Consider the following 54040-nt stretch of genomic DNA (forward strand, 5'->3'; position numbering starts at 1 on the left):
CGACGCCGTAAATGCCTTCATCGGTTGTGATTTTCACGGTTACAAAGTTACGGCCCGGGCACGTAACGAACACTTCAGCCTTTACGATTTTCATAGTGTATCTGTCCTGACGGGTAAAAATGGATCTTAAGATCGAATCAATAGTTAACGTCCGCACAAGATACTTCTAGTTTGACTACCATACAAGTAGTGCTGTTTGGATTTATGGCATGAGGTTTTGGTTATGTGATGCCAGTCACTTTGTATAAACTGACGTTTTTTGGATGGTTTGTTGTATAGCCGCCCGCAGAGTAGGCCAGATAAGGCGTCGGAAGGGGGGCGTTTTCATTTTTCTGGGAGATGAAAGCGCATATTTTTTAGAAAAGTGTTACTTCGCTCAAATAACAAACACAAAGGTATTTAAAAGGTACTGTTTATTGGTATCTTAAAGGTCTCTAAAGGCCTGTCATGAAGGATGTGATTATGAAAACTACAGCAAAGCTGTCGTTCATGATGTTTATTGAATGGTTTATTTGGGGAGCCTGGTTTGTTCCCCTGTGGTTGTTTCTGAATAAAAGTGGCTTTACCGCCGGGGAAATCGGCTGGTCCTATGCCTGTACCGCCATCGCGGCCATCCTGTCGCCTATTTTAGTGGGGTCGCTGACCGATCGCTTTTTTGCCGCGCAAAAGGTGCTGGCCGTGCTGATGTTCGTCGGCGCAGTGCTGATGTATCTGGCGGCCCAGCAGACCGAGTTTGCCTATTTCTTCCCGCTGCTGTTGGCCTACTCGCTGACCTATATGCCCACCATCGCGCTGACCAACAGCATCGCCTTTGCCAACGTGCCTGACGTCGAGCGCGATTTCCCCCGCATCCGCGTCATGGGCACCATAGGCTGGATCGCCTCCGGCATCGTGTGCGGCTTTTTGCCCGAATGGCTCGGGTTTAACGATATTTCCCCGACCAATATTCCGCTTGTCATTACTGCCGCCAGTTCGGCGCTGCTGGGTGCGTTTGCTTTCTGGCTTCCGAATACGCCACCCAAGAGCACCGGCAAGCTGAGCTTTAAGGTGATGCTCGGGCTGGATGCGATCGTTCTGCTTAAGGACAGGAACTTTCTGGTCTTCTTCGTTTGCTCATTCCTGTTTGCGATGCCGCTGGCCTTTTACTATATCTTCGCCAACGGCTTTCTCTCCGAAGTGGGAATGAAAAACGCCACCGGCTGGATGACGCTGGGGCAGTTCTCTGAAATCTTTTTTATGCTGGCGCTGCCGTTTTTCACCAAGCGCTTCGGCATCAAGAAAGTGTTGCTGCTCGGCCTTATCACGGCGGCTATTCGCTATGGTTTTTTTGTCTACGGCGACGCCTACCACTACTTCACCTATGCGCTGCTGTTTCTCGGCATTTTGCTGCACGGCGTGAGCTACGATTTTTACTATGTGACCGCCTACATCTACGTGGATAAAAAGGCTCCGGTGTACATGCGTACCGCGGCCCAGGGGCTGATTACGCTGTGCTGTCAGGGATTCGGTAGCCTGCTGGGCTATCGGCTGGGCGGCGTGATGATGGAAAAAATGTTCGCCTATCAGGAACCGGTAAACGGCCTGACGTTTAACTGGGTCGGCATGTGGGGATTCGGCGCCGTGATGATTGCCGTTATCGCCGTACTGTTCATGCTGCTGTTTCGCGAATCGGACAGAGAAATTACCGCCATTGCCGTGGACAACGATGGGGAAAGGCTAAGCACAGAGGAAGCAAAATGAAACAACAACGTATTCTCGGCGCGCTTTACGGTCAGGCTTTAGGAGATTCGATGGGCATGCCGTCGGAGCTTTGGCCGCGCTCACGCGTAAAGGCTCACTTCGGTTGGATAGACCGCTTCCTTCCCGGGCCGGCCGAAAACAGTGCGGCCTGCTACTTTGGGCGGGCGGAATATACCGATGACACTTCCATGGCCTGCTGCCTGATTGACGCAATTATTGAACGCGGCGGTGAAATCGACGCACAGGCTATCGGGCGACACATTCTGGCGTGGGCAGAGTCTTTCGATGCGTTTAACAAAAACGTGCTGGGGCCGACGTCGAAAATCGCGCTTAACGCCATTCGCGACGGGGAGCCCGTTGACCGTTTGGAAAACAACGGCGTGACCAACGGCGCGGCCATGCGCGCGTCTCCGCTGGGCTGCCTGCTTCCGACGGGAGATTTAGGACGCTTTATCGAACAGGTGGCGCTGGCCTCAAGCCCTACCCACAAGTCCGATTTGGCGGTGGCGGGCGCGGTGGCGATAGCCTGGTCGGTGTCCTGCGCGGTTGAGGGGACAAGCTGGTCTGAAATCAGAAATTCACTGCCCTCGGTCGCGCGCCTGGCGCAGGAGGCGCGGGTAACGACGTTCAGCGCGTCACTTTCCGCCCGCATTGAGCTGGCGCTGGAGGTTGCACGCACGGCCGCCGGCATCGAGTCGGGCAGCGAGCGTATTTATCAGCTGATTGGCGCAGGGACCAGCACGATTGAGTCGGTTCCGGCGGCTATCGCCATGGTGGAACTGGCGCAAACGGATCCTAATATCTGCGCGACGCTGTGCGCCAACTTGGGGGGCGATACCGATACTATTGGCGCGATGGCGACGGCTATCTGCGGCGCGCTGCACGGCGTCTGCGCTATTAATTCGGTATGGAAGCAGGAGCTGGACGCCGTCAATCGGCCGCACTTTGAGCAGTATGCCGAGCAGCTTTTACAGTTCAGACGCTATCGGGAGGCGAAATGAACGTCGATGAGCTGATTGGCGCGTTGGACCAACTTACGGCCCGGCGGCCGGTGACGGTGCTGGGGGCGGTCGTCATCGACGTTATTGCTGACGCCTACGCGCTGCCGTGGCGCGGTTGCGATATCGAGCTTAAGCAGCAGGGCGTCAACGTCGGCGGCTGTGCGTTTAACGTCGCGCTGGCGCTCAAACGCCTTGGCGTTGATACGCAGAACGCGCTGCCGCTGGGGCAGGGGGTGTGGGCCGACATTATCCGTAACAGCCTGACCAAGCGAGGTATGCATAGCGCGATTGAAACGGATGAAGGCGATAACGGCTGGTGCCTGGCGCTGGTTGAGCCCGACGGGGAAAGGACGTTTATGTCGTTTAGCGGGGTGGAAAACCAGTGGCGAGAAGCGTGGTTGGCGAAGCTGTCCGTTCCACCCCAGAGCCTGATGTATCTTGCCGGCTATCAGTTGGCGTCTCCACGGGGAGATGTACTGGTTAGCTGGCTGGAAGCGCTCTCTCAGGTGACGCCTTTTATCGACTTCGGCCCGAGGATTGCCGATCTTCCCGATGGGCTGATGTCGAGGATTATGGCGCTTAAGCCTATCGTCTCTCTAAATCGTCAGGAAGCGGACATCGCCGCGCGCTCTTTAGGAATATCCGGCGGCGTTCAGGCGTTGGGCGAGGCGTGGCTTGCGCGCTACGGTTCTCCGCTTATCGTCCGTCAGGACAGCGAAGGCGCCTGGTTTTTCGACGCCGAATCGCAGGGGCGGGCTGCGCCGTTTAGCGCGGCGGTGGTGGACACCATCGGTGCGGGCGATAGCCATGCGGGCGGTACGCTGGCCGGGCTGGCGGCCGGATGGCCTCTGTCTGATGCGGTCACGCTCGGCAACGCCGTGGCGTCTTTCGTCGTCAGCCGCCGCGGCGGCGACTGCGCGCCGACGCTTGAGGAACTGAAGCTACGCCTCGCAAACGAACGTATATAAATCGCTGCGGCAGTGGCTGATGCTGTATTCTATCGGCCCTCGCTGTCCGTCAAACGCCACCTGCTTGATGACCAGCATCGGTATATTGTCGTCGGTTTGCATATGGGAACGAAATTCGGCGTCCGGCATGCGGGCGCTGACGTAGCTTTTGGTTCTTTGCGGGTGAATGTTCCGGCTGCGAAAGTAGTCGTAGAGCGAAATTCCGATGTCTTCTACGTTGCCGATAAGCCCGACCGGTACGTAAGACTCTTCAATGGATACGGCCTCGTCGTCCACATAGCGGATGCGCTTAAGCAGAAAAACCTCATCGCCGGCAGAAATCGTCAGCCTGTCCGCCACGTCGGCGGGACACTTTACTACCTGCCTGTTCATCCACAGCGTGCTCGGCTTTTTGCCCAGCAGGGCGACCTGTTGAGAAAAGCCGGGGGCTTCTTTCAGCGAGTATTCAAAGATATTGTTGATTTGGGTGCCATAGCCGCGCGAACGGGTCACGACGCCCTCTTTTTCCAGCGCTTCCATCGCGTTACGGACGGTGATGCGCGAAACGCCGGTAAGCTGGCTCAGGTCCCGCTCGCCGGGAAGAATGTTGCCGTGCTCAAGCGTGCCGTTACGAACGGCGTTCTTTATCGTTTGGGCGAACTTCAGATAAAGCGGTGCGTTGTCGGCTGCCGCCAGACGCTCGTTTAGCTGTTCAATTAATAGGACGTGGGCCTGTTCCATCCGTACCGTTCCTGCAAAGTGATTCTGCGAACATCATACCATTTTCCGTCGTTGTCGTATCCTTTCACCTTTACTTCTCGCCGCCTTTGGTTAAAAATAATTCTGTATTTTTATGTTTAAAAATTGATTTATTATTCATTTTTGATAGTGTTTCACTATTCGTCTAAAAACAGAATGGGACAGACAAAATGGGTGGTGAAAAGGTAATAGATCGGAATACGTTTGATGACGTCATGTTGCCCGTTTATGCACCGGCAGCTTTCGTTCCCGTGAAGGGAAAAGGAAGCCGGGTATGGGATCAGCAGGGGCAGGAGTTTATCGATTTCTCCAGCGGCATTGCGGTTACCGCGCTCGGGCACTGTCATCCTGCACTGGTTAGCGCGCTGAAAGAGCAGGGAGAGCTTATTTGGCATACCAGCAATCTGTTTACTAACGAGCCCGCTCTGCGGCTGGCGCAGAAGATGATCGAAGCCACGTTCGCCGATCGCGTATTTTTTGCCAACTCGGGGGCCGAGGCCAACGAGGCAGCCTTCAAACTGGCTCGCCGCTACGCTATCGAGCGCCATGGCCCGTACAAGACCAAGATTATTGCCTTCAAGAATGCGTTTCACGGGCGTACGCTGTTTACCGTTTCCGTCGGCGGCCAGGCCAAGTATTCCGACGGCTTTGGGCCTAAGCCGGCGGATATCGTCCACGTACCCTTTAACGATCTGGATGCCGTGAAGGCGGTCATTGACGACCATACCTGCGCGGTGGTGCTTGAGCCGGTTCAGGGCGAGGGCGGCATTACGCCCGTAGACGCGGACTTTTTGCGCGGGGTCCGCGAGCTGTGCGACAAGCATCAGGCGCTGCTGGTGTTTGACGAGGTGCAGTCCGGCATGGGCAGAACCGGTACGCTGTTTACCTACATGCGCTACGGCGTGACGCCGGACATCCTGACGTCGGCGAAGGCGCTGGGCGGCGGCTTCCCGATCAGCGCCATGCTGACTACTAACGCGGTTGCGCAGGTGATGGAGCCCGGCGTGCACGGCACGACCTACGGCGGCAACCCGCTCGCCTGCGCAGTGGCCGAAGCGGCGTTTGACACTATCAACACGCCGGAGGTGCTGTCGGGCGTGCAGGCGCGCTATGAGTTTATCGTCTCCCGATTGGCGGAAATCAACCGGCGCTACGCCGCGTTTGCCGACGTGCGCGGGCTGGGGCTTTTGATCGGCGCGGAGCTTTCGGATGAATATAAAGGCATGGCCAGAGAATTTTTGGCGGCGACGGTGGACAACGGCCTTATGCTACTTAACGCCGGGCCTAACGTGCTGCGCTTCGCGCCTTCGCTGGTTATCCCAATGGAAGACCTGAAGCAGGGTATGGATCGCTTTGAAAATGCGGTGAGGCAGATGGTCGACGGCAAAATGGATAAGCCATGATGCCGTAATCAATGAACAGGCTTCCGGTTGACAGGGAAGCCTGTTCTCTTTATTGCTATGAAAACAGCGCGAGGCAGTACTTATAGAGGGCCTTTAGCGACTCGGACGGGAGATATTCATCGTGATACTGTTCATATGTCGGATCGATGCTTTCATCCAGCGTCATGCCGAAAAGGTGGCGCCCAAACTGTTCACAATTTTTTATTTCTTCTCCTTCAAATAAGGCGCTGAGTTTTCCCTTGCTGACTTTTCGTATCCAGACGAATTCTCCTGCGGTTCCTAAATTAACCCTCCCGTCAAAATGAAAATCGTGGCTGGTATAAACGGAAATATCTTCGCCTGCGGCGCAGTGGATACGCTTTCCTATTTGATTGACAATAATTCTATTTCCCGTTTCTTCTCTTACTTCCCGTCGTATCACTTTTAGTGCGAAGTCTTTTTCGTCGGGGCGGCCATCTTTTTTAGCGTCGGCGGTACCGCCAAAAAGCATGGGGCACCCTCTGGCAAAACCTTGGTTTTTTAAACCTAGCAGGATGAAGTCATCATTTTGGTTGCTTCTGGGATTTGTATCTAAAATGACGTAGTTTTTTGTGCTCATCATAAAACTCCTTGGATTTGTGATAAAAGGTGCCGTGTGATGAGTAAATTTAGAGGGTAGGAGGGCGCCGCCATAGCCGACGTATGGCGTAAAAGAGCGGGAAAGGCTGCCTAGGGCGTTAGGCTTGCCGTTTGCTATTCATCCCGCAGCCTGCGCTTAAGCCAAATACCGTGGTGGGGACGCTGCTGCCACGCCAGCGACGAAATGGTGTGCATGGCCTTCAGGTGCGACAAAATGCGTTCTATGTGCCTTTCCATCGAGGTTTCCGGCATTTCATCATTGGGTTCGGCGATAGCCATCATGCTGGTGTCGCTGCTGGGGCCGTCGTATTCCAGCCGCTGCTGACAGATTTGGATCAGAATTTCACAGGAGTTTAAGTAGCTTTGCGCCAGTTCGGGCGTTAATACGTACTGATCGCGAACGATCACCGTCATGCCGTTAAGATGCTCGACGATAAACTGGCTGTGGGTGATCCAAAGGCGCATGTCCGTCAGGTAGCGAGAGTTGAAGCCTGGCTCCTGCATAGCTTGGTTCAATGCGGTAAACAGCGCGTTGTGGGCCTGATTCATCTTCATCCTTGCGTACGACAGCGCGGTGGCGTCGTCCGTCTGGGCAAACATCTGCCTTAGATGATTTTGATAGGCTTCCAGCGCGCTGTGGGCGTTTTTGCGCAGCTGGCCGCTTTGCCACTGGGGCCATAGCCAGATGGTTCCTGCGAATACCAGCATGCAGCCAATCACCGTATCCACCAGCCGGGAAAGCAGAAACTCCATGCCGCTACCGGCGATAATCTGCAGCGTATATACGGCGGTGATGGTAAAGCCAACGACCGCAATGCCGTAGTATTTTCGTACCGCCAGATAGGCGGCAAGGGTAATCGCCAGCATCAACAGCAGCATGACGTATTCAGGGTACTGTAGCCGCAAGATGAATGCGCCGACGATGATGCCGAACAGCGTACCGAGAGCACGGTGCTGAATACGGATGCGGGTGGCGTTGTAGCCGTTTTGGCTGACCAGCATGACGGTCAGCAGTATCCAGTACGGTTTTGGCAGGTTGAGGACCATGCCAATCGCGCTGCCTGCGGCCAGCGTAACCCCCAGGCGCGCCGCGTTGCGAAGCGCGGCGGACTTCAGCGAACAGTAGCCTTTTAGCGCTCGCCAGAACGGAAGCCGGTTCTGCGACGGCATCAGGCTGCGGTTGTAAAGCGGCCGCTGGTGGCTGAGCAATTGGGCTATGCGGCTGAAGTGGTAATAACAAAACGCGCCGACCGGATTGTCGGGATGCTGATTGGCGATTTTTTCCAGCGCGGCCAGCTCGTGCTCAATAGAAAATGGCTTGGGGCGTCGATGGTAGAGAATATCGTCGGAAAGGGTTCTAAGCTGTCGGCTGATGATCCTGGCGTTGTGGCGGATAACCGCTTCCGCATGGCTTTGCTCTACCAGCCTTTGCACTTCGTCAGGCTGGTGCAGGCTCACCGTGATGTGCTCTTGCAAATCGAGCGCAACCTGAAAGGCCTGCATCAGGCGCTGATGGCGCGGGTGCTTCAGGTCGGTGATCATATAGAGCTGTTGGTAGATGAGCGTAATGCTGTCCATAACCTGCTGCTGGCGGCTCAGCAGCGGCGGCAGCGCCGTTTCCGGATCGGTGTGCTGAGTCAGCAGGCTGTATTTGGCTTCAAAATAGTCCGCGAGCTGGCGGTAAAGCAGGCTTAGGGACTCCCGCATCGGCTGTTCCTGCCACAGGCGAAACCAGACGTAGGTAAACAGCCCATACCAGAGCGTGCCGATGATGAACAGCGCGGGCGCATACCAAATGGGCATGGTGTCCACCAGGCTTAGGGTGAAGATACCGGCGACCAGCGCGGCGGGCATCAGACGTCCGTGTAGGGGGCTGATTTCCGCGGTCACGCCAAACAGTATCGCCATAATGAACATGCAGGCGGCAAGCGGAATTGAAAGGTCGAGAAACAGCTGCAATAAAAAGCTGCTGCCGGCAAACAGAGCGCCGCCAATGGCTAAACGTTTAAAAAATCGTTTGTGGGGCGTATCCAGACCGCCGATGTTGCAGCAGGCCGGGACCAAAGAAAGCATAAAGCCGGTACGCAGATCGTTTAACAGCCAGAACAGCAGGATAGGTAGGCAGAGAACCAGCGTTTGGCGCAGAGCATAGTTAACTTCAGGATGATAGATAACGCGGCGCCACATACGCTTCCGTAGTAGATAAAGCGGGCACCACGCTAAAGCGCCCGCCTTGTAGAGTAGTTAACGTGTCCCGTAGACGACGATGGTTTTACCATGCGCCGAAATCAGGTTTTGATCTTCAAGCATCTTCAGGATGCGGCCGACCGTTTCGCGAGAGCAGCCGACGATTTGGCCGATTTCCTGACGGGTTATTTTTATCTGCATTCCGTCTGGGTGGGTCATCGCATCGGGCTGTTTAGCCAGGTTCAGCAGGGTTTGAGCAATGCGTCCCGTGACGTCAAGGAAGGCAAGGCTGCCCACTTTCTCTGAGGTGACCTGCAGGCGGCTGGCCATCTGTGCCGACAGGCGCATGAGAATATCGGGATTGACTTGAATCAGCTGGCGAAACTTTTTATAGGATATTTCCGCCACTTCACAGGCGGTTTTCGCTCTTACCCATGCGCTGCGTTCCTGGCCTTCTTCAAACAGGCCAAGCTCACCGATGAAGTCCCCTTGGTTGAGGTAGGAAAGAATCATTTCTTTACCTTCTTCATCCTTAATGAGAACGGCTACGGCTCCTTTGACGATGTAATAAAGCGTCTCCGCCTTCTCTCCTTGATGGATAAGAGTGCTCTTGGATGGGTATTTATGGATATGACAATGAGACAAAAACCATTCAAGAGTCGGGTCTGTTTGCGGTTTGCCGAGAACCATCTGTTGTTATCCTCTTTGTTGTCACTACCTAAAACAGCAAAGCGAGAAGCCTGCCGAAAAAATCCTACTCGCTCGAAACCGCCAGAAAGGCTCGGTGAGCGCTATTATAGCCGATGCGTGAAAGAATAGAGAACGTTTGTATGCATCAGCTTGAGCATAACCTAATTTATGGACTTCTACACCGTAAGCTTTTAACACAGCTTGAGGCAAGAGTCTTGTTCCTCGTTACTAAAATGCGGGGCGTCTGGCGTATTGCAGCGCCATTCGCCTATTTTTACGGCATTATTATTTTAGCGGCTTACCCTGCAAAAGCTGCTGAATCAGCGGGGTAATAATCAGCTCCATCGCCAGCCCGACTTTTCCCCCCGGAATTACCAGCGTATTGGTTTGCGAAATGAACGATCCCTGCAGCATGGCCAGCAGATAGGGGAAGTCTATCCCGCTGAGCCCGCGAAAGTGAATAACCACCAAGCTTTCATCGAGGGTGGGGATGCTTTTGGCCGAAAAGGGGTCCGAGGTGTCTACCGTAGGTACGCGCTGGAAGTTGATGTGCGTGCGGGAAAACTGCGGTGTGATGTAGTTAATGTAGTCGTCCATTGAGCGAACGACGGAATCCAGCACCGCCTCTCGCGAATGCTCGCGCTCGACGGTGTCGCGAATAAGCTTCTGTATCCATTCCAGGTTGACGATAGGCACGACGCCGACCAGCAGGTCTACGTGGCGCGCTACGTCGTGCTTTTCAGTAACGATCCCGCCGTGAAGGCCTTCATAAAACAGCAGATCCGTACCGTCGGGTAGCCCGCTCCAGGGCGTAAAGGTGCCGGGAAGCTGGCGATAGGGAACGGCTTCGTCATAGGTATGCAGGTACTTACGGGTGCGGCCTGAACCGCTTTGGCCGTATTCGGCAAATCCGCTCTCCAGCGCAGCGAAGTCGTTCGCTTCCGGGCCGAAGTAGCTGATGTGGCGCCCCTGCTCTCTGGCCCTGCGGATTTCCGCGTCCATTTCTGGACGGGTGTAGCGGTGATAGGCGTCGCCGTCGATGCGAGCGGCGTTAAGGTTGAGCTGTTGGAAAATTTTCCGAAACGCCTGACTGGTGGTGGTGGTCCCCGCTCCGCTGGAGCCGGTAACGGCGATGATGGGGTGCGCTGCTGACATAGGCCGAGGTCCTTGCGTTTATTATTGTCGTTTGAGCATAGCCTAGTCGGCGATGCGCGGGAATATGGATAAGAACGTTTAAGCGTGGTTATCTACATTATTAAATACGCTCGACCATGCGGCGGTTAGCGCAGCATACTCGTCATTGGAAAGCTGCTCGCGCATAGCGAACGCCATCGCTGCATGTAAAAACGCTTTTCTTGCCGCGCGCCACTTGGGCGTAAGCGCCTCTTCCGTTTCTCCGTCTTCGATAATCTGGATAACGGCATCACTACCTTCTTGCTTCTTGGCTTGTAGTTCCAACAATTCGGCAATCAGATGAAATCCTCCATTTACGGGGGAGCTTTCGTCATCATCGCGTCCCATTGCGCTGAGCGTCATCCCGTCCTTGTCGTCATACTGATGTTGCCGGGGAAACGCTAGCTGGCTGTCCCAGAGTACCCAAGCTTTAGTCCATGCAGAGTCGGCGTCGGCGGATAAATTGTTCTGCAATTGCTCGGTCTGCTCAGCCGTTACGGCAGAGATCTGCTGTAGCAATATCACAATGTCTTGGCCGTAGTCGCCAAAAAGCATTGCTAGCGGCAGCGGTTCAAGCAGCCTGATGGCGCTTGCTCGCCAGTAGCCGGGGTTATCAATCAATCCGGACATATCCCCAAGCGTGACGACCTGCGCTCGCCACAGTTGGCCGGGCCAGCAATCGGCAGTCACGATGATGGAGATTATTTTCCGATCGACGATCTCATATGGCGGGCCTTCGTGAGCGTTTTGGATCACTTGGCCCAATGCATAGGGGAGATCGTCTTTTACACTGCCATACCAGTAACCAATTCTTTCGGCTTCTTCGGCAGGTTCCTTTATCTCAGTATTCAGGGGGATATTCCGTTTCATTATTGTCCTTAAACTGCGCTTTCATCATGATATTCACGGTCTCATGCAGTTGCGACCACACCAGCACCGCTTCGCCGCTTTTGAGCAGGCGCTTCACGTCCTCGACCTTCTGCGGTAAAGACTTCTCCTGCTCGCCGTAGTCGGTGCCTTCTCGCAGAACGAAAGACTCAATGATGGCTTCCAGCGTATCGGGATTAACGGACTGCCAGGGAATAATCATGACGTGCTCTCCAGGTAGGGCGACAGCCACTGCGGAATGCGTTTTTCCAACCACATTTCGGGCTTTTTCCAAGTGCCTCCGACAAAGCCTACGTGGCCGCCGTGTTCGGTAAGCTGGTATTCGATATTGCTTGGGAGCCGGGTTGGGTCCGGAATGACTTCCGGCGACATAAAGGGGTCGTCCTTGGCGTGCACGATAAGAAGCGGAACTTTGACGTTGGGCAGCATTGGCAGCGCGCTGCATTGATGATAGTAGTCCAGCGCGTTGGAAAAACCGTGCAGCGGCGCGGTTATCGCATCGTCAAAGGCCTGTAGGGAGCGGATGCCCTTCAACTCTTTTTCCGTCAGCGACACCAGCTGCGGGTAGCGTTTTTGCTTACGCAAAACGCTTTGCTTGAGCTGGCCGAGCAGGTAGCGGTGGTATATGCGCGACGATCCCGTTGCTAAACGCCGCGAACAGGGCGCCAGCATCAGTGGCGCGGAAACGATGACGGCCGCCTGCAGCGGCGCCCGTTCGCCTTCTTCCGCCAGATAACAGGCCAGCATGTTGCCGCCCAGCGAGTAGCCGACGGCGGCGGTTGGCGCATCGCCAAAGCGCTCCCGAAGCCAGCTGAGGAAAAAACGCGCGTCCTGCGTTTCCCCTGAATGATAGGCGCGGGGCGCCAGGTTCGGTTCGCCGCTGCAGCCGCGAAAGTGCATGACGACGCCTAGCCAGCCGAGACGCCGACAGGCTTCCAGCAGTCCGTGCGCATAGGGGCTGTAGAAGTTGCCCTCCAGCCCGTGAAAAATGACCAGCCGCGGCCTGTGCGCCGCGCCTTCCGGCGCGTCGCTCCACGCCAGATCGACAAAGTCGCCGTCCGGCAGGTCGAGGCGCTGCCAAACCGGGGACAGACTAATGCGGCGGCGAACGAGGCGCGGTAAAAGCGTCTGCAGATGGGGATTAGCGGTTCCACGCAGCGGCTGAAAGTCGGTGTTCATCGTATGATTAAATTTGTCAGGAAGTTATGCGATCAATATCACACCGTGTGCGGGAATGGAATGATGCAACGCCTTTTGATTGCGAGGCATGTCGAGATTTTATAAGGGATGGGGAATACAGGAACGCGCCAGGCCGCGCGCTCCCATTTATTTTTACTATTCGCTTTCCTGATTAAAAAGCGTCGTCATTTCTTCCAGGCGCTCCTGCTGTTCCAGCCAGTTCATTTCATGCTCCTCCTGAGCGGATTTTAGCGAAACCTGCTGCTGTAGCAGCTTGGTTAGCTCAGCCTTTTTCTCGGGCTCATAGATAGCGCTGTCGGACAGCGCCTGCTCTACTTCTCCCAGCGCCTTGCTCACTTTTTCCAGCTCTTTATCGAGCTTTTCAATCGCTTTTCTGACGGGCAGCGTTTGGGCGCGAAATTCGGCTTCGCGGCGCTTTTGATCTTTACGCGACTGGGCGCTGTTGCCGTTCTGCTCTGACGGCTCGCCGCCCTGCGGCTGGAGATCCTGCTTTTGCAGCTCGGAAAGCCAGCGCTGGTAGTCGTCCAGATCGCCGTCAAACTGCTCAACGCGGGCGTCGTGCACCAAATAAAGCTCGTCGGTGGTGGAGCGCAGCAGATGCCTGTCGTGGGAAACGACGACCAGCGCACCGTCGAAGTCAATCAGCGCCTCGGTCAGCGCTTGGCGCATGTCCAGATCGAGGTGGTTGGTCGGCTCATCGAGCAGCAGCAGGTTAGGGCGCTGCCAGACGATCAGCGCCAGCACCAGACGCGCCTTTTCGCCGCCGGAGAAGCGTTCGGTTTTTTCGGTCACCTTGTCGCCGTGAAAGCCAAATCCGCCCAAATAGTCGCGCAGCGCCTGTTCATACTCTTGAGGCGCCAGTCGGCTTAAGTGCCACAGGGGCGATTCGTCCGAACGCAGGGTTTCGAGCTGGTGCTGCGCAAAGTAGCCAAGCTGGATGCCTTTTGCCAGGCTGATGTCTCCCCGCTGCGGCGTCAGGGCGCCCGCCAGCAGCTTGATAAGCGTTGACTTGCCCGCACCGTTTCGCCCGAGCAGGCCGATGCGAGAGCCGGGCACCAGGTTCAGCTTGATTGACGTCAGAACGGTTTTGTCACCGTAGCCGGCGCTGACGTTTTCCATGCGCAGCAGCGGGTTGGGCAGGCTTTCCGGCGTACGAAAGCTAAAATGAAACGGATTATCGACGTGGGCCGGGGCTATCAGCTCCATGCGTTCCAGCATTTTTATCCGGCTCTGGGCCTGCCTCGCCTTGGTGGCTTTAGCCTTGAACCGATCGATATAGCTTTTGAGGTGTGCGACCTTTTCCTGCTGGCTTTGGTACATCGCCTGCTGCTGAGCCAACCGGGTAGCTCGCTGGCGCTCAAAGGAGGAGTAGTTGCCGGTGTATTCAAACAGCTGCTGCTGTTCGATATGCAAAATCTTGTCGACAATCGGATCGAGGAAATCCCTGTCGTGCGAGATCAAAATCAGCGTGCCCTCATAGCTCTTTAGCCACTTTTCCAGCCAGATGACCGCATCGAGATCCAGATGGTTGGTGGGTTCGTCGAGCAGCAGCAGGTCGGAGCGGCATAGAAGCGCCTGCGCGAGGTTCAGGCGCATACGCCAGCCGCCGGAAAAGGCGCTGACGGGGTGCTGTAGCTGTTCCTGAGTGAAACCAAGGCCGTGCAGCAGGCTGGCGGCGCGGGACTGAATCGTCCAGGCCGAGATGGCGTCAAGCTGGCCGTGCAGCAGTGCAATGCGGTGGCCGTCGTTCTTCTCGTTCGCCTCGGCTAATTCTCTCTCCAAACGACGATATTCCCTGTCGCCGTCTATCACGTAGTCGAGCGCGGCGGTTTCCAGCGCGGGGGTTTCCTGATTGACCCAGGCCATCGACCAGTTTGTCGGCAGCGTTACGCTGCCGCCGTCAGCGGAAAGCTCACCCTTAAGCAACGAGAGCAGCGTAGACTTTCCACAGCCGTTTTTACCGACCAGTCCTACTTTCTGTCCTGGGTTAATCGTAGCGCTGGCGTTATCAAGCAGGACGTTGACGCCGCGGCGAATCTGTAGTGAAGAGAATAAAATCATAGCGATGGCTTTAGTTTTTTATCATAACCCGTTAAAGACGAGGCGCTTCGTCATCGGCGTGCTAAAAGGTGAAGTTGGACATGATTTTTGACGCTGTCATTCAAAAATTCGTTGTTTAACCCGGCAGGCCCGGCAGATATCATGACGTCCGGCTGGGCGTTTAGCCTTTTATCAAGCTACTCTAATTACATGACTAATTGCGTTATCAGCCCGACGCAGCGGCCGGCCAAGTATGCCTGTCGGCTTTCTGGAACGCCAGCGCTTCCTGCCGGGTATGGTAACGAAAATCCTTTGCGATGACGATTGCCCAGGGAGGTAAAATGTCGAATTTACCCACTACGCTTATCCTGTTTGCGCACCCCGAGCCGAGGAGCTCGGTCGCTAACCGTGCGCTGCTGAGGATTGCCAAAACCTTGGACAACGTGACGTTTCGCGATCTCTATGCCCACTATCCGGATTTTTTTATCAACGTGCAGCGCGAGCAGCAGCTGCTGCGAACGCATGACGTCATCGTGTTTCAGTTCCCTATTCACACCTACAGTTGCCCCGCGCTGATGAAAGAGTGGATAGACCGGGTGCTGAACCTACAGTTTGCCGGCAGCATTGGCGCAAATGAGCTTTCCGGCAAGCGGTTTCGACTGGTGGTAACGGCCGGCGCGGCGGAGAACAGCTACCGTTCGGATGGTTTGGTCGGCTTTTCTCTGCATGAGATCCTGCTGCCGTTTCGCATCATGGCGAAGGCCTGCGGCATGGAGTGGGTTGAGCCGATGATAGTCTACCGCGCCCGGCGTCAGGAGGAGAGCGAGCTTCAGCAGTTAGCCCTACAGTATGCTGAATGGTTGAGCCAGCCCGTTACGGAAAGGAGCGATGCGTAAATGGAAACGTCACCACAGCTTATCGCTGCCCTCATTTTTCTCGCCGTGGCCGTTTTGGCCGTTCCCGTTGCTCGTCGAATCGGCATTGGCGCCGTGCTCGGCTATTTGATCGCAGGGATTGCCATCGGCCCCTGGGGATTTCGGTTGATTAACGACGTCGATGAGATTTTGCACTTCTCTGAAATGGGCGTCGTTCTGCTGCTGTTCGTTATCGGGTTAGAGCTGAATCCCGCCAAGCTGTGGAAGATGAGAAAGCCCATTTTCGGCCTGGGAACGGCGCAGGTCTTAGTGACGACGGCGGTGATTTGCGCCCTGCTGCATTTTGCCGGCTTCGGCATTCCCGCCGCCGTTATCGGCGCGCTGGGGCTGTCGATGTCGTCTACGGCGATGGCGCTACAGCTAATGAAGGAAAAGGGGATGCGCGGCGACGGCGGTCAGTCCGGTTTTGCCGTACTGCTGTTTCAAGATATGGCCGTCGTGCCGGCGTTGGCGCTGGTGCCGATCCTGGCCGGAACGGGGAACGCCGACGCGGGCTGGATGGCGGTCTTAAGCAAAGTTTTGGGGCTGGTCGTCCTGGTTGTCGCCGGTCGCTATCTGCTGCGGCCGCTGTTTCGCTACGTGGCCTCTTCCGGCGTAAGAGAAGTGTTTACCGCGATGGCGCTACTGGTGGTGCTGGGGGCGGCGGTGCTAATGCAGGCGATCGGCTTTTCTATGGCGCTGGGCACCTTTTTGGCCGGCGTGCTGCTGGCTGAAAGCGAATATCAGCACGAACTGGAGGCGGCGATTGAGCCGTTTAAGGGGCTGCTGCTTGGGCTATTCTTTATCTCCGTCGGCATGGTGCTTAACTTGGGCGTGCTTTATGTCCATCTGCTGCAGGTGTTTCTCTGGGTTTGCGCATTGGTGGCAATAAAAGGCGCCGTTCTGTTTGGGCTGGCCTGCTTTTTCCGCATCAATCCTTCGGAACGGCTGCAGTTTTCTGCCGTGCTGAGCCAGGGGGGAGAGTTTGCGTTTGTTCTGTTCGCCGCCGCCAAGGCGCAGAATATTTTCAACGCGGAGCAGATCGCGCTGCTGCTGGTGGTGGTCACCGTATCCATGATGACAACGCCGCTGTTGATGCAGCTGGTGGACCGGATTTTGACCCGCCGTTATAACCGAACCGAAAGCGAGAAGGCGGAATCGGACGTTGAGGACGATGAGCCGCAGGTCATCGTGGTGGGATTTGGGCGCTTTGGTCAGGTTGTCGGTCGCCTTCTGATGGCCAATGAAATCCGCCTGACGGTGCTTGAACGCGACATTAGTCAGGTGAGCATTCTGCGGCGCAACGGCTATAAGGTCTACTACGGCGACGCCACCGAACTGGATCTGCTGCGAGCCGCCGGCGCGGAAAAGGCGAAAGCTATCGTTATCGCCAGCGACTTTCCGGATGAAACGATGGCGGTCGTGCACCTCTGTCAGCAACACTTTCCCAACCTGTCCATTCTGGCTCGAGCCCGTGGGCGAGTCGAAGCGCATGAGCTTCTGAGCGCGGGCGTGGAACTGTTTTCCCGAGAAACGTTTAACAGCGCGCTGGATCTTGGCCGCAAGGCGCTTATTGATTTAGGGATGCACCCTCATCAGGCCTATCGGGCGCAGCAGTATTTTAAGCGGCTGGATGAGAACATGCTGCGCGAGCTGATGCCCCTTCGGCAGGGGGACGTGAAGGAGGTATCGCGTCCGGTAGAGGCGCGGCGCGAACTGGAAAATCTGTTTCAGCGTGAAATGCAGCATGACAGCAAGCTGTCCGAAGGTTGGGATTTTGAAGACGACGTGCAGGAGTCTCGTAGCGACACGCTGGATTGAGGCGAGGCGCCTCGTATTCTTTTAATCAAAAGTCGACATCGTAGCGTTCGGTAATATAAAGTTGCTTAAATTTTTATCTCAATATGTACAGGACGCCGTTGATTTCAGCTACAATCAGCGGAATTTGAGTATCAACGGTAGGAGAAATCATGAAAGTAGCAAAAGACCTAGTGGTCAGCCTGGCCTATCAGGTTCGTACAGAAGACGGTGTGTTGGTTGATGAGTCTCCGGTGAGCGCACCGTTGGATTATCTGCATGGACATGGTTCTCTGATCGCCGGTTTGGAAAAGGCGCTGGAAAGTCACAACGTAGGCGATCGTTTTGACGTGTTTGTTTCCGCAAACGAAGCTTACGGCGACTATGACGAAGCGCTGGTTCAGCGCGTGCCGAAGGACGTCTTTATGGGCGTTGACGAACTGCAGGTAGGGATGCGCTTTCTGGCGGACACCGATCAGGGTCCAGTGCCGGTAGAAATTACCGAAGTAGAAGACGATCACGTTGTGGTTGACGGCAACCACATGCTGGCAGGCCAAAACCTGAACTTCAACGTTGAAGTCGTCGCCATTCGCGAAGCTACGGCTGAAGAGCTGGAGCACGGCCACGTTCACGGCGCGCACGGCCATGAAGAGGGCGGCTGCTGCGGCGGTCACGGCCACGGTGAAGGCGGTTGCTGCGGCGGCGGTGGTCATGACCACGATCACGACCACGGCGAAGGCGGCTGCGGCGGTCATGGAAAAGGCCACGGCGGTTGCGGCTGTAGCCACTAATCAGTTTGAATAGCAAAATGGCAGCTTTATAACGGCTGCCATTTTTTTAGCTTATTGCGCCGAATTTGGCGCTAATAATGCGGCGGCGGAGTTTCTTCCGCCTGCGAAGCGATCATGGAGGGCGCAGAGGCCTTCAGCTTGTCGCTAAGCAGTTTAAGCTGTTCCTGTAGTTTTAGGATTTCACGCTGTTGCAAAACGAGCGCCTGGTTGAGATCGTCGATAGTCGCTTCCTGAAATGCCTGCTTGCTTTCGAGCAGTTCAAGGCGTTCTAAGAGGTCGTTGTCTATCGTTTGCATATTATCTCCGGTGGATCGCAGTAGTTTAGAACAAAACGAATAACGCGATCGCCGCGTAGGGTCGTTCGTATTTTGCAAGAGTTTACTTATCATTCGCGCGAAGAAGAAGCGGAAGGTAGGGTAAGTTTTATTTCATTATGAAATACAAGGGATCGACACATGGCTTTTTTAAATAAAAAGGGAAGCGCGTTGGGCGCGCTTTTGCTGATAGCGCCGTCTTTCTACGCATTGGCCGAAGAGGCTCAGGCCCCGGCGAATGCCGCGGCATCATCTCCTGCTGAAGTACAGCAGGCGCCGGAAAGCGACACGGTAGCCGCGCCTGAGGCGGAAAAGCCGACGCAGGCCGCTCCGACTGCGGACGATAAGGCTGAAAGCTCCGCTCCGGCGCAGGCTGTAGAAAAAGACGGTAGTTTGCAAGAAGAAAGCGCTAAAGAAGAGAGCGTGAAAAAAGAAGCGCCGCCGGTGAATGCGCCAGCGGCGGGCGATGCCGAGAAAACCGCTTCCGCTGATGATGCCAAGTCAAGCACTGAAGTAAAAACCTCGCCTCTTCCCGCGATTACGTTTTCGTTAAACAGCGAAGAGCAGCGTCGCGCCTACGCCAGCGGCGTAACGCTTGCCCGCTATCTGCAGGAAAATATGGCGCACCAGCGCAAGCTGCACATTACTTTAGACCCGAACATCGTTCTGGCGGGGATCGTGGATACGTTCGGCAACGATATCAAGATGGATGATAACGCGGTTCGCCAGACAATGGCGGTGTTTGACGAACAGGTCAACGTGCTGAACAAGGCTAAAGCCGAGCAGGAGGCCGTGCGCGAGCGTGAAATGGGACAGGCCTTCTGGAGCGATTTCGAACGGCAGGACGGGGTTAAGAAAAGCCGTTCGGGCCTGCTGTACCGTATCGATAAGAAGAGCAGCGGCGCAGCGATTAGCGACAGCGACATTGTGGAAGTCGAGCTGACGGGAACGTTGGTTAACGGCACCGTGTTTGAAAAAACGGTGAATCCTATTCGATTAAAAGTGTCTGACGTGATACCGGCGCTACGCAGCGCCATTAAGCTGGCCGGCCGCGGCGGTGAAGCTCGGGTGGTTATCCCGCCTGAACAGGGATATGGCGCCAAGGGAGCTCAGCCGGGGATCCCTCCTTACGCGACGCTGATTTTTGATATCAAAGTATTACAGGTTACTTCGGGTAAAGGTAAATAGTCAGGAGAGAGGGGCGGCGCTGCGTTTTGAGCACAAGCGCCTTTCTGTTTGAATGCGTATGCGATGGTCTGTGCCGATATTTTGAATAAATTGACGTATACCATTGAATAAGAGCATATTTAGGTTTTCTTTGACGATGTTCAGACGTAAGCTATAGGGCAGCTGTCTTTCTCATATTATGGCTTTACGCGTTTCCAGCACTGGAGAATAAAATGAAATCATTATTTAAAGTAACTCTGTTGACGGCTTCCATGGCTTTAGCCGCAGGGGCAATGGCCAATGAAGCGCCCGCCAAACCGGCGGCGCCGGCTGCGGCAGCGTCAACGGCGAAGTTTGAAAGTGAAGACAGCAAAGCGGCCTACGCTTTAGGCGCGTCTTTAGGTTCCTACATGGCCAGCTCTCTGAAAGATCAGGACAAGCTGGGCGTTGAGCTCGATCGCGCGCAGATTCAACTCGGTTTTAAAGACGCTTTTGACGGTAAGAGCAAGCTGTCCGAATCTGATATCGAGCAGGTTCTGCAGGCGTTTGAAGGCCGCGTGAAGGAAAAAGCGCACGCCAAAATGAAGGCTGAGGCAAAGGCAAACGAAGACAAGGGCACAGTCTATCGCGATAAGTATGCGAAAGAAGCGGGCGTGAAGAAAACCCAGTCCGGCCTGCTGTATAAAGTTGAGAAGGCGGGTAGCGGTGAAGCGCTGAAAGACAGTGATACCGTTGTGGTTAACTATAAGGGTACGCTGACTGACGGTACCGAGTTTGATAACTCTTATACCCGCGGCCAGCCGGCAACGTTTCAACTGGGCAACGTTATCCCAGGTTGGACCGAAGGCCTGAAGTACATTAAGAAGGGCGGCAAGATGACGATGGTTATCCCACCCGCGCTGGCCTATGGCGAGAATATGGTTCCCGGCATCCCGGTGAATTCTACGCTGGTGTTTGAAGTTGAGCTGCTGGACGTGAATCCGGTTGCCGCTGAGCCTGCCGCCGGCGCTGATAAAGCCGCCAAATAAGCTTCGCTGTAATAAAAAAACCGCATGAGAAATCCTGCGGTTTTTTCGTTAATTGAATTCTTACATTTTTTGTTAGACTAGGCCGCATCGATTAATAGAATTACGTCTCCAGGTTTTTCAGTCTGAGGACGAGTGTGGCGACGGCGTACACCTGGGCGTTAATTTATAAAGACGCCGTCTAAACGTATCGGAGAAGAGTAATGCCAAATTCGCAACTGTCCGGCGAATATGATGCGCTGGACGAAAAACCTTTTACCCCCGAAGACCACGATATTCTACGTTCTTATGAGTCTGTAGTTGACGGTTTGGCGATGCTGATTGGGCCCCACTGCGAGATAGTCTTACATTCTTTGGAGGATCTGAAATGTTCGGCTGTCCGTATTGCGAATGGAGAACATACCGGACGTAAAATTGGCTCGCCTATCACCGATATGGCGTTGAGAATGCTGCACGCGATGTCTCATGACGACACCAGCGTGTCCAAGGCCTACTTTACTCGCGCGAAAAGCGGCTCGTTGATGAAGTCGCTGACGATAGGGATCCGCAATAAAGACCGTCGGGTTATAGGGCTGCTGTGTATTAACATGAATCTGGACGTGCCTTTTTCCCAGATTATGCAAACCTTTATTCCTCCGCAGACGCAGGAAGTTCACTCAAACGTCAATTTTGCCTCTTCCGTCGACGATCTGGTTGCACAAACGCTGGAGCACAGCATTGAAGAGGTTAACGCCGATCGCGGTGTGTCTAACAATGCCAAAAACCGCCAGATCGTTTTGAACCTCTATGAAAAAGGCATTTTTGATATTAAAGACTCTATTAATCAGGTTGCCGACCGTTTGAATATTTCTAAACATACGGTTTATCTCTATATTCGCCAGTTCAAAAACGGCGATTTTTCCGGGGGAGAGCGGTGAGCCTACGTTATGCGCTGCTGGTCACCGGGCCGGCCTACGGCTGCCAGCAGGCGACCAGCGCATGGCAGTTCGCCAATGCTCTGATAAAGAAGGGCCACCGCCTTGAGAGCGTCTTTTTTTATCAAGAAGGCGTGCATAACGCCAACCGGCTGGTTTCTCCCGCCAGCGATGAGTTTGACCTTGTAAGGGCGTGGCGCGCGCTCTCCTTGCAGCACGGCGTTGCGCTGAACGTCTGCGTTGCCGCAGCGCTTCGGCGTGGGGTTATGGATGAGCAGGAAGCCGAAAGGCAAAGCCAAACGGCGGACAATCTTCAGCCGGGCTTTACGCTTAGCGGGCTGGGTGAGCTGGCGCAGGCCATGCTGACCGCCGATCGCATTATTCAGTTTTGAGCAGAGCCCATGAAAAAAATTGCGTTTGTATTTACTCAGGTTCCTCACGGCAGCGCTTCCGGTCGTGAAGGGCTGGACGCGGTTCTGGCAACGTCGGCGTTAACGGAAGATATCGGCCTGTTCTTTCTCTCTGACGGCGTGCTGCAACTTTTGCCGGAACAGAAGCCGGAGCTTATTTATTCTCGCAACTATATTGCTACCTTCGGCGTGCTGGAGCTTTATGACATCAACCGTCTGTACGTATGTAAAGCGTCGCTGGCGGAGCGCGGGATCGGCGTCGATGAAAAACTGATATTGGACGCCGAGCGGCTGTCGGGTGATGAAATGGCCGAAAGGCTGGCCGACTACGACGTAGTATTAACTTTCTGAGGTTTTTTCGTGCTGCATACGCTTTCCCACTCTTTTAGCCACGTTGATGCCGAAGCCCTGCTGCGCACTGTTAGCAGCGGCGATGCGCTGCTCTTTATTCAGGACGGCGTGGCTGGCGCGCTCGTAAAATCACCCAGTCTTGAGGCGATAATAGAAAAGGGCGTTGTTGTTTACGCGCTGCGTGAAGATCTGGAAGCCAGAGGGCTCCTTTCCCGAGTTGTTGGAGGGGTTATCGTTGTTGACTTCGCGGGGTTTGTTGATTTAAGCGTTTCCCATCGTTCGCAAATGGCGTGGTAGAGCGTTGGCCATGCGCGTCAATTATTCCTTTCATCTGCTCTGATAGCTGTATATTTCTTGACACATCCCGTCATCAGCCATAAAATTTTGCGTCCCTCAGTGTACCTTTGTGCTCTGGGGGGATTTATTACGTGTCTACGAAAGTAAAAAACCAGGAGCTTTTTTAATGGCAACAATTAATCAGCTGGTACGCAAGCCGCGCGCTATGAAGGTTGCAAAGAGCAACGTTCCCGCGCTGGAAGCATGCCCGCAAAAACGTGGCGTATGTACTCGCGTATATACCACCACTCCGAAAAAACCAAACTCTGCATTGCGTAAAGTTTGTCGTGTACGTTTAACCAACGGTTTTGAAGTTTCTTCATACATCGGTGGTGAAGGGCACAACCTTCAGGAGCACTCCGTGATCCTGATCCGCGGCGGTCGTGTTAAGGACCTGCCGGGTGTGCGTTACCATACCGTTCGCGGTGCGCTGGACTGCTCAGGCGTTAAAGACCGTAAGCAGGCCCGCTCCAAGTACGGCGTGAAGAAGCCAAAGGCTTAATGGTTACCCGTTAAGTAAGGCCAAACATTTTTAACTTAATGTCAAAATAAACTCATCGAGTTTTGGACAATCCTGAATCAATAACGGAGTATTCCCATGCCACGTCGTCGTGTTATAGGTCAGCGTAAAATTCTGCCGGACCCGAAGTTCGGATCGGATCTGCTGGCTAAATTTGTAAATATCTTAATGGTAGACGGTAAGAAATCTACCGCAGAAGCTATCGTTTATAATGCTCTTGAGACGCTGGCTCAGCGCTCAGGTAAAAGTGAACTTGAAGCTTTTGAAATTGCCCTGGACAACGTAAGACCAACTGTAGAAGTTAAGTCTCGTCGTGTTGGTGGTTCTACTTATCAGGTACCGGTTGAAGTTCGCCCGGTTCGCCGTAACGCGCTTGCCATGCGCTGGATTGTAGATGCTGCCCGTAAACGCGGTGATAAATCCATGGCTTTACGCTTGGCGAATGAACTGTCTGACGCTGCGGAAAACAAAGGTACCGCAGTTAAGAAGCGTGAAGACGTTCACCGCATGGCTGAAGCCAACAAGGCGTTCGCTCACTATCGCTGGTAATTTTTCCCGATAGTCATGCTAATCATCATGCGGGCGCTTTTTACGTGACCCGCATGGGTTATCTGAAGAACGACCTAGTAATCGAGGAATAAAATGGCTCGTACAACCCCTATTGAGCGTTACCGTAATATCGGTATCAGTGCTCACATTGACGCCGGTAAAACAACGACTACAGAGCGTATTCTGTTTTACACCGGTGTAAACCATAAGATCGGTGAAGTTCACGACGGCGCTGCGACGATGGACTGGATGGAACAGGAGCAGGAGCGTGGTATCACCATCACCTCAGCTGCGACTACCGCATTCTGGTCCGGTATGGCTAAGCAGTTTGAAGCGCACCGCGTCAACATCATCGACACCCCGGGGCACGTTGACTTCACCATCGAAGTAGAGCGCTCGATGCGCGTGCTTGACGGCGCTGTCATGGTTTATTGTGCCGTCGGCGGCGTTCAGCCTCAGTCTGAAACCGTTTGGCGTCAGGCTAACAAATATAAAGTTCCACGCATCGCGTTCGTTAACAAAATGGACCGCATGGGTGCTAACTTCCTGCGCGTAGTTGAGCAGTTGAAAACTCGTCTGGCTGCTAACGCAGTGCCAATTCAGCTGCCTATCGGCGCTGAAGACAACTTTACCGGCGTTGTTGACCTGATCAAAATGAAGGCCATCAACTGGAATGACGCCGATCAGGGCGTAACCTTCGAATACGAAGATGTTCCTGCCGGAATGCAGGCGCTTGCCGAAGAATGGCGTCAAAATCTGGTCGAGTCTGCGGCTGAAGCATCAGAAGACCTGATGGACAAGTATTTGGGCGGCGAAGAGCTGACTGAAGAAGAGATCAAAAAAGCGCTGCGTCAACGCGTTTTGAACAATGAAATCATTCTGGTTACCTGTGGTTCTGCGTTCAAAAACAAAGGCGTTCAGGCGATGCTGGATGCGGTTATCGAATACCTGCCGGCGCCGACTGACGTTCCTGCTATCAACGGCGTTCAAACCGACGGTGAAACGCACGACGAACGTCATCCTAGCGATGACGAGCCGTTTGCTGCGCTGGCGTTTAAAATCGCGACAGACCCGTTCGTGGGCAACCTGACGTTCTTCCGCGTTTATTCCGGCGTGGTTAACTCAGGCGATACCGTTCTGAACGCAGTGAAGGACAAGAGAGAACGCTTTGGCCGTATCGTTCAGATGCACGCCAACAAGCGTGAAGAAATTAAAGAAGTTCGTGCCGGCGACATCGCCGCTGCGATCGGTCTGAAAGACGTAACTACGGGTGACACCCTGTGTGACCAAGCTAAACCGATTATCCTGGAACGCATGGAGTTCCCTGAGCCGGTTATCGCTGTAGCCGTTGAGCCGAAAACCAAGGTCGACCAGGAAAAAATGGGCATCGCTCTGGGCCGTCTGGCTCAGGAAGACCCGTCTTTCCGCGTTCAAACTGACGAAGAGTCAGGCCAGACCATCATTTCCGGCATGGGCGAGCTTCACCTGGACATCATCGTCGACCGTATGCGTCGCGAGTTCAACGTAGAAGCTAACGTCGGTAAGCCTCAGGTTGCCTATCGTGAAACTATCCGCCAGACGGTGACGGATGTTCAAGGTAAGCATGCCAAGCAGTCAGGTGGTCGCGGTCAGTACGGTGACGTCGTTATCGACATGTCTCCGCTGGAACCAGGCGGCGTGGGCTACGAATTTGTCAACGACATCAAGGGCGGCGTCATTCCTGGCGAATTTATCCCTGCCGTTGACAAAGGTATTCGGGAACAGCTGAAGTCTGGTCCGTTAGCTGGCTATCCGGTAGTTGATATCAAGGTGCGTCTGCACTATGGTTCTTACCATGACGTCGACTCTTCTGAACTGGCGTTTAAACTGGCCGCGTCAATTGCCTTTAAAGAAGGCTTTATGAAGGCGAAGCCGGTTCTGCTTGAGCCTATCATGAAGGTTGAAGTTGAGACTCCGGAAGACTACATGGGTGATGTTATCGGTGACCTGAACCGTCGCCGCGGCATGATCGATGGTATGGAAGATACCGCAACCGGTAAAACCGTTCGCGCACAGGTTCCACTGTCCGAAATGTTTGGTTATGCTACCGACCTGCGTTCACAAACTCAGGGTCGCGCTTCATACTCCATGGAGTTCCTGAAGTACAGCGAAGCACCGAATAACGTTGCTACCGCAATTATCGAATCTCGCAAGGCTAAGTAAGCCTTAACGGGTATTAAATGTATATTCCGCCCCCTTTTTAAGGGGGCAGTGTAAAGGAAGAAAATCGTGTCTAAAGAAAAATTTGAACGTACAAAACCGCACGTTAACGTCGGTACTATCGGCCACGTTGACCACGGTAAAACTACGCTGACGGCTGCAATCACCACCGTTTTGGCTAAGACCTACGGCGGTAACGCTCGCGCATTCGACCAAATCGACAACGCGCCGGAAGAAAAGGCTCGCGGTATCACCATCAACACTTCTCACGTTGAATACGACACCCCGACTCGCCACTACGCGCACGTTGACTGCCCGGGGCACGCCGACTACGTTAAGAACATGATCACCGGCGCCGCTCAGATGGACGGTGCAATTCTGGTAGTAGCAGCGACTGACGGCCCGATGCCTCAGACTCGCGAGCACATCCTGCTGGGTCGTCAGGTAGGCGTTCCGTACATCATCGTATTCCTGAACAAGTGCGATATGGTTGATGACGAAGAGCTGCTGGAGCTGGTTGAGATGGAAGTTCGCGAACTGCTGTCTCAGTACGACTTCCCGGGCGACGACACGCCGGTAGTCCGCGGTTCAGCGCTGAAAGCGCTGGAAGGCGAAGCCGAGTGGGAAGCGAAAATCATCGAGCTGGCAGGCCATCTGGATACTTATATCCCAGAACCTGAGCGTGCGATTGACAAGCCGTTCCTGCTGCCGATCGAAGACGTATTCTCTATCTCCGGCCGTGGTACCGTTGTTACCGGTCGTGTAGAGCGCGGCATCATCAAAGTCGGTGAAGAAGTGGAAATCGTCGGTATCAAAGATACCACCAAGACCACCTGTACCGGCGTTGAAATGTTCCGTAAGCTGCTGGACGAAGGCCGTGCGGGCGAGAACGTGGGCGTTCTGCTGCGCGGTACCAAGCGTGACGAAATCGAACGTGGTCAAGTTCTGGCCAAGCCGGGCACCATCACTCCTCACACCCAGTTCGTGTCAGAAGTGTATATCCTGAGCAAGGATGAAGGCGGCCGTCATACTCCGTTCTTCAAAGGCTACCGTCCTCAGTTCTACTTCCGTACGACTGACGTAACTGGCACCATCGAACTGCCGGAAGGCGTAGAGATGGTAATGCCAGGCGACAACATTCAGATGACCGTAAGTCTGATTGCGCCGATCGCAATGGACGAAGGTCTGCGCTTCGCAATCCGCGAAGGCGGCCGTACCGTTGGTGCGGGCGTTGTTGCCAAGATCGTTAAGTAATTTATTTTACTTGAAGATTAGAAAAGGGCGCTTCGGCGCCCTTTTTGCTGCCTGAAATATGTCTACCCGTTCCGCAGTAGGTAATTAATTCTACATAGCACTTGCGATGTGGGCGTAAATCTGTACAATGCTCAGGCCTGCATCGCATGTCGGTGCGGTACGGTGTTCAATTGAGCGCCGTGTCCACGACGCTTTTCGTTATGCCAAGTGGCAACAATACTCCCGATATGGGGGTTATATGAAGAACGATTACACTCCCCCATCAATCGAAATGGGTGCGAGTAGTAATTTTTTACGTTTATAAAACAATTGGAGCTCTGGTCTCATGCAGAACCAAAGAATCCGTATCCGCCTGAAAGCGTTTGATCATCGTCTGATCGACCAGTCAACCGCGGAAATCGTCGAGACTGCTAAGCGCACTGGCGCTCAAGTACGTGGTCCGATCCCACTGCCAACCCGCAAAGAGCGTTTTACCGTTCTGATCTCTCCGCACGTTAACAAAGACGCGCGCGATCAGTACGAAATTCGTACTCATAAGCGTTTGGTTGACATCGTTGAGCCAACTGAAAAGACGGTTGATGCTCTGATGCGTCTGGATCTGGCTGCCGGTGTTGACGTGCAGATCAGCCTGGGTTAATCAGGTCATTGAGCGATTGAGAGGTTGAAACAATGATTGGTTTAGTCGGACGTAAAGTAGGAATGACCCGTATCTTCACCGAAGAGGGTGTGTCTATTCCTGTTACTGTTATCGAAATTGAAGCGAACCGCGTTACTCAGGTTAAAGATCTGGCTAACGATGGATACCGTGCCGTACAAGTAACTACCGGTAGCAAAAAAGCTAACCGCGTTCTTAAGCCGGAAGCGGGTCATTTCGCTAAAGCTGGCGTTACTGCCGGTCGTGGTCTGTGGGAATTCCGTCTGAACGACGGTGAAGAATTCGCCGCTGGCCAAGAAATTAACGTTGATATCTTTGCCGACGTTAAGAAAGTTGACGTTACCGGGACTTCTAAAGGTAAGGGCTTCGCTGGTACTACTAAGCGTTGGAACTTCCGTACTCAGGACGCTACCCACGGTAACTCTTTGTCACATCGCGGTCACGGTTCTATCGGTCAGAACCAGACGCCGGGTAAAGTGTTCAAAGGTAAGAAAATGGCAGGCCACCTGGGTGATGAGCGCGTAACCGTTCAAAGCCTGGAAGTAGTTCGTGTTGACGCTGAGCGCAACCTGCTGCTGGTTAAAGGCGCTGTTCCTGGGGCTACCGGTAGCGATCTGATCGTTAAACCGGCTGTGAAGGCGTAACGTCGAGGAGATAGGAATGGAATTGGTAATTAAAGACGCGCCTGGCGCGCTGACTGTTTCCGAAACTACCTTCGGACGTGATTTTAATGAAGCTCTGGTTCACCAGGTTGTTGTTGCTTATGCAGCGGCAGCTCGTCAGGGAACCCGTGCTCAGAAAACCCGCGCTGAAGTAACCGGTTCAGGTAAAAAGCCGTGGCGCCAAAAAGGCACCGGCCGTGCACGCTCTGGCTCAATCAAGAGCCCGATCTGGCGTTCTGGTGGCGTAACGTTCGCCGCTCGTCCGCAAGATCACAGCCAGAAAGTGAACAAAAAGATGTACCGCGGTGCACTGAAGTGCATTCTGTCTGAGCTGGTACGTCAAGAGCGTCTGATTGTTGTTGAGAAGTTCACTGTAGAAGCACCGAAAACCAAGCTGCTGGTACAGAAATTGAAAGAAATGGATCTGGATGACGTACTGATCGTGACCAGCGAAGTCGAACCGAACCTGTACCTGGCTGCAGGCAACCTGCACAAGGTTGACGTTCGCGACGTAGCCGGTATCGACCCGTTCAGCCTGATCGCTTTCGATAAAGTGGTGATGACTGCTGATGCTGTGAAGCAAGTAGAGGAGATGCTGGCATGATCCGTGAAGAACGCCTGCTGAAAGTCCTGCGCGCACCACACGTTTCTGAAAAAGCCTCTGGCGCAATGGAAAAGCACAATACTATCGTGCTGAAAGTTGCTAAAGATGCGACAAAAGCGGAAGTGAAAGCTGCCGTTCAGAAGCTGTTTGAGGTTGAAGTCAATGACGTTCGCACCCTGATCGTTAAGGGTAAAGTGAAGCGTCATGGTCAGCGTGTTGGTCGTCGTAGCGACTGGAAAAAAGCTTACGTCACGTTAAAAGAAGGCCAGAATCTGGACTTCATTGGCGGCGCAGAGTAAGCGGAGGATTGAAATACCATGGCAATTGTTAAGTGTAAGCCAACGTCTCCGGGTCGTCGCCACGTCGTTAAAGTGGTTAACCCTGAGCTGCACAAGGGCAAACCTTATGCCCCATTGCTGGAAAAGAACAGCAAAACAGGTGGCCGTAATAACAATGGCCGTATCACCACTCGCCACATTGGTGGCGGTCATAAGCAGCACTATCGTTTAGTTGACTTTAAGCGCAACAAAGACGGTATCGCAGCTGTTGTTGAGCGTCTTGAATACGATCCGAACCGTTCCGCGAATATCGCGCTGGTTCTGTATAAAGACGGCGAACGCCGTTATATTCTTGCGCCCAAAGGCCTGAAGGCCGGTGACCAAATCCAATCCGGTGTTGATGCAGCCATTAAGGTAGGTAACTGCCTGCCGATGCGCAACATTCCCGTTGGTTCTACGGTTCACAACGTTGAAATGAAACCAGGTAAAGGCGGCCAAATGGCTCGCTCTGCCGGCGGTTACGTTCAAATCGTTGCCCGTGAAGGTTCTTACGTCACTATCCGTCTTCGTTCCGGCGAAATGCGTAAAGTGCTTGCTGACTGCCGCGCCACCTTAGGTGAAGTAGGCAACTCTGAGCACATGCTGCGCGTACTGGGTAAAGCTGGCGCCAGCCGTTGGCGCGGTATTCGTCCGACCGTTCGCGGTACGGCGATGAACCCGGTAGACCACCCGCACGGTGGTGGTGAAGGTCGTAACTTTGGTAAGCACCCGGTTACTCCGTGGGGCGTACAGACCAAGGGTAAGAAGACTCGTAGCAACAAGCGTACCGATCAATTCATCGTACGTCGCCGTAGTAAAAAATAATTAGAGGATAAGCCATGCCACGTTCTCTCAAGAAAGGTCCATTTATTGACCTGCACTTGCTGAAGAAGGTAGAGAAAGCGGTGGAAAGCGGAGACAAAAAGCCTGTTAAGACTTGGTCCCGTCGTTCAACGATCTTTCCAAATATGATCGGTTTGACCATCGCTGTCCATAATGGTCGTCAGCACGTACCAGTCTTTGTAACCGACGAAATGGTCGGCCACAAGCTGGGCGAATTCGCGCCGACTCGTACTTATCGCGGCCACGCGGCTGATAAAAAAGCCAAGAAGAAATAAGTAGGAGGAAGAGATGGAAACTATCGCTAAACATCGCCACGCTCGTTCTTCTGCACAGAAGGTTCGCTTAGTCGCTGACCTGATTCGCGGTAAGAAAGTGTCGCAAGCTCTGGAAATTTTAACCTACACCAACAAGAAAGCTGCTGAGTTGGTTAAAAAAGTACTTGAGTCTGCCATTGCAAACGCAGAACACAACGATGGCGCTGACATTGATGATCTGAAAGTCGCCAAGATTTTTGTCGACGAAGGTCCTAGCATGAAGCGCATTATGCCTCGTGCAAAAGGCCGTGCAGATCGCATCCTGAAGCGCACCAGCCACATCACTGTGGTTGTGTCCGATCGCTGAGACTCTGGAGAATAGCAATGGGTCAGAAAGTACATCCGAATGGTATTCGACTGGGTATTGTTAAGTCTTGGAACTCTACCTGGTACGCCAATACCAAAGAATTCGCTGATAACCTGGACAGCGACTTTAAAGTTCGCCAGTTCCTGAACAAAGAACTGGATAAAGCTTCCGTTTCTCGCATCGTTATCGAGCGTCCCGCCAAGAGCATCCGTGTGACTATTCACACCGCTCGCCCGGGCATCGTTATCGGCAAGAAAGGGGAAGACGTAGAAAAGCTGCGTAACGCTGTGGCGTCTATCGCCGGCGTGCCTGCGCAAATCAATATCGCCGAAGTTCGTAAACCAGAACTGGACGCAAAGCTGGTTGCTGACAGCATCACTTCTCAACTGGAGCGTCGCGTGATGTTCCGTCGTGCGATGAAGCGTGCCGTTCAGAACGCAATGCGTATTGGCGCTAAAGGTATCAAAGTGGAAGTCAGTGGCCGTTTAGGCGGCGCTGAGATCGCGCGTACCGAATGGTACCGTGAGGGTCGCGTTCCGTTGCACACTCTGCGTGCGGATATCGACTATAACACTTCTGAAGCGCACACCACTTATGGTGTAATCGGCGTTAAAGTGTGGATCTTCAAAGGTGAGATCTTGGGTGGTATGGCTGCAGTTGAACAACCGGAAAAACCGGCTGCTCAACCTAAAAAGCAGCAGCGTAAAGGCCGTAAATAAGGAGCGTCGCTGATGTTACAACCAAAGCGTACAAAATTCCGTAAAGTGCACAAGGGCCGCAACCGTGGTCTGGCTGCCGGTGCGGATGTGAGCTTCGGCACTTTCGGTCTGAAAGCTGTTGGCCGCGGTCGTCTGACTGCTCGCCAAATCGAGGCGGCACGTCGTGCCATGACACGTGCAGTTAAGCGTCAAGGTAAAATCTGGATTCGCGTATTCCCAGACAAACCTATCACAGAAAAGCCGCTTGAAGTTCGTATGGGTAAAGGTAAGGGTAACGTAGAATACTGGGTAGCCCTTATTCAACCGGGTAAAGTCCTGTATGAAATGGACGGCGTTCCGGAAGAAATCGCCCGCGAAGCGTTCAAGCTGGCAGCAGCAAAACTGCCGATTAAAACCACCTTTGTAACTAAGACGGTGATGTAATGAAAGCAAAAGAGCTGCGTGAAAAAAGTGTTGAAGAGCTGAACACTGAGCTGCTTAACCTGCTGCGTGAGCAGTTTAACCTGCGCATGCAAGCGGCGAGCGGCCAGCTGCAACAGTCTCACCTGTTGAAGCAAGTGCGTCGTAACGTTGCACGTGTGAAAACTTTACTGACTGAGAAGGCGGGTGCGTAATGACTGATAAAATCCGTACTTTGCAAGGTCGTGTTGTTAGCGACAAGATGGAGAAATCCCTTGTTGTAGCGATTGAGCGTATGGTGAAGCACCCGGTATATGGTAAGTTCATCAAACGTACGACTAAGCTGCACGTACATGACGAGAACAATGAATGTGGAATCGGCGATCTGGTGGAAATCACTGAATGCCGTCCGCTGTCTAAGACTAAGTCTTGGACGCTTGTTCGAGTTGTAGAGAAAGCGGTTCTGTAATAAAGTATCGCTTTCCTCATAAGATAAACGGCTCAGTTAATGGGCCGTTTATTTTTTCTACCCAACGTCGGTAAGCGGTGGTATAATGCCGCGCCCTGATGTATGGGGGATTTTAAACGACCCGTGAGGGTCCTAAGTAGTTGACATTAGCGGAGCACTAAGATGATCCAAGAACAGACTATGCTGACCGTCGCTGACAACTCCGGCGCGCGTAGCGTAATGTGTATCAAGGTTCTGGGTGGATCGCACCGTCGCTACGCTGGCGTGGGCGACATCATCAAAATTACCATCAAGGAAGCAATTCCTCGCGGTAAGGTTAAAAAAGGTGATGTCCTCAAGGCGGTAGTGGTGCGCACCAGAAAGGGTGTTCGTCGCCCTGACGGATCTGTCGTTCGCTTCGATCGCAATGCTTGTGTGTTGTTAAACAACAACAGCGAGCAGCCGATCGGTACGCGTATTTTCGGGCCGGTGACTCGTGAACTTCGTTCTGAAAAGTTCATGAAAATCATCTCATTAGCGCCAGAAGTACTGTAAGGAGCGAACCATGGCAGCGAAAATCCGTCGTGATGACGAAGTTATCGTGTTAACCGGTAAAGATAAAGGTAAGCGCGGTAAAGTTAAGAGTGTCCTGTCTTCCAGTAAGATTGTTGTTGAAGGTATCAACCTGGTTAAGAAACATCAGAAGCCTGTACCGGCTCTGAACCAACCGGGTGGCATCGTTGAAAAAGAAGCTGCAATTCAGGTTTCTAACGTTGCAATCTACAATGCATCTACAGGCAAGGCTGACCGTGTAGGCTTTCGTTTTGAAGACGGCAAAAAAGTCCGTTTCTTCAAATCTAATAGCGAAACTATTAAGTAAGTTGGAGTAGTTACGATGGCGAAACTGCATGATTACTACAAAGAACAGGTAGTAAATAAACTGGTAGAACAGTTTGGCTACAAATCTGTCATGCAAGTCCCTCGGGTCGAGAAGATTACCCTCAACATGGGTGTTGGTGAAGCGATCACTGACAAGAAACTGCTGGATAATGCAGCAGCTGACTTGGCAGCGATTTCCGGTCAAAAGCCGCTTGTCACCAAAGCCCGTAAATCTGTTGCAGGCTTCAAAATCCGTCAAGGGTATCCGATCGGCTGTAAAGTAACCCTGCGTGGCGAACGTATGTGGGAATTCTTAGAGCGACTGATCTCTATTGCTGTACCTCGAATCCGTGACTTCCGTGGCCTAAGCGCCAAGTCATTTGATGGCCGTGGTAACTACAGCATGGGCGTGCGTGAGCAGATCATCTTCCCAGAAATCGACTATGACAAAGTCGATCGTGTACGTGGTTTGGACATTACCATCACCACTTCCGCGAAATCTGACGAAGAAGGCCGCGCTCTGCTGGCTGCCTTTAACTTCCCGTTCCGCAAGTAAGGTAGGGTTGACTCATGGCTAAGCAATCAATGAAAGCACGCGAAGTTAAGCGTGTAAAATTGGCTGATAAGTTCTTCGCTAAGCGCGCTGAACTGAAAGCAATCATCTCTGATGTGAACGCATCTGACGAAGACCGTTGGAATGCAGTGCTCAAGCTGCAAACGCTTCCTCGTGATTCCAGCCCAAGTCGTCAACGTAACCGTTGTCGTCAAACAGGTCGTCCTCACGGCGTCCTGCGTAAGTTTGGGTTAAGCCGTATTAAGGTCCGTGAAGCCGCTATGCGCGGTGAGATCCCGGGTCTGAAGAAGGCTAGTTGGTAATTTCACCATTGAATCACGGGAGTAAAGACAGATGAGCATGCAAGATCCGATCGCGGATATGCTGACCCGTATTAGAAACGGTCAGGCCGCGAACAAAGTTGCGGTCACTATGCCTTCCTCCAAGCTTAAAGTGGCTATTGCCAATGTGCTGAAGGAAGAAGGCTATATCGAAGAATATAAAGTTGTTGGCGACACCAAGCCCGAACTGGAACTCGTACTGAAGTACTTCCAGGGCGCGCCGGTCGTAGAAAGCATCCAGCGTGTAAGCCGCCCTGGTCTGCGCATCTATAAGAAAAAAGATGAGCTGCCAAAAGTTATGGCCGGTTTAGGTATCGCTGTTGTTTCTACCTCTAAAGGTGTTATGACCGATCGTGCAGCTCGCCAGGCAGGTCTTGGTGGCGAGATTCTCTGCTACGTAGCTTAATCAGGAGGAAAAAATGTCACGTGTTGCTAAAGCACCCGTCGTTATTCCTGCTGGTGTAGAGGTAAAACTCAACGGTCAGGCTATAACAATTAAAGGTAAAAACGGCGAGCTGTCGCGTACAGTCCATGACGCCGTCGAAGTTAAGCAGGATAACGGTGCGTTAACGTTCGCTCCTCGCGAAGGTTTCGCTAACGGGTGGGCCCAAGCTGGTACCGCTCGCGCCCTGATTAACGGAATGGTTGTCGGTGTTACTGAAGGCTTCACTAAGAAGCTACAGCTGGTAGGCGTAGGCTACCGCGCAGCGATTAAGGGTAATGCAGTAAGCCTGGCATTAGGCTTCTCTCACCCCGTTGAGCATGTTCTGCCTGCAGGCATCACTGCTGAATGCCCGAGCCAAACTGAAATCGTACTGAAAGGTGCCGATAAGCAGTTAATTGGTCAGGTGGCTGCAGATTTGCGTGCCTACCGTCGTCCTGAGCCTTACAAAGGCAAGGGTGTCCGTTACGCCGACGAAGTCGTGCGTACCAAAGAGGCTAAGAAGAAGTAAGGTAACACTATGGATAAGAAAGCAGCTCGTATCCGTCGTGCGACCCGCGCACGTCGTAAGATTAAAGAACTGTGTGCGACTCGCCTGGTGGTTCACCGTACTCCGCGCCACATTTACGCACAGGTTATCGCACCGAACGGTTCTGAAGTTCTGGTTGCAGCCTCTACCGTAGAGAAGGCGATTGCAGAGCAAGTGAAATATACCGGAAACAAAGACGCTGCCGCATTAGTGGGTAAAGCTATTGCAGAGCGCGCGTTGGCGAAAGAGATCTCTAAGGTGTCTTTTGACCGTTCTGGTTTCCAATATCATGGTCGAGTCCAGGCGCTGGCAGATGCTGCCCGCGAAGCTGGCCTTCAGTTCTAAGGTAGGGGTGTAAGATGTCTCACATCGAAAAACAGGCTGGAGAACTGCAGGAAAAGCTGATCGCGGTAAATCGCGTATCTAAAACCGTTAAGGGTGGCCGTATTTTCAGCTTCACCGCACTGACTGTAGTGGGTGATGGCAACGGTCGCGTAGGTTTTGGTTACGGTAAAGCGCGTGAAGTTCCAGCAGCGATTCAGAAGGCGATGGAAAAAGCCCGTCGCAATATGATCAACGTTGCACTGAATGGCGGTACTCTGCAGCATCCGGTTAAGGGTGTTCACACGGGTTCTCGCGTGTTCATGCAGCCGGCATTTGAAGGTACCGGTATTATCGCCGGCGGTGCAATGCGCGCCGTTCTGGAAGTCGCCGGAGTACGTAACGTATTGGCTAAAGCCTATGGTTCTACTAACCCGATCAACGTGGTTCGTGCAACTATGGACGCTTTGGAAAATATGAAGTCTCCTGAGATGGTCGCCGCTAAGCGTGGCAAGACCGTCGAAGACATTCTGGGGTAATCAGCAATGGCAAAGACTATCAAAATTACTCAAGTTCGCAGCTCAATCGGCCGTCTGCCTAAGCATAAGGCAACGCTGGTCGGTTTAGGTCTGCGTCGTATCGGTCACACTGTAGAACGCGAGGATACTCCTGCCGTTCGCGGTATGATTAATCGTATTTCCTATATGCTTAAAGTGGAGGAGTAAGAGATGCGTTTAAATACTCTGGCTCCGGGCGAAGGCTCAAAACACGCTCCTAAGCGTTTAGGTCGCGGTATCGGTTCTGGTCTGGGTAAAACCAGCGGCCGTGGTCACAAAGGTCAGAAGTCTCGTTCTGGCGGTGGCGTACGTCGCGGGTTTGAAGGCGGCCAGATGCCTTTATACCGTCGTTTACCGAAGTTCGGTTTCACTTCTCGCAAGGCGATGGTGACGGCAGAAGTTCGTCTGTCCGATCTGGCCCGCGTTGAAGGCGACGTGATTGACCTGAACGTGCTGAAAGCGGCTAACGTTGTCGGTATCGAGATTGAGTTTGCGAAAGTTATGCTTTCCGGCGAAATCAAGCGTCCGGTTACCGTTCGCGGTCTGCGCGTATCTAAAGGTGCTCGCGCTGCGATTGAAGCCGCTGGCGGGAAAATTGAGGAATAAGTAGCAGATGGCTAAGCAACCAGGATTAGATTTTCAAAGTGCGAAAGGCGGTATAGGCGAGCTCAAGCGCAGACTGTTGTTTGTGGTTGGTGCTTTGATCGTTTTCCGCATCGGCTCTTTTATTCCGATCCCTGGTATTGACGCCACTGTGCTTGCCAAGTTACTCGAGCAGCAAAGAGGGACCATCATTGACATGTTCAACATGTTCTCTGGTGGCGCCCTCAGTCGTGCCTCTGTCTTTGCGCTGGGCATTATGCCGTACATTTCTGCCTCTATTATCGTGCAGCTGCTGACTGTGGTTCATCCAAAGTTAGCCGAGCTGAAAAAAGAGGGAGAGTCTGGCCGTCGCAAGATTAGCCAGTACACGCGTTATGGCACGTTAGTTCTGGCCATATTCCAATCAATCGGTATTGCTACCGGTTTACCGAATATGGGAATGCCTGGCCTGGTGATTAACCCGGGCTTTGCGTTTTACTTTACTGCGGTTGTGAGTCTGGTTACGGGAACCATGTTCCTGATGTGGCTGGGTGAGCAAGTGACTGAGCGGGGTATCGGAAACGGTATTTCGATCATCATTTTCGCCGGTATCGTAGCGGGGCTGCCTACCGCAATTGGGCAGACTATCGAGGATGCTCGGCAGGGTGAGCTACATGTTCTTCTGCTACTGTTGGTTGCTGTTTTAGTATTCGCAGTAACGTTCTTTGTTGTGTTTGTTGAACGTGGTCAGCGTCGTATCGTCGTTAACTACGCCAAGCGCCAGCAGGGGCGTCGCGTATACGCAGCTCAGAGCACTCACTTACCGTTGAAAGTAAACATGGCGGGCGTTATTCCTGCAATTTTTGCTTCAAGTATCATTCTGTTCCCGGCAACTATTGCTTCGTGGTTCGGCGGTGGTACCGGTTGGGGCTGGTTGACAACAATTTCTATGAATTTGCAACCCGGTCAACCGCTTTATGTGTTACTCTATGCGGCCGCAATCATATTCTTCTGTTTCTTCTATACGGCGTTGGTCTTCAACCCTCGTGAAACAGCGGATAACCTGAAGAAGTCCGGTGCGTTTGTACCAGGGATTCGTCCGGGAGAGCAAACGGCTAAATACATTGATAAAGTAATGACTCGTCTGACTTTCGTCGGCGCGATGTACATTACCTTTATCTGCCTGATCCCGGAGTTCATGCGTGATGCGATGAAAGTACCCTTTAACTTTGGCGGTACTTCTCTGTTGATTGTCGTCGTCGTCATCATGGACTTTATGGCTCAAGTGCAAACTCTGATGATGTCAAGTCAGTACGAGTCTGCATTGAAGAAAGCAAACCTGAAAGGCTACGGCCGTTAATTCGGGCTAGCTTGAGAAGTTACGGAGAGTTAAAATGAAAGTTCGTGCTTCCGTCAAGAAACTGTGCCGCAACTGCAAAATCATCAAGCGCCACGGCATCGTGCGCGTGATTTGCGTTGAAGCAAAGCATAAGCAGCGTCAAGGCTGATTTAAGCTTTTAGCATTTTTTTCTTGCAAAGTATGGTTGAGCTGGCTAGATTAGCCAGCCAATCTTTTGTTGTGTAACCACAGCACTATTTGAGTATCCTGAAAACGGGCTTTTCAGAGTAGTGCTGTGATATTAAATTGTAGGAGTGCATAGTGGCCCGTATAGCAGGCATTAACATTCCTGATCACAAACATACCGTTATTGCATTAACTGCGATCTTCGGCATCGGCAAAACCCGCTCACAGGCTATCTGTAAAGCGTCTGGTATTGCCGAAAATGTTAAGATCAGTGAACTGTCTGAAGAGCAAATTGACACACTGCGTGACGAAGTTGCCAAGTACACCGTCGAAGGCGATCTGCGTCGTGAAGTTACCATGAGCATCAAGCGTCTGATGGACCTTGGTTGTTACCGTGGTATGCGTCATCGTCGCGGTCTCCCGGTTCGCGGTCAGCGTACCAAGACTAACGCTCGTACCCGCAAGGGTCCGCGCAAGCCGATCAAGAAATAATCGGGGTGATTGAATAATGGCAAAAGCACCTGTTCGTGCACGCAAGCGTGTAAGAAAGCAAGTTTCTGACGGTATGGCTCATATCCATGCATCTTTCAACAACACCATCGTAACCATTACCGATCGTCAAGGTAATGCGCTGGGTTGGGCAACGGCCGGTGGTTCCGGTTTCCGTGGTTCTCGTAAATCCACTCCGTTTGCTGCTCAAGTAGCCGCAGAACGCTGCGCAGAAGCAGTTAAAGAGTACGGAATTAAGAATCTGGAAGTGATGGTAAAAGGACCAGGTCCTGGTCGTGAGTCGACTATCCGCGCTCTGAACGCGGCTGGTTTCCGCATCACTAATATTACTGATGTGACTCCGATCCCTCACAACGGTTGTCGTCCTCCTAAGAAACGCCGCGTATAACGCCTCGTTTCTAGGTTTGTTGGAGAAAGAAAATGGCTAGATATTTGGGTCCTAAGCTCAAGCTGAGCCGTCGTGAGGGCACCGACTTATTCCTTAAGTCCGGCGTTCGCGCGATCGATACCAAGTGTAAAATTGAACAAGCTCCTGGTCAGCACGGTGCGCGCAAGCCTCGTCTGTCTGACTATGGCGTACAGTTACGTGAAAAGCAGAAAGTTCGTCGTATTTACGGCATTCTGGAGCGTCAATTCCGTAATTATTATAAAGAAGCAACCCGTCTGAAAGGCAACACCGGTGAAAACCTGCTGTGTCTGCTGGAAGGCCGTTTGGACAACGTAGTTTACCGTATGGGCTTCGGCGCCACTCGTGCAGAAGCACGTCAGCTGGTTAGCCATAAAGCCGTAATGGTTAATGGCCGCGTTGTTAACATCGCTTCTTTTCAGGTATCTCCGAATGACGTAGTCAGCGTACGTGAGAAAGCGAAAAAGCAATCACGTATTAAGGCTGCTTTAGAGCTGTTTGAACAGCGCGAAAAGCCGACTTGGATCGAAGTTGATGCTGCAAAGATGGAAGGCGTTTTCAAACGTAATCCTGAGCGCACCGATCTGTCTGCGGACATTAACGAACACCTGATCGTCGAACTTTACTCTAAGTAAAGTTTAGTACCAAAGAGAGGACACAATGCAGGGTTCTGTGACAGAGTTTCTAAAACCACGCCTGGTGGACATCGAACAACTGAGTTCGACTCACGCCAAGGTGACCCTTGAGCCGTTAGAGCGTGGCTTCGGCCATACTCTAGGTAACGCACTACGCCGCATTTTGCTGTCATCCATGCCGGGATGTGCGGTGACTGAGGTTGAGATTGATGGTGTACTTCATGAGTACAGCACCAAAGAAGGCGTCCAGGAAGATATCCTGGAGATCCTGCTCAACCTGAAAGGGCTGGCGGTGAAAGTTCATGGTAAAGATGAAGTTATTCTTAGCTTGAATAAGTCTGGCATTGGCCCTGTGACTGCAGCCGACATCACCCATGACGGTGATGTTGAAATCGTCAAACCTCAGCACCTGATCTGTCACCTGACCGATGAAAACGCATCTATTAGCATGCGTATCAAGGTTCAGCGTGGTCGTGGTTATGTGCCGGCTTCTGCCCGTATTCATACGGAAGAAGACGAGCGCCCAATTGGTCGTCTGCTGGTTGACGCCTGCTACAGCCCCGTAGAGCGTATTGCCTACAACGTTGAAGCAGCGCGCGTTGAGCAGCGTACCGACTTGGACAAGCTGGTTATCGAGATGGAAACCAACGGCACGATCGATCCGGAAGAATCGATCCGTCGTGCGGCAACCATTCTGGCCGAACAGCTCGAAGCTTTTGTTGACCTACGTGACGTACGTCAGCCGGAAGTTAAAGAAGAGAAGCCAGAATTCGATCCGATCCTGCTGCGCCCGGTTGACGATCTGGAACTGACTGTCCGCTCCGCTAACTGCCTCAAGGCAGAAGCTATCCATTACATCGGTGATCTGGTACAGCGTACCGAAGTTGAGCTGTTAAAAACGCCTAACTTGGGTAAAAAATCTCTTACCGAGATTAAAGATGTGTTGGCCTCCCGTGGTCTGTCTCTGGGCATGCGCCTGGAAAACTGGCCGCCGGCTAGCATTGCTGACGAGTAACCGGATCGCAGGTTAAGGTTTTACTGAGAAGGATAAGGTCATGCGCCATCGTAAGAGTGGACGTCAACTGAACCGCAACAGCAGTCATCGCCAAGCCATGTTCCGCAACATGGCAGGTTCTTTAGTTCGTCATGAAATCATCAAGACGACTCTGCCTAAAGCGAAAGAACTGCGTCGCGTGGTTGAACCACTGATTACACTTGCCAAGGCTGATAGCGTTGCTAACCGTCGTCTGGCATTCGCCCGTACTCGTGATAACGAAATCGTGGCAAAACTGTTTAATGAGCTTGGCCCGCGTTTTGCGAGCCGTGCCGGTGGTTACACTCGTATTCTGAAGTGTGGCTTCCGTGCTGGTGATAACGCTCCGATGGCTTACATCGAGCTGGTTGACCGTGCAGAAAAAGCTCCAGAAGAAGCAGCAGCAGAGTAATCAATCTGTCGCTGTATGAGAAAGCCGGGTTTATCCCGGCTTTTTTACGCTTATCGTTAGCCCCATGAGGACCGCTTAGACATTTCCTTGTGAGTCAGTATTTCGGATGGACCATTTCCCGTTGTTGATATGTTCCAGTATAAAAAACGGAAGATATTCTCTCCACGCGCCGCTGTGGACTTTTGAGCGATAGGCACACTGCCTGACGCCGTTTTCATCCTGTATTTCCCACGTTTGCATTTCACCGTCGGCCAGAGGGCTGCTTACTTCCGCGAGTTGATAGCTGGCGTTGCTGCCAACGTGAAACCTTTTTGTTTTCCAACGGATGGGGGGATGTGCGGGGAAAGGCTTGGCATGGTGAAAGCCGAAAATATCATCATGAGAAAGAAGGCTTTGTTTAACCGTTGGCCAGAGGTATTCGCGCAGAAAATACTGGTCAACAAAGCGCTCATGAGCTGGCCTTTTGGCCAAATAGTCGCGCGTCATCTCGACAACTGAGGGTATATTTTCGTTATGGCAGCCGCCCCATAGTCCTGCCAGTATAAGCTCGGTATGGGTAAAGTAATCGCGGATATGATGATACCAACTGTCGCCGTGTACCCAATCCTCTATTGCTGCCTGTTCGCGCTCCGACAGTAAAGCGTCAGCGTCGCGAATAATATAACGCTTTATTTTCGGATCGTTGATGACCAAAAAGCGCCACATCAGGGGCGGTAGCGCTTTCTTTACTTCCTCTTCCACGCGGATGACCGTTGCGCCGGCCTGCCGTAAACGAGTTTGGACGCTCTCAGGTACGGTATCGTCCAGATAGAAGCGGCTTTGCCAACTCGGAAGCAGCGTTTTACTGACGTTTGCGTTCATGACGGCCGTTTCACAGTAGCGGGGTGCGGCACCAAATAGCGTAAAGGAGATGACGTTCTCTTCCGGGTTGTTTGGATTGAACGTGGGCGGCGCTTCAGTAGGGATTGTGTAGGCTTTTCCGCGCCCAAAGACGCAGTCCGCACGCTCAAGCGACATGAGGCCGTATCGCTTAACATCTTCCAGTCGGTTTAGCCAACCGCTGGCTTCCGCCATTCCGTCTAACGTAGTTGTGGGTAAACGTTCAGGGGCCGTTGTATCGATCAGGCGCCTGTAGATTTTATATGCCTTCTCATACTCGCCCGTGCGCATCAGGCAAAGCGCGTAGCTGGCCTGCACGTCGGGGTTTTTGGGCATTATTTTTAGCGTGGCTTCGGCAAGCGCTTTACCTTGCTGATAGTTTGCTTGCCGCATGGCTTCTTTAAACTGAGAGGCTAACTGGAAAAAGCGTTGCTCCTGCTTGGCTCTGTTATTCTGAACTGGCCGCATAGATGGATATCCCTATCTAAGTAAGTGGTCATTTACGGCGCTATTTGGGGAAAGCGCACCTTTTCAAAATATCGAAAGTGGGGTAATGGTATGCTATTCCCACGGCTCTCATCATCCTAGCATGGGGAATGCCGATTCACGATAGCGCGGGGGGACGCAATGTACCGTATTGGACAAATAGCCAAGCTGGCAGGGGTAACGCCGGATACTATTCGCTACTATGAAAAACAGAATATGATGTCTCACGACGTTCGTACTGAAGGCGGCTATCGCCTGTACACCGAGCAGGACTTACAGAGGCTGAAGTTCATTCGCTATGCTAAACAGCTTGGGTTCACGCTGGAGTCGATAGCCGAGCTGCTCTCTATCCGGGTTGAACCCGAACAGCATACCTGTCAGGAATCAAAATCGATCGTTGAAGCTCGGCTGGCAGAAGTTGAACAAAAGCTCGAAGAGCTTGAAAAGATGCGGACTTCCCTAAGGCGGCTCAGCGATGCATGCTGCGGTAAGGCCCATAGCTCAGCCTATTGCTCTATTCTTGAGGCCCTGGAACAGGGGGCGACCAGCAATTTGCCCCGCGTTGACCTGCGTAAGAAACGATAGCCAGTTTGTTTTTTTTGATCTATGATGCGCGCGTTTTATAACCGTCTGACTGACTTAATGAGGTGTCTATGTCAAGCTATAAGCACAAGAAGGGGAAAATCCGGCATAACGCGCTGGAAGCGCTGCTCCACGATCCGCTGTTTCATCAGCGTATAGAAAAAGCAGAAAAGGGGAAAGGCAGCTATCGGCGTAAAGAAAAACATGCAGGAAAAGCGGGCTGGGAGGCTGGAGATAAAACGAGGGAAAACGTCCTTTTATCTCCAGCCTTCTGCCTTTCTGCTCTGGCCTAACTGTTATTCCTTTCTGAACGGCTATCCTCCTGATAGTAGTGCAGGGCGATGGTTAACTGGCAAAGCTCTTTAAACACAAAAGGATCCAGCGACGTGATCTCCTTTATTTGGTGAAGGCGATAGCTTAGCGTATTGCGATGGATACCGAGTTTTTGCGACGTAGCGTTGATTTCGGCATTGTTGTCTATATAAGCAGCCAGCGTTTTAAGCAGCGTTTGCCCGCTGTTTTGAGCCAGCATTTTGTTTAGATGATGATGGTAGTAGAGCGTGAAGTGGCTGCTCTTAGCCTCGCTTAACAGGCCGCAAAAAGCCAGCCGCTTTCCGGAGACGACCCGCAAATCAGGGTAGGAAGATCTTGCGTGGCTCAGCATCTCTTTAAGCATAAAAATGGACTGGCGAAATGCCCCCGGCCCGTTTGATTCCACGCCGACGGCAATCGTATAGTGGCTGAGCTGCGTTTCCAAAAATGCATTGATTTTGTCTACGGCCAGATCCGAACGATTGGGGTTGGAGACAAGAAGCAAGATCTCGTCATGGCTGAGCAGGATAACCTTTTGGGACTGTAGGATCTTGGACATCTCATTGAGGATGTTATCAATCGTTTTGCCCTGCAGGTTGCCCCCGGTTTCTATGTTGATAAGCAGCGGTACGAGGGCTTCTTCCAGGCTGATGTCCTGTTGTTCCAGCTGAGACAGGATATCTTTCTCGCGCTCCGCGTCATTTAGCTCAAGATACTGTTTTATCAAGAGGTCTCTGATGCGGTACTGCCAGTTGATTTCTCGAATATCCAGCGACTGTTTGATTAACAGTTCCGCGGCCAGAATGGCGAGTTCGGCGTAGCGGCCGATTGCGACCGGATTGCCGCTGATGCCAATGACCATCACCACCCGATCGTCTACGATAATCGGATGATTAATACCGGGCTGTACGTTTTGATACTTTGCCGCCTGCTGTGGCGTTTCAATCGTCATTCGCTGGCGGCTCTTGATTACCTCATAGGCCACCTCATGGCGCTCGCCGATCCGATGATTTTCACCAGAGGCGATAATGATCCCCTGATGGTCAATGACGTTTACATTATGATGAATAATCCCCATCGCGCGTTTAACGATGGTGTTTGCGAGTTCCGGCGAAATCAGCATGCGTATGTCCTGTCAGTGTTCATTATTCAATCATAATGCGAAATCGCGAGCCGGCGCGGAGCTTGTCTCATTATTGAGATGAAAGTCTTGAACCGACCGTCAGAGTTCGGATTAAGGACTCGGCCGTATCGGCCAGCAGCGCCTGTACATTTTGCATTGCATCATCTAGCGAGATAGGTCGCGGACAGATTGACCACATGGCGTCGATATGGTGCTGATGAAGTAGGGCCGCGCCCTCACCCAACGAACCGGCGATGGCGATAACCGGTTTATTGTTAGCCGCAGCCAATGCCGCGACGCCAACCGGCGCTTTACCGTAGCTGCTTTGTTCATCCAGCTTGCCTTCTCCAGTAATGACCAGATCTGCGTCGCTAATAATTTTCTTTGCGTTTAGTAGCTCCAACACCAGTTCAATGCCTGGCCTTAGCGTGGCGTTCGTGAACCAAAGCAGGGCTGCGCCCATGCCCCCTGCGGCTCCTGCGCCAGGCGTAGAATTAACGTCTCTGCCTAACGCCTGCGTAAGAACTCGATGATAATTTTCCATTCCCCGTTCCAGCTGGGTAAGCTGAGCCGTATTTGCGCCTTTTTGTGGCCCGTAAATCCAGGTCGCTCCTGTGGAACCCAATAGTGGGTTATTTACGTCGCAGGAGGCTTCAAAGCGTACGGTTGAAGCTTCAGGATGCAGTTGGCTAACGTCAATGCGCGCTACCCGAATCAAGTCTTCGCCGCAGGCCGGTGTAGGAATTAGCCGTTCGTCTTTGTCATAGAAACGCGCTCCAAGCGCCTGTGCGAAGCCGATCCCGCCATCATTTGTTGCGCTGCCGCCCAGGCCGATAATGATATGGGCGCTTCCCTCATCGAGCGCATGCCTTACTAACTGCCCTAGACCGAATGAGCTTGCCTTGGACGCGTTGCGCTGCGCTTTGGGCGTTAGTTCAAGGCCGCAGGCCTGAGCCATTTCGATGATGGTTTTTTGTCCTTCAAGGCTGAAATATTCGGCCTGAATCGCCTGCCCGTAGGGACCGATGACGTTCAGAGAACGCTTTACTTTTCCGGGGAGAGAGGGGCTTTCATCCAGGATTTGTAGCAATCCTTCTCCGCCGTCAGCGATGGGAAGCTGGTAGATGCCGATGTCTTTACGGTAGCGCATGATGCCGCTGGCGATGGCTTGGCAGGCCTGTAATGCGCTGCAGCTTCCTTTAAATGAATCAATGGCGATGACAATTTTCATCTTGCATCCTTAAGGGGCGTATATGGGAATAGGCGGGGGCTTTCGCCCCCGACCGCGTTACCGTTCGCGTTCAAACAGCACAGATATGCCCTGGCCTCCGCCAATGCACATGGTTGCTAAACCGGTGTTAACGCCGCGGCGCTCCATCTCATACATCAGCTTGACGGAGATGATCGCCCCGCTGGCGCCGACCGGATGTCCGAGCGCGATGGCTCCGCCGTTAACGTTCACTTTGGCGGGATCGAGCTTGAGATCGTTGATGACGGCGAGCGACTGCGCGGCGAAGGCCTCGTTCAGCTCAATCAGGTCAACGTCGTGCACGGACATATTGAGCTTGTTCATCAGCTTTTTGGTTGCCGGCGCCGGGCCGAAGCCCATGATTTTGGCTTCACAGCCGGCAACGGCCCAGCCGCGTATGACCATACGGATCGGGAGCCCTAGCTCCTCAGCCTTTGCTCTGGTTGTGATAACCAAAGCGCCTGCGCCATCGTTGATGCCTGATGAGGTGGCCGCCGTTACCGTTCCGTCCTTTTTGAACGCAGGCTTCAGCTGTGCGTATTTTTCCCTTGGCGTATCGCGCGGATGCTCGTCCACGCTAAAGGCTCGGGTCGTTTTACCTTCACGCACTTCGATAGGGAGGATCTGCGATTCAAAATGGCCGGCTTGAATGGCTGCCAGGGCCTTTTGCTGGCTGCTCCAGGCGAATTCATCCATCTCCTCGCGGGTAATATTAAAGCGTTCGGCAACGAATTCAGCGGTCATGCCGTTGTGGTAAGATCCCTCCGGCCAGGTCAGAATGGAAATGATACCGTCCTGAAGTTCGCCGTCGCCGAGGCGATAGCCATAGCGCGCTTTGCGAATGTAGAAGGGGAGCTGCGTCATGTTCTCCGTACCGCAGGCGACGGTGATTTCCGCATTGCCGGTTTGCAGCGCCATCATGCAGTCGGCAATCGCCTGCAGGCCCGATCCGCACTGACGGTTAACGGAGTAGGCGGTGGTGCCGTTGGGTAGCCCTGCTCGTAGCTGGCACACGCGGGCAATAAAACCGCTTTCGGCGATTTGGCCGACGTTACCGACCACGACTTCGTCGATTTGCTCCGGCTTAAGCCCGGCCCTTTGCACCGCTTCGCGAATGACGGCAGCGCCGAGGTCGTGTTGGTGAACGTCTTTAAAGCTTCCACCCATCGTACCAATGGCGGTGCGAACGCCGCTAACAACTACAATATCGTTTGGCTTTTTCATTTCTATCTCCTTAAAGCACCATGCCGCCGCCGACGTTAATCACTTCGCCATTGATATAGCGAGCTTCATCGGAGGCCAGAAACGCAACGCACTGGCCAACGTCCTTTGGATCGCCCGCATAGCCTGCGGGGATTTTGCTTACCATGATGTCCCAGACTTTTTCCGGCACGCCTTTGGTCATGTCAGTTTCGATAAAGCCTGGGCAAATGGCGTTAACGGTTATGCCCTTACGGGCCAACTCGCGGCAGGCGGTTTTAGTTAGGCCCACTACGCCGGCTTTTGATGCGGCGTAGTTTGCCTGGCCGATGTTGCCAAGCCAGCTGGCGGAAGAAATATTTATAATGCGTCCATTTCCGCGCTCCCTCATGCGAACGGCGGCTTCCTGCATGCAGTAAAAGGTGCCTTTAAGGTTGACGTCCATCACCAGATCCCAATTTTCTTCCGTCAGCTTGTGCAGCATGCCATCCCGGTTGATACCTGCGTTGTTAACCAGAATGTCTATTGGTCCCAGCACTTCTTCTGCTTCGATAAACAGGCGGTCGACCTCTTCACGTTTGGCGATGTTGCAGGGAATGAAAATAGCCTTATGGCCAGCTTTAATGAGCGCTTGGGCCGTTTTTTCTCCGCCCTCTTTATCGACATCGCAGATAACGACGGCCGCGCCGCGCTCGGCGAGAACCTGAGCAATGCCGCGACCCAGGCCGCGGCTTGAGCCGGTAACGATGGCAACTTTATTACTTAATGACATAGGGTACTCCTTAGTATGTTGAATCTGTTTAGCGGCTGGCTGCCGCGGCCAGCGCCTGCGTGAGGCCGAAGTTTTCTTCTTTGAACAGTGCGGGGTCCATCAGCGCGAGCGGTTCGGCGATCAGCGGCTTAAACTCCATCTGCTGTAGGACGTCTTTTTCCAGATCGATGCCGGGGGCAATTTCAATCAGCATCGGACCTCGTTCTGTAAGCTCGAAAACCGCGCGCTCGGTGACCAGGTGCATTTTCTGCCCTTTGGCGCGGGCTATTTCTCCGTTGTAGGAAATCTGGTTGATATCCTTTACCAGCTTTTTCACCGTGCCTTCCTGCACGATGTTGACCTTGCCGTCACGAAACTCGACCTCGAGTCCTTTGGCTGTGAAAGTGGAACAAAACACGACGTGGCGGGCGTTTTGCGTGATATCAATGAAGCCGCCGGCACCGGTACAGCGGTCACCCATTTTGGTTGCGTTGATATGTCCGTTAGCGTCCATTTCTCCCGCGCCCATGTAGGTGATGTCGACGCCGGCGCCGTTGTAATAGAGCATCTGTTCCTGATGATTAATCATGGCCGTCAGGTTTTTTCCGATGCCAAAGTCAATGCCGCCGGCCTGTACGCCGCCGTAAATGCCCGATTCAACGGTGATAGTGACGTCTTCGGCTGCGCCTTCCTCGTGAATGATGACGCCAATAACGTCGTTGGGTATTCCTGTACCCAAGTTAATAACGCATCCCGGATAGAGGAATTGACAGGCGCGGCGACCGATAGCTTTACGCACGTTTAGCGACAGCCTTTCCGTTTCTCCAACCGGGGAAACCAGTTCTCCGCAGTAGGCCGGGTCGTAGTACCAGGAGGACGTCTGGCGGTGATCCTCTTGGGGGTTATCGCAGACGACGATGGCATCGATAAAGTTGCCGGGAACGACGACGCGTTTGGGGTGAAGCGTTCCTTTTTGCGCCAGATTTTTTACCTGAGCGATAACCTTGCCGCCAAACCGCTTGGCGGCAAGAACGGCCTGAATGACTTCAAGCTTCATTGCCTCTTCTTCACAGGTCAGGTTGCCGTCAGTATCGGCGGTGGTACCGCGAATAATGACGACATCCAGCGCGATAGCGGGATAGAACAGGTATTCCTCTTCACGCATTGTCACAACCTCAACTAAGTGAGGCAGGCTGCGCGTTCTGTCGTTCATTTGCCCGCCCTCTTGGCGGGGATCGATGAACGTGCCCAGCCCAACCTTTGACAGATAGCCCGGCTGACCGGCCGCCATTGCGGCGTAGAGGTGGACAATTTGTCCCTGAGGTAGACAAAACGCTTCAACGCTATTGGCGGCGATTCGCTCCATCCACTTGGGGGCGAGCCCCCAGTGGGAGCCGATGATGCGCTTTACCATTCCATGGTGGACGAAGTGTTGGTTACCACGGTCGCGGTTAGATTGACCTGCTGAGTGAATGTAGGTCAGATCGTGCGGTGAACCTGTTTCAAGAAAGCGTTTCTCCAGCGCTTTAAGTACAGACTCGGCTGCGCCTATGAGAGTCATACCGATGGTACAGACGGTAGCGCCGTCCTTGATGAGTTCTGCGGCCTGCTGTGCCGTGATAACTTTGCTTTTCATAAATCCTCTGCTGTGTAGCTGCGTTTATTCACTATCCACGTTGTCCGGTTACGGGCGCGTCGTTTGGTACCGAAGGGGCATTTCCGCTCTCGTTCTGGTTTTCCTTAGCGCTGGGAGGCTGCTTCACTACGGCTGCACCAATCGTGGCACAGGCTAAAAGCGCAACGGCGAACCATAGCCCGGCGCCAGGGGAGCCGGTCATATCTTCCAGCAGGCCAAATACGTAGGGGCCGACAAAGCCTCCGGTGATCCCCAGACAGGCCAGCAGACCAAGCCCTCCGGCCAGCATATTTCCGCTCATCAGCGTTGCCGGGTAGGTAAAAATGATCGACTGAACGACAAAGAACATAGAGGCGCCGATGCAAAAGCCGATAAGCCCAAGCACCGGTCCGCCCAGCGCACCGATGACGAAACCGATAGCCATAGACATAAAGCCGGAGATCAGCATGGTTTGAGAACGCTTAGCGGTATTTGCGTACTTAGGCAGGAAAAACCCTCCGAGCGCGGCGGCAATCCACGGAATGGCGGTTAAAAGCCCAAGCGTGAAGGTGCTCATTTCTCCATAGTTGCGAATGATGCTCGGCAGAAAGTAGGTCAGGCTGTAAACGGAAATCTGGTGGGTAAAGTAGATGGCGACGATCAGCAAGAAAGTCTTATTGGTGAACGCCGTTTTAAAAGAGAATTTTTGGTCCCTGTCTACGCCGACGGGACGTTCGGACTCCAACGTCGTCTCAATATAGTTGACGTCTTCCGGCGTCAGCCATTTCGCATCGCGAGGCCTGTCGGGCAAGACGGCGTAAACGTAGAACGCCAGCAGTACGGCGGGAACGCCTTCGACGATAAACATCCATTGCCAGCCGTGTAACCCACCGACGCCGTCGAGCATCAGCAGCGCGCCGCCCAGCGGGGCGCCGATAATATTGGCAATGCAGACGCCGAGCAGGAACATGCCCACGGCGCGCGCTCTTTCCTGGCGGCCAAACCAATAGGTCAGATAAAGAATAATGCCCGGATACAGGCCCGCTTCTGCGGCGCCAAGCAGCAGGCGCATAACGTAAAATGAAACGGGGCCTGTGACAAACGCCATCCCGGCGGAGATCAATCCCCACGTGATCATGATGCGGGTGATCCAAAAGCGCGCCCCGACGCGGGCCATAATCAGGTTACTGGGAATTTCCATCGTGGAATACGTCAGGAAAAACAGGCCGGCGCCAAGGCCGTAGGCCGTAGCGGAGAGCCCAAGATCGATAGACATCGACGCTCGGGCAATGCCGATGTTAGTACGGTCGATAAAGCTGACGATGTAGACGATAATCAGCAGCGGCATTAAGTGCTTATACACTTTTGCGTTGGTTATTGCCGCCTGGCTAAGCGAGGCGACTTTTGACTGTATATTTGACATGGTTAATATTCTCCCCTCGGTGTAGAGGTTATTAATCTGTGTAGGGTGTTATTAGCCTCATTATTTTTCGGGTGTAGCCGACCTACGCTTGAATAAACGCGTTTTTATCTTTTTAGGCTAACGTTAGAGCTAGGAACGTTTCTCCTTTTTATTAATGCGTATGAGTCCTTTTATTTATTAACTACAGTTGGCTCTCTGTCGCAGCGCGACCTTATCCGTTTTCCCATTGGCATTCTTGGGTAGTTCAGACACAAATATAATTTTTGAAGGTATTTTAAATTTGGCGATCCTCTCGGAGAGCCATTGCGTTATGTTATCACTGACTAGCGGCCGCATTCTGTCTGCAATAATAAAGGCGACGGCCTCTTCCCCGTAAATATCGCTGTGCTTTGGAACAATGGCAATATCCTTAACGCCAGGATAATTAGATATAAGGTTTTCTATTTCGATACAGTAAATTTTCTCACCGCCGCGATTTATCATGTCCTTGCTGCGGTCTTTAATAAAGAGATAATTATCTTTATCGATAGAGGCAATATCTCCGGTATAAAACCAGCCGTTGTTAAAATATTGCCGATTAACTTTTTCATTATTCCAATATCGCTTTATTACTACAGGACCTTTTAACCATAGGTGCCCCGTTTCTCCGGCAGAAAGCGGCCTGCCGCCGTCGTCTCTTATCTGGCACTCCAGGCCAGGGATAGGGAGTCCGGAGCTTCCTATTTTATCGCTTCGACGAACGTCCATTGGAAATATGCTGGCCGGCGACGTGGTTTCCGTCAGCCCATAAATAGGGCGTATTTCGGTATGAGGGAAAAGCGCGGACAGCCTTCCGATAATTCCGGTATTTAAGTGGCCGGCCCCGCAGGCAATCATTCTTAAACTGGCGTAGTCGTAGCTTTTCTCATGCTTTTCGGCCTCCTGAGTCAGGAGGATAAAGACAGTGGGAGAGCCGTGTAAAAAGGTGATGCCGTGTTGTTCAATAGCCCGCAAGATCTCATCGGCACTAAAGCGTTGGTGCAAATGAATAGTACCGCCAATGTGAACAAAGAGGCATAGCAGAGCGGACAGGCCGGTAATATGACAAATGGGGATCGGCAGCACGGTACTGTCATTTTCGTTAAGCCCAAGCGCAAGGCGATAAGCATTGATAGCGTGCAGAAAGTTACTGTGAGTAATTGCCGCACCCTTAGGAGAGCCCGTGGTGCCGGAAGTGTAAATAATCGCCGCAACGTCGTCGGCATTCACCGCCGTCTGGGGCCGTGAGCGCTCAACGGCCTGATTGTCTACGTTACGCACCATAAACTGCCAATTGGACAATGAGACGCGCAGAGATTTCTGAGTTTCGCTGGCAATAGTACTAAGCCAGGGCTGGCTGTCCGGGTCGTAGAATACGACTTTAGCATCTACGCTTTCCAAAACCGTCATGCTGTCGTCCGACTTTAGCTTGGTGCTTAGCGGAACGACGACGACGCCCAGCGCCATTGCGGCATAGAACAGAAAGCAGAACTCAGGGCGGTTACCCAGCGCGAGTACGATAGCGTCGCCTTTTTGTAGTTTAAAGCGTTCGGTAAGGCAAAACAGGCTCGCCTGTACGCTGTGCTGGAACTGTCGATAGCTATACTTATGGCCTTCAAAAAACAGTGCGGTGCCGTCAGGCCTGCTTTCTACGCTATGCTCCAAGCTTTGATACAAGTTTTGAACGACCAACGATGACGTGCCCATGACCGATACCTCTACTGTTCGACTTCTGACCGGGGAAAGTATAGAAAATCGGACCGTAGGAAAAACGAGGAAGGTTTCACATCCTGTTCTGCTCTCTGTTGGGGGCGCGTTGTGAAAAATGCCAACGGTAAGCAATGGTTTTTACGTCAGGTGTTGCGTGTCAGCTGTCATATTTTGTTAAAAATAATTTAATGTGTGGTTAATCTATTCTGTAGGCCGTTTTTTGAGCATTTATTTTTGTGCAAATGAATAAATGTGTGAAAAGGCAGGAGGCTCAAGAAGAATGCGTTGGATGTAAAAGAGAAAGCCCCTCTCACTGTTGAGTGAACGGGGCTTCAGATATGGTGAGGTTATTTATTATTTGCTTTTCTGCTCTTTTAAAATGTCACGAATGTCAGTCAGCAGCTTTTCTTCTGCACTCGGCGCCGGCGGTGCGGCTTCTTCTTTAGGCTGTTCGCGACGCAGCTTATTAATAAGCTTGATAGCCATGAAAATGGCGAACGCAACGATGATAAAATCAAAAATATTCTGGATGAATACGCCGTAGTTCATGACGACGGCGGGAACGTCCCCGCTGGCTTCCCGTAGCACCAGCGAAAACTGTTTAAAGTCAATTCCGCCAATCAGAAGGCCCAGCGGCGGCATGATAATGTCAGAAACCAGAGAAGAGACGATTTTGCCAAAAGCGGCGCCGATGATAACACCGACGGCAAGATCGACAACGTTGCCCCGCATAGCGAATTCGCGAAACTCTTTAAGTAAGCTCATAAATAAGTACCTTTATTAAAACCAATGCTCTAAGCATAACAAGGCATGCATATTTTGCCATCATGTTAATGATAAATAGAGCGAAGAACGCGCCGCCGTAAAAGGCGGCGCCGTACGTTTTATAGGAAGAACGGGCTGGGCTGGAACAAACGCTCTACGTCGGAAATGTATTTCTTATCGGCCAAGAACATCACAACGTGATCGCCTTGTTCAATAACGGTAGTTCTGTCGGCAATAATAACGTCATCCCCTCTGACCAACGCGCCAATGGTTGTTCCCGGCGGAAGCTTGATGTTTTCGACCTGCCTTCCCACCACCTTGGAGGTTGTCTCATCGCCGTGAGCAACGGCCTCGATAGCTTCAGCTACGCCGCGGCGCAGCGTAGACACTCTGACGATGTCGGCCTTACGTACGTGTCCTAGCAGTGCGGATATCGTGGCCTGCTGAGGAGAAACCGCGATGTCGATGACGCTGCCTTGAACCAGATCGATGTAGGCATGGCGCTGGATAAGAACAATAACCTTTTTAGCGCCCAGCCGTTTGGCCAACATCGCGGACATAATGTTGGCTTCGTCATCGTTAGTGAGCGCGATAAACAGATCGATTTGCTCAATGTGCTCTTCGGACAGCAGCTCTTGATCGGACGCATCGCCGCAGAATACGACGGTATCCTGTAGAATTTGGGCAAGTTCCGCCGCGCGTTCCGGATTTCGTTCTATCAGCTTGACGCTATAGTCTTTTTCCAGC

Annotated in this window: 68 protein-coding genes (2 of these 68 cut by a window edge); 47 read left to right on the plus strand and 21 right to left on the minus strand. The window is 52.9% G+C overall.

Annotated features, from left to right (window positions below):
- Nucleotides 1-94: the start of a D-mannonate dehydratase ManD gene (manD, locus tag V8L73_RS01940; RefSeq protein WP_027273493.1), read on the minus strand. The gene continues 1121 nt to the left of window position 1, outside the view; only the first 94 of its 1215 coding nucleotides appear in the window; it begins with the start codon at nt 92-94; the stop codon falls past the left edge of the window.
- A 368-nt stretch (nt 95-462) separates the two neighbouring features.
- On the opposite strand from manD, the gene V8L73_RS01945 reads away from it, so the two are divergent.
- Genes V8L73_RS01945 through V8L73_RS01955 form a run of 3 tightly spaced genes read left to right on the plus strand, consistent with a single transcriptional unit; the run spans nt 463 to nt 3709 of the window.
- Nucleotides 463-1740, plus strand: a complete 1278-nt coding sequence (locus V8L73_RS01945) for a nucleoside permease (protein WP_347254000.1) — start codon at nt 463-465, stop codon at nt 1738-1740.
- Nucleotides 1737-2741 carry an ADP-ribosylglycohydrolase family protein gene (locus V8L73_RS01950; RefSeq protein ID WP_347254001.1) on the plus strand — a complete coding sequence of 335 codons (1005 nt, stop codon included), beginning with the start codon at nt 1737-1739 and terminating at the stop codon, nt 2739-2741. Before V8L73_RS01945 ends, V8L73_RS01950 begins: the two co-directional genes overlap by 4 nt.
- Entirely contained in the window at nt 2738-3709 is a 972-nt protein-coding gene (locus V8L73_RS01955; RefSeq protein ID WP_347254002.1) for a PfkB family carbohydrate kinase, read from the plus strand. The genes V8L73_RS01950 and V8L73_RS01955 overlap by 4 nt, the downstream gene beginning before the upstream one ends.
- Here the strand turns inward: V8L73_RS01955 and V8L73_RS01960 are convergent.
- A complete protein-coding gene (locus tag V8L73_RS01960; protein ID WP_347254003.1) occupies nt 3683-4429 on the minus strand; it encodes a GntR family transcriptional regulator in 747 nt (248 codons plus the stop codon). The two genes, V8L73_RS01955 and V8L73_RS01960, sit on opposite strands and share 27 nt — an antisense overlap.
- Before the next feature lie 188 nt (nt 4430-4617).
- Here V8L73_RS01960 and argD point away from each other — a divergent pair, with 188 nt between their 5' ends.
- Nucleotides 4618-5850 (plus strand): bifunctional acetylornithine/succinyldiaminopimelate transaminase, encoded by a 1233-nt coding sequence (gene argD / locus V8L73_RS01965; RefSeq protein ID WP_347254004.1) that lies wholly within the window; start codon nt 4618-4620, stop codon nt 5848-5850.
- Between the two features lie 55 nt (nt 5851-5905).
- Here the strand turns inward: argD and V8L73_RS01970 are convergent, their stop codons facing one another.
- From V8L73_RS01970 to V8L73_RS02005, 8 genes are all read right to left on the minus strand, one after another.
- Entirely contained in the window at nt 5906-6451 is a 546-nt protein-coding gene (locus V8L73_RS01970; RefSeq protein WP_347254005.1) for a hypothetical protein, read from the minus strand.
- A 131-nt stretch (nt 6452-6582) separates the two neighbouring features.
- On the minus strand, nt 6583-8655 hold the full coding sequence (locus tag V8L73_RS01975; RefSeq protein ID WP_027273486.1) for a YccS/YhfK family putative transporter: 2073 nt from the start codon (nt 8653-8655) through the stop codon (nt 6583-6585).
- 57 nt (nt 8656-8712) lie between these two features.
- On the minus strand, nt 8713-9345 hold the full coding sequence (crp, locus tag V8L73_RS01980; RefSeq protein ID WP_027273485.1) for a cAMP-activated global transcriptional regulator CRP: 633 nt from the start codon (nt 9343-9345) through the stop codon (nt 8713-8715).
- A 285-nt stretch (nt 9346-9630) separates the two neighbouring features.
- Nucleotides 9631-10500 carry a phosphoribulokinase gene (locus V8L73_RS01985; RefSeq protein ID WP_027273484.1) on the minus strand — a complete coding sequence of 290 codons (870 nt, stop codon included), beginning with the start codon at nt 10498-10500 and terminating at the stop codon, nt 9631-9633.
- A 78-nt stretch (nt 10501-10578) separates the two neighbouring features.
- Nucleotides 10579-11388: a hypothetical protein gene (locus V8L73_RS01990; protein WP_027273483.1), complete on the minus strand. Its 810-nt coding sequence runs from the start codon at nt 11386-11388 to the stop codon at nt 10579-10581.
- On the minus strand, nt 11360-11608 hold the full coding sequence (locus V8L73_RS01995; protein ID WP_027273482.1) for a YheU family protein: 249 nt from the start codon (nt 11606-11608) through the stop codon (nt 11360-11362). The genes V8L73_RS01990 and V8L73_RS01995 overlap by 29 nt, the downstream gene beginning before the upstream one ends.
- Nucleotides 11605-12585: a hydrolase gene (locus V8L73_RS02000; protein ID WP_347254006.1), complete on the minus strand. Its 981-nt coding sequence runs from the start codon at nt 12583-12585 to the stop codon at nt 11605-11607. Before V8L73_RS02000 ends, V8L73_RS01995 begins: the two co-directional genes overlap by 4 nt.
- A 156-nt stretch (nt 12586-12741) precedes the next feature.
- The gene (locus V8L73_RS02005) at nt 12742-14667 is read right to left on the minus strand and encodes an ABC transporter ATP-binding protein (protein ID WP_347254007.1); all 1926 of its coding nucleotides are present in this window, start codon (nt 14665-14667) and stop codon (nt 12742-12744) included.
- Between the two features lie 320 nt (nt 14668-14987).
- On the opposite strand from V8L73_RS02005, the gene kefG reads away from it, so the two are divergent.
- The 3 genes from kefG to slyD all read left to right on the plus strand — a co-directional run bounded on the left by kefG (nt 14988) and on the right by slyD (nt 18148).
- Nucleotides 14988-15542, plus strand: coding sequence for a glutathione-regulated potassium-efflux system ancillary protein KefG (kefG, locus tag V8L73_RS02010; protein ID WP_027273479.1), 555 nt, complete (start codon nt 14988-14990; stop codon nt 15540-15542).
- The gene (gene kefB, locus V8L73_RS02015) at nt 15543-17381 is read left to right on the plus strand and encodes a glutathione-regulated potassium-efflux system protein KefB (RefSeq protein ID WP_051155570.1); all 1839 of its coding nucleotides are present in this window, start codon (nt 15543-15545) and stop codon (nt 17379-17381) included. It abuts the gene before it with no gap.
- 149 nt (nt 17382-17530) lie between these two features.
- Nucleotides 17531-18148, plus strand: coding sequence for a peptidylprolyl isomerase (slyD, locus tag V8L73_RS02020; RefSeq protein ID WP_347254008.1), 618 nt, complete (start codon nt 17531-17533; stop codon nt 18146-18148).
- Nucleotides 18149-18219: 71 nt separating this feature from the next.
- Here the strand turns inward: slyD and V8L73_RS02025 are convergent, their stop codons facing one another.
- Entirely contained in the window at nt 18220-18444 is a 225-nt protein-coding gene (locus V8L73_RS02025; RefSeq protein ID WP_027273477.1) for a SlyX family protein, read from the minus strand.
- Between the two features lie 159 nt (nt 18445-18603).
- Between V8L73_RS02025 and V8L73_RS02030 the strand changes: the two genes are divergently transcribed.
- The 38 genes from V8L73_RS02030 to rplQ all read left to right on the plus strand — a co-directional run bounded on the left by V8L73_RS02030 (nt 18604) and on the right by rplQ (nt 41180).
- A complete protein-coding gene (locus V8L73_RS02030) occupies nt 18604-19650 on the plus strand; it encodes an FKBP-type peptidyl-prolyl cis-trans isomerase (protein ID WP_347254009.1) in 1047 nt (348 codons plus the stop codon).
- Nucleotides 19651-19862: 212 nt separating this feature from the next.
- A complete protein-coding gene (gene fkpA, locus V8L73_RS02035) occupies nt 19863-20657 on the plus strand; it encodes an FKBP-type peptidyl-prolyl cis-trans isomerase (protein ID WP_347254010.1) in 795 nt (264 codons plus the stop codon).
- Nucleotides 20658-20857: 200 nt separating this feature from the next.
- Complete coding sequence (locus V8L73_RS02040) at nt 20858-21571, plus strand: helix-turn-helix transcriptional regulator (RefSeq protein WP_027273474.1); 714 nt, start codon at nt 20858-20860, stop codon at nt 21569-21571.
- Nucleotides 21568-21960, plus strand: coding sequence for a sulfurtransferase complex subunit TusD (gene tusD / locus V8L73_RS02045; protein ID WP_347254011.1), 393 nt, complete (start codon nt 21568-21570; stop codon nt 21958-21960). The genes V8L73_RS02040 and tusD overlap by 4 nt, the downstream gene beginning before the upstream one ends.
- A gap of 9 nt (nt 21961-21969) precedes the next feature.
- A complete protein-coding gene (gene tusC / locus V8L73_RS02050) occupies nt 21970-22329 on the plus strand; it encodes a sulfurtransferase complex subunit TusC (protein ID WP_347254012.1) in 360 nt (119 codons plus the stop codon).
- A gap of 9 nt (nt 22330-22338) precedes the next feature.
- A complete protein-coding gene (tusB, locus tag V8L73_RS02055; protein ID WP_027273471.1) occupies nt 22339-22626 on the plus strand; it encodes a sulfurtransferase complex subunit TusB in 288 nt (95 codons plus the stop codon).
- A gap of 166 nt (nt 22627-22792) precedes the next feature.
- A complete protein-coding gene (rpsL, locus tag V8L73_RS02060; protein ID WP_027273470.1) occupies nt 22793-23167 on the plus strand; it encodes a 30S ribosomal protein S12 in 375 nt (124 codons plus the stop codon).
- 96 nt (nt 23168-23263) lie between these two features.
- Nucleotides 23264-23734, plus strand: a complete 471-nt coding sequence (gene rpsG / locus V8L73_RS02065; RefSeq protein WP_027273469.1) for a 30S ribosomal protein S7 — start codon at nt 23264-23266, stop codon at nt 23732-23734.
- 93 nt (nt 23735-23827) lie between these two features.
- Nucleotides 23828-25936, plus strand: coding sequence for an elongation factor G (gene fusA / locus V8L73_RS02070; protein ID WP_027273468.1), 2109 nt, complete (start codon nt 23828-23830; stop codon nt 25934-25936).
- A 66-nt stretch (nt 25937-26002) separates the two neighbouring features.
- On the plus strand, nt 26003-27187 hold the full coding sequence (tuf, locus tag V8L73_RS02075; RefSeq protein ID WP_036038139.1) for an elongation factor Tu: 1185 nt from the start codon (nt 26003-26005) through the stop codon (nt 27185-27187).
- Between the two features lie 325 nt (nt 27188-27512).
- Complete coding sequence (rpsJ, locus tag V8L73_RS02080; protein ID WP_001181005.1) at nt 27513-27824, plus strand: 30S ribosomal protein S10; 312 nt, start codon at nt 27513-27515, stop codon at nt 27822-27824.
- Between the two features lie 32 nt (nt 27825-27856).
- The gene (gene rplC, locus V8L73_RS02085; protein ID WP_027275658.1) at nt 27857-28486 is read left to right on the plus strand and encodes a 50S ribosomal protein L3; all 630 of its coding nucleotides are present in this window, start codon (nt 27857-27859) and stop codon (nt 28484-28486) included.
- 16 nt (nt 28487-28502) lie between these two features.
- On the plus strand, nt 28503-29108 hold the full coding sequence (gene rplD / locus V8L73_RS02090) for a 50S ribosomal protein L4 (protein ID WP_027275659.1): 606 nt from the start codon (nt 28503-28505) through the stop codon (nt 29106-29108).
- On the plus strand, nt 29105-29407 hold the full coding sequence (gene rplW / locus V8L73_RS02095; RefSeq protein ID WP_027275660.1) for a 50S ribosomal protein L23: 303 nt from the start codon (nt 29105-29107) through the stop codon (nt 29405-29407). Before rplD ends, rplW begins: the two co-directional genes overlap by 4 nt.
- A gap of 18 nt (nt 29408-29425) precedes the next feature.
- Complete coding sequence (gene rplB / locus V8L73_RS02100) at nt 29426-30250, plus strand: 50S ribosomal protein L2 (protein ID WP_027275661.1); 825 nt, start codon at nt 29426-29428, stop codon at nt 30248-30250.
- A 14-nt stretch (nt 30251-30264) separates the two neighbouring features.
- Nucleotides 30265-30543 (plus strand): 30S ribosomal protein S19, encoded by a 279-nt coding sequence (gene rpsS / locus V8L73_RS02105; protein ID WP_027275662.1) that lies wholly within the window; start codon nt 30265-30267, stop codon nt 30541-30543.
- A gap of 13 nt (nt 30544-30556) precedes the next feature.
- Nucleotides 30557-30889 (plus strand): 50S ribosomal protein L22, encoded by a 333-nt coding sequence (gene rplV, locus V8L73_RS02110; RefSeq protein ID WP_027275663.1) that lies wholly within the window; start codon nt 30557-30559, stop codon nt 30887-30889.
- 17 nt (nt 30890-30906) lie between these two features.
- Nucleotides 30907-31608: a 30S ribosomal protein S3 gene (gene rpsC, locus V8L73_RS02115; RefSeq protein WP_027275664.1), complete on the plus strand. Its 702-nt coding sequence runs from the start codon at nt 30907-30909 to the stop codon at nt 31606-31608.
- Nucleotides 31609-31620: 12 nt separating this feature from the next.
- Nucleotides 31621-32031, plus strand: coding sequence for a 50S ribosomal protein L16 (gene rplP, locus V8L73_RS02120; protein ID WP_027275665.1), 411 nt, complete (start codon nt 31621-31623; stop codon nt 32029-32031).
- Complete coding sequence (gene rpmC / locus V8L73_RS02125) at nt 32031-32222, plus strand: 50S ribosomal protein L29 (protein ID WP_027275666.1); 192 nt, start codon at nt 32031-32033, stop codon at nt 32220-32222. The genes rplP and rpmC overlap by 1 nt, the downstream gene beginning before the upstream one ends.
- Nucleotides 32222-32476 carry a 30S ribosomal protein S17 gene (gene rpsQ / locus V8L73_RS02130; RefSeq protein WP_027275667.1) on the plus strand — a complete coding sequence of 85 codons (255 nt, stop codon included), beginning with the start codon at nt 32222-32224 and terminating at the stop codon, nt 32474-32476. The genes rpmC and rpsQ overlap by 1 nt, the downstream gene beginning before the upstream one ends.
- 162 nt (nt 32477-32638) lie before the next feature.
- Nucleotides 32639-33010: a 50S ribosomal protein L14 gene (rplN, locus tag V8L73_RS02135; protein WP_027275668.1), complete on the plus strand. Its 372-nt coding sequence runs from the start codon at nt 32639-32641 to the stop codon at nt 33008-33010.
- A gap of 10 nt (nt 33011-33020) precedes the next feature.
- Entirely contained in the window at nt 33021-33335 is a 315-nt protein-coding gene (gene rplX, locus V8L73_RS02140) for a 50S ribosomal protein L24 (protein ID WP_027275669.1), read from the plus strand.
- A 15-nt stretch (nt 33336-33350) separates the two neighbouring features.
- Complete coding sequence (rplE, locus tag V8L73_RS02145) at nt 33351-33890, plus strand: 50S ribosomal protein L5 (RefSeq protein WP_027275670.1); 540 nt, start codon at nt 33351-33353, stop codon at nt 33888-33890.
- Nucleotides 33891-33904: 14 nt separating this feature from the next.
- Entirely contained in the window at nt 33905-34210 is a 306-nt protein-coding gene (gene rpsN / locus V8L73_RS02150; RefSeq protein ID WP_027275671.1) for a 30S ribosomal protein S14, read from the plus strand.
- Between the two features lie 31 nt (nt 34211-34241).
- The gene (gene rpsH, locus V8L73_RS02155) at nt 34242-34634 is read left to right on the plus strand and encodes a 30S ribosomal protein S8 (RefSeq protein WP_027275672.1); all 393 of its coding nucleotides are present in this window, start codon (nt 34242-34244) and stop codon (nt 34632-34634) included.
- Between the two features lie 13 nt (nt 34635-34647).
- Complete coding sequence (rplF, locus tag V8L73_RS02160) at nt 34648-35181, plus strand: 50S ribosomal protein L6 (RefSeq protein WP_027275673.1); 534 nt, start codon at nt 34648-34650, stop codon at nt 35179-35181.
- Nucleotides 35182-35190: 9 nt separating this feature from the next.
- Nucleotides 35191-35544 (plus strand): 50S ribosomal protein L18, encoded by a 354-nt coding sequence (rplR, locus tag V8L73_RS02165; protein WP_027275674.1) that lies wholly within the window; start codon nt 35191-35193, stop codon nt 35542-35544.
- Between the two features lie 14 nt (nt 35545-35558).
- Nucleotides 35559-36059 (plus strand): 30S ribosomal protein S5, encoded by a 501-nt coding sequence (rpsE, locus tag V8L73_RS02170; protein WP_027275675.1) that lies wholly within the window; start codon nt 35559-35561, stop codon nt 36057-36059.
- Nucleotides 36060-36065: 6 nt separating this feature from the next.
- Nucleotides 36066-36245: a 50S ribosomal protein L30 gene (gene rpmD, locus V8L73_RS02175; RefSeq protein WP_027275676.1), complete on the plus strand. Its 180-nt coding sequence runs from the start codon at nt 36066-36068 to the stop codon at nt 36243-36245.
- A 3-nt stretch (nt 36246-36248) separates the two neighbouring features.
- The gene (rplO, locus tag V8L73_RS02180; RefSeq protein ID WP_027275677.1) at nt 36249-36683 is read left to right on the plus strand and encodes a 50S ribosomal protein L15; all 435 of its coding nucleotides are present in this window, start codon (nt 36249-36251) and stop codon (nt 36681-36683) included.
- 7 nt (nt 36684-36690) lie between these two features.
- Entirely contained in the window at nt 36691-38019 is a 1329-nt protein-coding gene (gene secY / locus V8L73_RS02185) for a preprotein translocase subunit SecY (protein ID WP_261831702.1), read from the plus strand.
- Between the two features lie 34 nt (nt 38020-38053).
- Nucleotides 38054-38167: a 50S ribosomal protein L36 gene (gene rpmJ, locus V8L73_RS02190; RefSeq protein WP_027275679.1), complete on the plus strand. Its 114-nt coding sequence runs from the start codon at nt 38054-38056 to the stop codon at nt 38165-38167.
- 152 nt (nt 38168-38319) lie between these two features.
- Nucleotides 38320-38676 carry a 30S ribosomal protein S13 gene (gene rpsM / locus V8L73_RS02195; protein WP_027275680.1) on the plus strand — a complete coding sequence of 119 codons (357 nt, stop codon included), beginning with the start codon at nt 38320-38322 and terminating at the stop codon, nt 38674-38676.
- Between the two features lie 16 nt (nt 38677-38692).
- Nucleotides 38693-39082 carry a 30S ribosomal protein S11 gene (gene rpsK / locus V8L73_RS02200; RefSeq protein WP_027275681.1) on the plus strand — a complete coding sequence of 130 codons (390 nt, stop codon included), beginning with the start codon at nt 38693-38695 and terminating at the stop codon, nt 39080-39082.
- Nucleotides 39083-39114: 32 nt separating this feature from the next.
- Nucleotides 39115-39735 carry a 30S ribosomal protein S4 gene (gene rpsD / locus V8L73_RS02205; RefSeq protein WP_027275682.1) on the plus strand — a complete coding sequence of 207 codons (621 nt, stop codon included), beginning with the start codon at nt 39115-39117 and terminating at the stop codon, nt 39733-39735.
- A 25-nt stretch (nt 39736-39760) separates the two neighbouring features.
- Entirely contained in the window at nt 39761-40750 is a 990-nt protein-coding gene (locus tag V8L73_RS02210; RefSeq protein ID WP_027275683.1) for a DNA-directed RNA polymerase subunit alpha, read from the plus strand.
- 40 nt (nt 40751-40790) lie between these two features.
- Nucleotides 40791-41180 carry a 50S ribosomal protein L17 gene (gene rplQ, locus V8L73_RS02215; RefSeq protein WP_027275684.1) on the plus strand — a complete coding sequence of 130 codons (390 nt, stop codon included), beginning with the start codon at nt 40791-40793 and terminating at the stop codon, nt 41178-41180.
- 75 nt (nt 41181-41255) lie between these two features.
- Here rplQ and V8L73_RS02220 read toward each other — a convergent pair whose 3' ends face one another.
- Nucleotides 41256-42527, minus strand: a complete 1272-nt coding sequence (locus V8L73_RS02220; protein ID WP_347254013.1) for a tetratricopeptide repeat protein — start codon at nt 42525-42527, stop codon at nt 41256-41258.
- Between the two features lie 159 nt (nt 42528-42686).
- Here V8L73_RS02220 and zntR point away from each other — a divergent pair, with 159 nt between their 5' ends.
- Together zntR and V8L73_RS02230 are read left to right on the plus strand one after the other, a co-directional pair.
- A complete protein-coding gene (zntR, locus tag V8L73_RS02225) occupies nt 42687-43130 on the plus strand; it encodes a Zn(2+)-responsive transcriptional regulator (protein ID WP_027275686.1) in 444 nt (147 codons plus the stop codon).
- A gap of 68 nt (nt 43131-43198) precedes the next feature.
- Complete coding sequence (locus tag V8L73_RS02230; protein ID WP_027275687.1) at nt 43199-43420, plus strand: alternative ribosome-rescue factor A; 222 nt, start codon at nt 43199-43201, stop codon at nt 43418-43420.
- On the opposite strand, the gene V8L73_RS02235 is transcribed toward V8L73_RS02230, so the two are convergent.
- The 9 genes from V8L73_RS02235 to trkA form a co-directional block, all read right to left on the minus strand.
- Nucleotides 43417-44562 carry a CdaR family transcriptional regulator gene (locus V8L73_RS02235; RefSeq protein WP_261831699.1) on the minus strand — a complete coding sequence of 382 codons (1146 nt, stop codon included), beginning with the start codon at nt 44560-44562 and terminating at the stop codon, nt 43417-43419. The genes V8L73_RS02230 and V8L73_RS02235 overlap by 4 nt on opposite strands.
- Nucleotides 44563-44632: 70 nt before the next feature.
- Complete coding sequence (locus V8L73_RS02240; RefSeq protein ID WP_347254014.1) at nt 44633-45793, minus strand: glycerate kinase; 1161 nt, start codon at nt 45791-45793, stop codon at nt 44633-44635.
- 57 nt (nt 45794-45850) lie between these two features.
- Complete coding sequence (locus V8L73_RS02245; RefSeq protein WP_347254015.1) at nt 45851-47035, minus strand: thiolase family protein; 1185 nt, start codon at nt 47033-47035, stop codon at nt 45851-45853.
- Between the two features lie 10 nt (nt 47036-47045).
- Entirely contained in the window at nt 47046-47783 is a 738-nt protein-coding gene (gene fabG, locus V8L73_RS02250) for a 3-oxoacyl-ACP reductase FabG (protein WP_347254016.1), read from the minus strand.
- A 28-nt stretch (nt 47784-47811) separates the two neighbouring features.
- Nucleotides 47812-49398, minus strand: coding sequence for an acyl CoA:acetate/3-ketoacid CoA transferase (locus tag V8L73_RS02255; protein WP_347254017.1), 1587 nt, complete (start codon nt 49396-49398; stop codon nt 47812-47814).
- 31 nt (nt 49399-49429) lie between these two features.
- Nucleotides 49430-50800 (minus strand): MFS transporter, encoded by a 1371-nt coding sequence (locus V8L73_RS02260; protein WP_347254018.1) that lies wholly within the window; start codon nt 50798-50800, stop codon nt 49430-49432.
- 177 nt (nt 50801-50977) lie between these two features.
- Nucleotides 50978-52525 carry a class I adenylate-forming enzyme family protein gene (locus V8L73_RS02265; protein WP_027275693.1) on the minus strand — a complete coding sequence of 516 codons (1548 nt, stop codon included), beginning with the start codon at nt 52523-52525 and terminating at the stop codon, nt 50978-50980.
- A gap of 357 nt (nt 52526-52882) precedes the next feature.
- A complete protein-coding gene (mscL, locus tag V8L73_RS02270; RefSeq protein ID WP_027275694.1) occupies nt 52883-53293 on the minus strand; it encodes a large-conductance mechanosensitive channel protein MscL in 411 nt (136 codons plus the stop codon).
- Nucleotides 53294-53412: 119 nt separating this feature from the next.
- On the minus strand, nt 53413-54040 hold the 3' end of the coding sequence (gene trkA / locus V8L73_RS02275; protein ID WP_027275695.1) for a Trk system potassium transporter TrkA. It continues 749 nt past the right edge of the window; the window shows 628 of its 1377 coding nt (coding positions 750-1377); the start codon falls outside the window, past its right edge; it ends in the stop codon at nt 53413-53415.

Source organism: Leminorella grimontii, assembly GCF_039789245.1.
GTDB classification, from domain to species: Bacteria; Pseudomonadota; Gammaproteobacteria; order Enterobacterales; family Enterobacteriaceae; genus Leminorella; species Leminorella grimontii.

Coding starts and splice junctions, on each gene's coding strand:
- V8L73_RS01945 (WP_347254000.1), top strand. CDS start 463: ATGAAAACTACAGCAAAGCTGTCGTTCATGATGTTTATTGAATGGTTT.
- V8L73_RS01950 (WP_347254001.1), top strand. CDS start 1,737: ATGAAACAACAACGTATTCTCGGCGCGCTTTACGGTCAGGCTTTAGGA.
- V8L73_RS01955 (WP_347254002.1), top strand. CDS start 2,738: ATGAACGTCGATGAGCTGATTGGCGCGTTGGACCAACTTACGGCCCGG.
- V8L73_RS01960 (WP_347254003.1), bottom strand. CDS start 4,429: ATGGAACAGGCCCACGTCCTATTAATTGAACAGCTAAACGAGCGTCTG.
- argD (WP_347254004.1), top strand. CDS start 4,618: ATGGGTGGTGAAAAGGTAATAGATCGGAATACGTTTGATGACGTCATG.
- V8L73_RS01970 (WP_347254005.1), bottom strand. CDS start 6,451: ATGATGAGCACAAAAAACTACGTCATTTTAGATACAAATCCCAGAAGC.
- V8L73_RS01975 (WP_027273486.1), bottom strand. CDS start 8,655: ATGTGGCGCCGCGTTATCTATCATCCTGAAGTTAACTATGCTCTGCGC.
- crp (WP_027273485.1), bottom strand. CDS start 9,345: ATGGTTCTCGGCAAACCGCAAACAGACCCGACTCTTGAATGGTTTTTG.
- V8L73_RS01985 (WP_027273484.1), bottom strand. CDS start 10,500: ATGTCAGCAGCGCACCCCATCATCGCCGTTACCGGCTCCAGCGGAGCG.
- V8L73_RS01990 (WP_027273483.1), bottom strand. CDS start 11,388: ATGAAACGGAATATCCCCCTGAATACTGAGATAAAGGAACCTGCCGAA.
- V8L73_RS01995 (WP_027273482.1), bottom strand. CDS start 11,608: ATGATTATTCCCTGGCAGTCCGTTAATCCCGATACGCTGGAAGCCATC.
- V8L73_RS02000 (WP_347254006.1), bottom strand. CDS start 12,585: ATGAACACCGACTTTCAGCCGCTGCGTGGAACCGCTAATCCCCATCTG.
- V8L73_RS02005 (WP_347254007.1), bottom strand. CDS start 14,667: ATGATTTTATTCTCTTCACTACAGATTCGCCGCGGCGTCAACGTCCTG.
- kefG (WP_027273479.1), top strand. CDS start 14,988: ATGTCGAATTTACCCACTACGCTTATCCTGTTTGCGCACCCCGAGCCG.
- kefB (WP_051155570.1), top strand. CDS start 15,543: ATGGAAACGTCACCACAGCTTATCGCTGCCCTCATTTTTCTCGCCGTG.
- slyD (WP_347254008.1), top strand. CDS start 17,531: ATGAAAGTAGCAAAAGACCTAGTGGTCAGCCTGGCCTATCAGGTTCGT.
- V8L73_RS02025 (WP_027273477.1), bottom strand. CDS start 18,444: ATGCAAACGATAGACAACGACCTCTTAGAACGCCTTGAACTGCTCGAA.
- V8L73_RS02030 (WP_347254009.1), top strand. CDS start 18,604: ATGGCTTTTTTAAATAAAAAGGGAAGCGCGTTGGGCGCGCTTTTGCTG.
- fkpA (WP_347254010.1), top strand. CDS start 19,863: ATGAAATCATTATTTAAAGTAACTCTGTTGACGGCTTCCATGGCTTTA.
- V8L73_RS02040 (WP_027273474.1), top strand. CDS start 20,858: ATGCCAAATTCGCAACTGTCCGGCGAATATGATGCGCTGGACGAAAAA.
- tusC (WP_347254012.1), top strand. CDS start 21,970: ATGAAAAAAATTGCGTTTGTATTTACTCAGGTTCCTCACGGCAGCGCT.
- rpsL (WP_027273470.1), top strand. CDS start 22,793: ATGGCAACAATTAATCAGCTGGTACGCAAGCCGCGCGCTATGAAGGTT.
- rpsG (WP_027273469.1), top strand. CDS start 23,264: ATGCCACGTCGTCGTGTTATAGGTCAGCGTAAAATTCTGCCGGACCCG.
- fusA (WP_027273468.1), top strand. CDS start 23,828: ATGGCTCGTACAACCCCTATTGAGCGTTACCGTAATATCGGTATCAGT.
- rpsJ (WP_001181005.1), top strand. CDS start 27,513: ATGCAGAACCAAAGAATCCGTATCCGCCTGAAAGCGTTTGATCATCGT.
- rplC (WP_027275658.1), top strand. CDS start 27,857: ATGATTGGTTTAGTCGGACGTAAAGTAGGAATGACCCGTATCTTCACC.
- rplD (WP_027275659.1), top strand. CDS start 28,503: ATGGAATTGGTAATTAAAGACGCGCCTGGCGCGCTGACTGTTTCCGAA.
- rplW (WP_027275660.1), top strand. CDS start 29,105: ATGATCCGTGAAGAACGCCTGCTGAAAGTCCTGCGCGCACCACACGTT.
- rplB (WP_027275661.1), top strand. CDS start 29,426: ATGGCAATTGTTAAGTGTAAGCCAACGTCTCCGGGTCGTCGCCACGTC.
- rpsS (WP_027275662.1), top strand. CDS start 30,265: ATGCCACGTTCTCTCAAGAAAGGTCCATTTATTGACCTGCACTTGCTG.
- rplV (WP_027275663.1), top strand. CDS start 30,557: ATGGAAACTATCGCTAAACATCGCCACGCTCGTTCTTCTGCACAGAAG.
- rpsC (WP_027275664.1), top strand. CDS start 30,907: ATGGGTCAGAAAGTACATCCGAATGGTATTCGACTGGGTATTGTTAAG.
- rplP (WP_027275665.1), top strand. CDS start 31,621: ATGTTACAACCAAAGCGTACAAAATTCCGTAAAGTGCACAAGGGCCGC.
- rpmC (WP_027275666.1), top strand. CDS start 32,031: ATGAAAGCAAAAGAGCTGCGTGAAAAAAGTGTTGAAGAGCTGAACACT.
- rpsQ (WP_027275667.1), top strand. CDS start 32,222: ATGACTGATAAAATCCGTACTTTGCAAGGTCGTGTTGTTAGCGACAAG.
- rplN (WP_027275668.1), top strand. CDS start 32,639: ATGATCCAAGAACAGACTATGCTGACCGTCGCTGACAACTCCGGCGCG.
- rplX (WP_027275669.1), top strand. CDS start 33,021: ATGGCAGCGAAAATCCGTCGTGATGACGAAGTTATCGTGTTAACCGGT.
- rplE (WP_027275670.1), top strand. CDS start 33,351: ATGGCGAAACTGCATGATTACTACAAAGAACAGGTAGTAAATAAACTG.
- rpsN (WP_027275671.1), top strand. CDS start 33,905: ATGGCTAAGCAATCAATGAAAGCACGCGAAGTTAAGCGTGTAAAATTG.
- rpsH (WP_027275672.1), top strand. CDS start 34,242: ATGAGCATGCAAGATCCGATCGCGGATATGCTGACCCGTATTAGAAAC.
- rplF (WP_027275673.1), top strand. CDS start 34,648: ATGTCACGTGTTGCTAAAGCACCCGTCGTTATTCCTGCTGGTGTAGAG.
- rplR (WP_027275674.1), top strand. CDS start 35,191: ATGGATAAGAAAGCAGCTCGTATCCGTCGTGCGACCCGCGCACGTCGT.
- rpsE (WP_027275675.1), top strand. CDS start 35,559: ATGTCTCACATCGAAAAACAGGCTGGAGAACTGCAGGAAAAGCTGATC.
- rpmD (WP_027275676.1), top strand. CDS start 36,066: ATGGCAAAGACTATCAAAATTACTCAAGTTCGCAGCTCAATCGGCCGT.
- rplO (WP_027275677.1), top strand. CDS start 36,249: ATGCGTTTAAATACTCTGGCTCCGGGCGAAGGCTCAAAACACGCTCCT.
- secY (WP_261831702.1), top strand. CDS start 36,691: ATGGCTAAGCAACCAGGATTAGATTTTCAAAGTGCGAAAGGCGGTATA.
- rpmJ (WP_027275679.1), top strand. CDS start 38,054: ATGAAAGTTCGTGCTTCCGTCAAGAAACTGTGCCGCAACTGCAAAATC.
- rpsK (WP_027275681.1), top strand. CDS start 38,693: ATGGCAAAAGCACCTGTTCGTGCACGCAAGCGTGTAAGAAAGCAAGTT.
- rpsD (WP_027275682.1), top strand. CDS start 39,115: ATGGCTAGATATTTGGGTCCTAAGCTCAAGCTGAGCCGTCGTGAGGGC.
- V8L73_RS02210 (WP_027275683.1), top strand. CDS start 39,761: ATGCAGGGTTCTGTGACAGAGTTTCTAAAACCACGCCTGGTGGACATC.
- rplQ (WP_027275684.1), top strand. CDS start 40,791: ATGCGCCATCGTAAGAGTGGACGTCAACTGAACCGCAACAGCAGTCAT.
- V8L73_RS02220 (WP_347254013.1), bottom strand. CDS start 42,527: ATGCGGCCAGTTCAGAATAACAGAGCCAAGCAGGAGCAACGCTTTTTC.
- zntR (WP_027275686.1), top strand. CDS start 42,687: ATGTACCGTATTGGACAAATAGCCAAGCTGGCAGGGGTAACGCCGGAT.
- V8L73_RS02230 (WP_027275687.1), top strand. CDS start 43,199: ATGTCAAGCTATAAGCACAAGAAGGGGAAAATCCGGCATAACGCGCTG.
- V8L73_RS02235 (WP_261831699.1), bottom strand. CDS start 44,562: ATGCTGATTTCGCCGGAACTCGCAAACACCATCGTTAAACGCGCGATG.
- V8L73_RS02240 (WP_347254014.1), bottom strand. CDS start 45,793: ATGAAAATTGTCATCGCCATTGATTCATTTAAAGGAAGCTGCAGCGCA.
- V8L73_RS02245 (WP_347254015.1), bottom strand. CDS start 47,035: ATGAAAAAGCCAAACGATATTGTAGTTGTTAGCGGCGTTCGCACCGCC.
- fabG (WP_347254016.1), bottom strand. CDS start 47,783: ATGTCATTAAGTAATAAAGTTGCCATCGTTACCGGCTCAAGCCGCGGC.
- V8L73_RS02255 (WP_347254017.1), bottom strand. CDS start 49,398: ATGAAAAGCAAAGTTATCACGGCACAGCAGGCCGCAGAACTCATCAAG.
- V8L73_RS02260 (WP_347254018.1), bottom strand. CDS start 50,800: ATGTCAAATATACAGTCAAAAGTCGCCTCGCTTAGCCAGGCGGCAATA.
- V8L73_RS02265 (WP_027275693.1), bottom strand. CDS start 52,525: ATGGGCACGTCATCGTTGGTCGTTCAAAACTTGTATCAAAGCTTGGAG.
- mscL (WP_027275694.1), bottom strand. CDS start 53,293: ATGAGCTTACTTAAAGAGTTTCGCGAATTCGCTATGCGGGGCAACGTT.